Genomic DNA, 55,810 nt, shown 5'->3' with positions numbered 1-55,810 from the left:
CGGACCGCGGCTGCGGGGTCAGGTGCTGATCTATCCGGTGATCGACCCGAACGCGGAGTTCCCCTCCCGGCGGGAGTTCGCCGAGGGATACGTGATCGGCGCCGGCGACCTCGACTGGTTCTGGAGCAACTACCTGCGCTCGCCCGAGGACGCGACCCATCCGTACGCCGTCCCGAGCCGCGCCGCGAGCCTCGAAGGGCTTCCGCCCGCGCTCGTGCTCACCACCGAGAACGAGGTGGCCCGCGACGAGGCCGAGGCGTACGCCGAGGCGCTGCGGCAGGCGGGCGTCGACACGGAGGCGATCCGCTTCGACGGACTCCTCCACGGCGCGTTCTGGATGTCCGGTGCCATTCCGCGCAGCAGCGAAATGCGCTCGGCCGTCGTCGAATTCGTGAAGCGGGTGACGGCCACCGCGCCCGTCCTGTGACGTAACCCGGCCGCGTCAGCCCTCGACTCGCGCCTCGAGTCGGGGGCAGATGCGCGGCCATTCCTCGTCGACCATCGAGAACAGAGCGGTGTTGCGCCACGATCCGTCGCGGCGGCGCCGGTGCTTGCGCAGGATGCCCTCGAACTCCGCACCCAGCTTGGCGATGGCGCCGCGGGAGTGGGCGTTGCGCTCGTCGGTGTGCCATTCGACGCGGACGGCGCCGAGGTCCTCGAACGCCCGCCGCAGCAACAGCAGTTTCGATTCCGGATTGATCAGCGTTCCCTGCGCGGAACGCGACAACCAGGTGTGCCCGATCGCGAGACTGCGGTTCTTCGGGTCGATCAGATACAGCGACGTCGAACCGACGACCCGCTCGGTGTGAACGTCGATCTGCGCGTACGCCAACCGGGTCGGATCCTCGTCGGCGCCGCGGACGAACGCCGCCGCGTCGTCCCGGTCGGCGATCGCGACGGACGTCCAGTGGAAGATGCGGGGGTCGTCGACCGCGTCCAGCAGTCCGTCGACGTGCTTCTCGCCCAGCGGTTCGAGGCGTACGTGCCGTCCGGTGAGAGTGGGATGCGCGAACCAGGATTCGCTCATCGCGCCGGCTCGGGAGATTTCAGCATCGGCCGCCGGCCGGACCCCGGACCGGTGCGCCCGCGGACGGGCGGATGCCGGAGAGTCGCGCGCAGGAACACGAAGAACAGCACCACCAGCAGTCCCGCCCGACCCCACACCCCGAACTTCACCAGCACCTCGAACGTCGACGCGTCCGTCTGGGCGGCCAGGGCGCCGAAGTACTTGAAGACGCCGATCCCCATCGACAGGTCGGCCACGAGGTACGCGGCGACGAGCCCCCACGGGACGCGCAGCAGCACGAAGAACGGGATCAGCCACAGCGTGTACTGCGGCGAATGCACCTTGTGCAGCAGCAGGAATCCGCACAGCATGGCGGCGCTGACGGCGATCCACGGGTACACGCCGTCGCGGTGGAACCGCGACCAGCCGAACCGCAGGGCGATCGCGAACGCGGTGCACACGAGGAGCGGGGACAGCAGGCTGACCGTCTGGTCGTACGCGGGCAGCGGGACGTCGTCGGCGACCGGTCCGAACAGCGGGCGCAGCCCCCAGTACCAGATGGAGTTGGTGGTGAGGTCGGCCTGGCGGTTCTCCTGGAACGTGAACGACGCCCGCCATCCGCGGTAGGAGATGAGGGCGAACGGCAGGTTCACCGCCACCACGGTGGTGATCGCGGCGACCGCGACCAGCACCGCGCCGCGCACGTCGTAGCGTCGTTCGGGGGTGCCGTTCCGGGTGAGGACGTACGCGATCAGCGGCAGCACGAACGCACCCGGATACAGCTTCAGGCAGAACCCGACGGCGAGGAGCACCGCCGCGAGTACCGCACGGGTGCGGAGCGGGATGCGTTCGAGTGTCATCACGAAGATCGCGGCCACCGACGTCGCGACGACCGGCAGTTCCCAGTTGTGGAACGCGTACAGCACCAGCGGCGGCGTCGCCGACCACAGCAGCGCCCACCAGCCCGCCAGCCGCCCCAGCATCCAGGCCGTGAGCAGGCCGAACGGGGCGAGGATCAGCGCCGAATGCAGCAGGAAGTCGGCGTCGGTGCGCGAACCGATGCCGCCGAGCCACATCAGCACACCACTCAGCACCGGGTATTCGACGGTGCCACCGGTGAGGACTCCGTCGGCGTTGATGCCGCCGCTGACATACGGGAAGACGTGCAGGTTGACGTCGCGGCCGAGCCACAGGAACTGGATGTCGGAGTAGCAGACCTGCGTGTCCTTGATGCGGTCGAAGATCAGGCTGCGGCCGACGCCGTCGAACGGCGCCCCCGCGCAGCGCGCCTTCTGCAGGTAGCCGGCGAGCATGGCGAGGCCCGCCAACCCGACGACGACCGCCGTGATCGGCGACCGCTGCCGAGCTCCGATATGCATGAATCCACACTAGGGCGCTCCGCGCCCCGTGCGCCTTTCCGGTAGCCGGAACTACCGAAAAGGCGCACCGTGCGGTCAGTCGCTGGTGTGCCGCAGGGCGTCGGGTTTGTGGACGGCGTCCTTCCCGCTCTTGTCGCTGACGACGCGGTACTGCGGGTCGTCCTCGGAGGCCCGCACCGTGCGGCCCGCCGCCTCGGTGTCCTCGGTGATCTTCTCCTCCACCTCGCCGGACGTCGTGGTGCCGTGTGTCTTCCACTCCACCTCGTCGCCGCGGTGGAACTTCTCGTCATCTGCCATCGTGTCGGCGTACCCATCCGTACCCCCGATCACACCGGCAGGGCTGATTTCGCTGGTCAGGGGCTCGTCGTGTACCCTGCAAAGGTTGCTGACGCAACGACCCTCCTGCCACGGACAGTCCGTGGCCGTTTTCACTAGTCCATAGGAGGTGATGAGGTCTTATGCGTCATTACGAATTGATGGTCATCCTTGACCCCAGCCTGGACGAGCGCACTGTTGCTCCTTCGCTGGATACGTTCCTCAATGTTGTTCGCCAGGACGGCGGCAAGATCGACAAGGTCGATGTCTGGGGTAAGCGTCGTCTCGCCTACGAGATCCTGAAGCACAGCGAAGGCATCTACGCGGTGATCGACATCAGCGCTACTCCCGCCACCGTCGCGGAGCTCGATCGTCAGCTCGGTCTGAACGAGTCGGTGCTGCGTACGAAGGTTCTGCGCCACAACAAGTGATTTCTGTCGGTCACCAGCCCTAGGCTCGTGCCCAACCGAACTCCACATTCTGCAGGAGGAACCATATGGCAGGCGACACCGTCATCACCGTCATCGGAAACTTGACGGCTGATCCGGAGCTTCGATTCACCCCCGCGGGTGCCGCGGTCGCGAACTTCACTGTCGCGTCCACGCCCCGCACCTTCGACCGTCAGACCAATGAATGGAAAGACGGCGAAGCACTGTTTCTGCGTTGCAACATCTGGCGCGAGGCAGCCGAGAACGTCGCGGAGAGCTTGACCCGTGGCTCGCGAGTGATCGTGAGCGGCCGGCTCAAGCAGCGCTCCTACGAAACTCGTGAAGGTGAAAAGCGCACTGTCGTCGAGCTCGAGGTCGACGAGATCGGCCCCTCGCTGAGGTACGCCACGGCCAAGGTCAACAAGGCCAACCGTGGTGGCGGCGGCGGTGGAGGCTTCGGTTCCTCCGGCGGATCGGGCGGCGGACGTCCGCAATCCAATACCGGCGGAGATGATCCGTGGGGCAGCGCGCCGCAGGCGTCCGGCTCCTTCGGAGGCTCTGGTGGTGGGAGCGACGAACCCCCGTTCTGATCCGTACCTGATCGGAACATCCAGAAAAGAGCAAACAAATGCCGAAGCCGCCCTTGCGCGACAAGGTAATGAAGAAGAAGATCTGCATCTTCTGCAAAGAGAAGAACACGCAGATCAACTACAAGGACACGACGCTGCTGCGTAAGTACGTCAGCGACCGCGGCAAGATCCGTGCGCGCCGTGTCACCGGCAACTGCGTCCAGCACCAGCGCGACGTTGCCATTGCCGTCAAGAACTCACGTGAGGTGGCGTTGCTGCCTTACGCCACCGTGGCTCGCTAAGGAAAGGGAGGAAAGACATGAAGCTCATCCTCACCGCTGACGTGGACAACCTCGGTGCGCCTGGCGACACCGTCGAGGTCAAGGACGGCTACGGCCGCAACTACCTGCTGCCCCGCGGCCTGGCCATCGTCGCCACCCGTGGCGCCGAGAAGCAGGTCGAAGGCATCCGTCGTGCGCAGGAAGCCCGCGCCGTGCGCGGTCTCGACCACGCCAAGGAGCTCAAGGCCGCCATCGAGGGCATCGAGAACATCTCGCTGACGGTCAAGACCGCCGGCGACTCGGGCAAGCTCTTCGGTTCGGTTACCGCCGCCGACGTCGCCGCTGCCATCAAGGCTGCCGGTGGACCCGTCGTCGACAAGCGCAGCCTGGAGCTGCCGAAGGCTCACATCAAGGCGACCGGCAAGCACGCCGTCGTCGTGAACCTGCACCCCGACGTGGTTGCGAAGTTCCACCTGAACGTCGTCGGCGCCTAGTCGACTCGTTCACACACAGGCCCCCCGGACGCCTCGGCGTGCGGGGGGCCTGCGCTTGTCGATCCCGGCTCTCAGCCGCCCTCTCGGGCCCGTTTTCACGGGTGTGAGGCGTGCAGAGGGGCGGCTTCCAGGTGTGTCTGGAAGTTAGCCGTCCGCGCCGGAGATCTGTGAGGTGAATCATATTGCCACGCAGGGGCGATCAACTCAACACGCCCGAGTCGTCAACGCGAAAGACACGCCGAACGGGTTTTCATCCACAGTTGTGAGAAACCAAAAAATGGCCCTGAACTGGGTATTTTGGATTGTGATATGCACTTATCCTCAGGTTATCCCCATGGGGTTAACACACGTACCCAGCGGTTTACACAATTTGTCCCCAGTTGTGTACACAGGCTGGTTTGAACACCGGGTAGCTAATCCCTAACGTCGTCCCGGCGTGTCTCGCAATCACGACGCCGGCTGCCACGAAGAGCCTGCGAAAGTTGTCGGTGGGGGCGAGTACAAAGAGTTCGTAGCACCAACACCGGGAAGCTTTTCCCGGGGCGGCGCAACAGTGATGGGGAAGGTCGGTCGAGTGGCTGTAGTAGACGATCGGGGCCATTCCGAATACCCGGGTCCGCCCGACGCGGAGCCCGGTGAAGAGTTCGGCCGGCAGCCCCCTCAGGACATGGCGGCGGAGCAGTCGGTGCTCGGCGGCATGCTCCTCAGCAAGGACGCCATCGCAGACGTACTCGAGGTGCTCCGTCCCGGCGACTTCTACCGTCCCGCGCATCAGTCGGTGTACGACGTGATCCTGGACCTCTACAGCCGCGGTGAGCCCGCTGACCCGGTGACGGTGTCCGCGGAACTCGATCGTCGCGGCGAACTCCGCCGCATCGGCGGCGCGCCGTACCTGGTGACGCTCACCCAGACGGTGCCCACCGCCGCCAACGCCGGCTACTACGCCGAGATCGTGGCGGAGAAAGCCATCCTGCGTCGCCTCGTCGACGCAGGCACCCGCATCGTCCAATACGGCTACACCGGAGCCGACGGCCAGGACGTCGCCGAGGTCGTCGACCGCGCGCAGGCGGAGATCTTCGAGGTCACCGAACGCCGCACCACCGAGGACTTCGTCCCTCTCGAGGAACTCCTGCAGCCCACGATGGACGAGATCGACTCCATCGCCAGCCGCGGCGGCATCTCCCTCGGTGTACCCACCGGCTTCGTCGAACTCGACGAAATCACCAACGGCCTCCACCCCGGCCAGATGATCATCGTCGCGGCGCGGCCCGGTGTGGGTAAGGCGCTCGCCCTCGACACTCCCCTGGCCACGCCGACCGGCTGGACCACCATGGGCGACGTCCAGGTCGGCGACCACCTCATCGACGCCGACGGCAAACCCACCCGCGTCGTCGCCGCCACCGACGTCATGGTCGGCCGGCCCTGCTACGAGGTGGAGTTCTCCGACGGCACCGTCCTCGTCGCCGACGAGCAGCATCAGTGGTTGACGGGCGTCGACGGGCGGGGCGCCGTGCGCACCACCGCTCAGATCGCCGGATCGATCGACCTCGGGCACGAGGTCGCGCACACCCGCGCACTGCAGCTGCCGACATCGACCGTGCACGTCGACCCCTACGCCCTGGGGGCCTCGCTCACCGCAGGAGGGAAGCGAATCCCGGCGGAACTGTTGCGTGGGTCGGAATCGGAGCGTCGCGAGTTGCTGGCCGGCCTGCTCGATGCGGCAGGGTCGGTCGCCGACGACGGCGCGGTGCGGTTCCAGACCGGGAATCCCCCGTTGTCGCAGGATCTCGCCGAACTCGTCGTCAGCCTGGGATACGACTGCCGTCGTGTCGACGGCGGTGTCACGTTTTACGCCGACGACGAGGTGTTCCAGCTTCATCGGAAAGCCATCCAGCACAAGGAGCTTCGCGGCGAGGTGAGTGGCTCGCGCCGCATCGTCGCGGTACGTCCGATCGACAGTGTCCCGGTGCGGTGCGTCGAGGTCGACAACGCCGACCATCTGTACCTCGCGGGTCGTTCGATGGTGCCCACCCACAACTCCACGCTCGGCATGGACTTCCTGCGTTCGTGCTCCGTGAAGCACGGCATGGCCAGCGTCATGTTCTCCCTCGAGATGAGCAAGACCGAGATCGTCATGCGTCTGCTGTCGGCGGAGGCGAAGATCAAGCTCGGCGACATGCGCTCCGGCAAGATGACCGACGACGACTGGACGAAACTCGCTCGCCGTATGAGTGAGATCAGTGAGGCGCCGCTGTTCATCGACGATTCCCCCAACCTGACCATGATGGAGATCCGCGCCAAAGCGCGGCGGCTCAAGCAGAAACACGACATCAAACTGATCGTGATCGACTACCTGCAGCTGATGAGCTCCGGTAAGAAGGTCGAATCACGACAGCAGGAAGTCTCCGAATTCTCACGTAGCCTCAAGCTCTTGGCGAAGGAACTCGAAGTTCCCGTGGTCGCGATCTGCCAGCTGAACCGTGGTCCCGAACAGCGGCAAGATAAGCGCCCGCAGGTCGCTGACCTGCGTGAATCGGGATCGCTAGAACAGGATGCCGACATGGTGATCCTGCTTTATCGCCCCGATGCGACCGAACGAGACGACCCCCGCGGCGGCGAGGCCGACCTCATTCTCGGCAAGCATCGTAACGGTCCGACCGCGACGATCACGGTGGCGCACCAGCTACACCTGTCCAAGTTCGTGGACATGGCGAGAGGTTAGGCAACCACAACCACCTGCGAGATGGCCGGCTTCTCGTCCCAACGGACGTTTCGGCGACCGGCTTGTCGGCCCGAAGAGGTGCTTCCATATGATGAGTGCGTCGGACGCGCCGGTGTCCGCGAGTCGCGAAACCGGGTCCGGTGATCCAGGTCACCGCTGGTGGAACGGTTGCGCTCGTCGGCATCCGACCCAAGCACGCCATATGAGCCGGGAAGGCAGACAAGCGCAGTGAGCACAGTGGAACTGGCCCAGTGGAACTCCGAGGAAGCTCTCGCGGAAGCGATGATTCCGATCATCGGGGGCCTGCACCGCAGACACTCGGTGACCATTCTGCTTCACAGTCGCTCGCTGGTGAACAAGTCGGTCATCAGTATCCTGCGAACCCACCGTTTCGCCCGGCAGATCAGCGGCGACGAACTGTCGGTCGAGGAGACGTTCCCCTTCCTCGAAGCGCTCACTCACCTCGACCTTCGGCCCTCGAAGATCGACCTCGGACTGCTGGTGATGGCGTACCGCGCCAACGGTGACGGAGCATCGGTCGCGGAGTTCGTTGCACGGAGCCTCGCCGACCTGGTCGGCGGCGCTCAGACGAGCCCCGCGCAGCCGCAGGACGTGGTCCTGTACGGATTCGGGCGTATCGGTCGCCTCGTCGCTCGACTGCTCATCGAGAAGGCCGGCTCGGGCAATGGGCTGAACCTGCGTGCCGTGGTGGTCCGCAAGGGTGGCAGCGACGATCTGACCAAGCGCGCATCGTTGCTGCGCCGTGACTCCGTCCACGGGCAGTTCAACGGCACGATCAAGGTCGACACCGACAACAACACGCTGATCGCCAACGGCAACGTCATCAAGTTCATTTACAGCAACGACCCGGAGAGCCTCGACTACACCGAGTACGGCATCGACAACGCCATCCTGATCGACAACACCGGAATCTGGCGCGACCGCGACGGACTGTCGAAGCACCTCCGCCCCGGTGTCGCGAAGGTGGTGCTCACCGCGCCCGGCAAGGGCGACGTCCCGAACATCGTGCACGGTGTCAATCACCGCGACCTCGACCCGAACGAGCAGATCGTGTCGTGCGCGTCCTGCACCACCAATGCAATCGTCCCGCCGCTGAAGACCATGGACGACGAATTCGGTGTGTCGCGAGGCCACGTCGAGACCGTGCACTCGTTCACCAACGACCAGAACCTCCTGGACAACTACCACAAGGCGGACCGTCGTGGTCGTTCGGCGCCGTTCAACCTCGTGCTCACCGAGACCGGCGCCGCGTCGGCCGTCGCCAAGGCGCTCCCCGAGCTGAAGGCCAAGATCACCGGCAACTCGATCCGCGTTCCCACTCCGGACGTGTCCGTCGCCATCCTCCACCTTCAGCTGAATCGTGAGACCACCAGGGAGGAAGTGCTCGAGCACCTCAGCCAGGAGTCGCTCACCGGGGCACTGAGCCGAAACCTCGACTACACCGCTGCAACCGATGCCGTGTCCAGTGACTTCATCGGTTCGCGCGCCGCGTGCATCGTCGACGCGAACGCGACGATCGTCGACGGCGACACCGCCATCCTCTATGTCTGGTATGACAACGAGTTCGGATACTCGTGCCAGGTGGTGCGCACTGTCCAGTACCTGTCCGGTGTGGAGTACCCGATCTACCCCGCGGTCGACGCCGCTGATGCGATGCCCGTGGGCTGACCGGCGACACCGTAGGCTCGCGACGCCCGGGAGAGCAGTGGCTGCTCTCCCGGGCGTCTTCGTGTATGCGGTGGGCTTCACCGCTGAAAGCTCAAAGCGGAAGCCGTAGTTCGAGCGGCCGCGCCATCCCTCGTGGGGTGGCGCCGCCGTTGTGATCGTGGCTGCGCATCTTGACCCTGTTGTCGCGGGGCGCATCGCTATTACCATCTTGGGCTTCGAATCCCGTCATCGGCGGCCCGAAGCGCTGGCACTCGAACCACCCCCCCGCATCTACGCTCAGTGGAGCGTGATCGCTTCGGTGCGTGGCCGACCTCGCGGGGTAGCGTGGAGAGTGTCGTCGGTTCTACACTCGGAGATTCCCATTTTGGCGGCAATGCTGTGTCTTACCATCTTTCGGGCCAACCATTCACGAAATATGTTGTGGACATAGGAAATTGATCGATCCATGATGTCGACCATGGACGTCCATAGCTACCACCTGCTCGCTGTTTCGGGCAACTACGGGGGATCTGTCGTTGTGATCGGTAAATCCCTGCTCCATATTCTCCAAAATATGTTGCACCGCAGCACTTTTAGATACACTCCTTCAAGTGGGGAACCAAAACAGGGGGAGTGATCATGGGTGGGGAAACGGGATCGACTGTAGACGGCGCAGTGGAAGTCAATCCGAACAGGTCGAGTCCTTCGAGGTTGGCTTCAGGCATACCTTCGTCTGCGCGTGTGTTGTGTGCTGGCACTGGTGGCCCTACCGAATTGAGCGAGATCGCGTGTTCGACTGAACCGCAATGTGTGTGGTCGCTGGGTGAAGATCTACGAATGGTCGCCAGTCCTCTGGGCAAGGTTGTTCCTGTAGGAATGGGGGACGTTTTCCGGGTGCATCTCGCGTCCGGTCGTCAGGTCGAACTGTCGCGCGATCAAGAATTCAGAACTGTGACGGGCTGGATTCCGCTGAGAGAACTGGAGATCGGTCAACGACTGGCGATACCGCGATACATCCCCGAGTCAATTCATGAAACACGACTTGCCGATGCTGAAGTCATTCTGCTGGCGCACATGATCGGGGACGGATCCTGCGTTAAGCGCCAGCCGATCCGCTACGCGTCGGTCGATGAAGAGAATCTCACGGCTGTGACAACGGCGGCCACTCACTTCGGTGTGACCGCTATTCGTGACGAGTACGCTGCAGCGCGCTGCATCACGCTGCGGTTGCCGGCGCCCTATAGGCTCGGGCACGGCAAGCGAAATCCCATTGCGGCCTGGCTCGATGAACTTGGACTGTTCGGGTTGCGCAGCTACGAGAAGTTCGTTCCCAAAGTAATATTCGATGTTGGGAACGATCAAGTTGCGCTGTTCCTGAGTCATCTGTGGGCCACGGATGGCTCGGTTCGGTGGGACGAGAAGGGAAATCAGGGTCGCGTGTATTACACGTCGACGAGCCGGCGCCTGATCGACGATGTTGCGATACTCTTGCTGCGGATCGGCGTTCACGGCCGGATCAAACGGGTCCGCAAGGAGGGCTACAGGGATTGCTGGCATCTGACCATCGCCGGCTCCCAGAATCAGACACAGTTTCTCTCCGTGGCGGGTGTGCATGGCGCGAGGGGTGAAGCTGCGCGAAGGGTGCTGGCTGAGCTTCTGTCGTTGGCTCCCAATGTGAACGTCGATACTATTCCGTTAGAGATCTGGTTCAGAGTTCGTGAGATCTTAGCGTCGAACGGCGTCTCACATCGTGCATTCGCGGCAGCGATGAATATCAAATTCTGTGGATCGACTCTATGGAAGCATGGCGTGGGCCGTTCGCGACTCGCCAAGGTCGCAGAGTTTCTCGACGACGACGGCCTCAGGGTCCTCGCCACAAGCGACGTGTTCTGGGACAGAGTCGTGGACATCGTCAGCGCAGGTACCCAGGAGGTATTCACCTGCCCTGTGCTTGGCGCAGACAACGTGGTCGTAGACGGCATCGTTGTGCGGCAAGCTCGGCAATAGGCCCACTCGACGGTCGACCGTGGCGAGCACCCGGGCTCTTCAGTTGCACGGGTGCTCTCCCCGGCGCCTCACAGGGTGAGGCGGTGGGCGGTGTTCCGAGGCCGCCCATTCGTCGAGACGTTGGTGGTAGTGCCGACGCACGTCGTCGAGTCCGTGCCCGACGTAGAGACGCATTGGCGCGTCGGATCGGCCGGCGATCGACACGATGGTCTGCGCCGCGCCTTCGAGGTTGCCGGGGGTCCAGTCGTAGAGCCCGGGTAGTTGGTCGGCGGCCGGCGCGTATGCGTCGATGGTGCGCGACGGCTGCACCGCGGATTCACCGAGCCCGGTGTGGAAGACCCCCGGCTCGACGATTGTCACCTGAAGACCGAGGTGAGAGATGTCCCGCGACAGCGCCTCGCTCAGTCCCTCGACCGCGAACTTGGACGCGACGTAGGCGTCGAGCCGCGGCACGCCGATGAGACCGCCACCGGAGGAGAAGTTGATGATGTGTCCGCTGCGGCGATGCCGCATTCCCGGCAGGAGCGCCTTGGCCACCGCGACGAGGCCGACGACGTTGGTTTCGAGCTGGGCTCGGACCTGATCGAGTGAAAGTTCTTCGAGGGTGCCTTGGACGACATTCCCGGCGACGTTGAGCAACACGTCGACCGGACCGAAATGCGATTCAATCGCCTCGACTGCGTCGCGGATCGACGTCTCGTCGGTGACGTCGAGTTGCTGGACGAGGACGTTCGACAGCTCGTGCAGGCTCGCGGGAGCTTTGGCAAGGTTGCGCATCGTCGCGGCGACGTTCCAACCGGCATCTGCGAAAGCAACGACGAGAGCTTCGCCGAATCCGGACGACGCGCCGGTGACGAGGACCGTTTTGGCCATGAACGATTCCCTTCGACGCATCAACCGTGCCCAGCGCAGGGAGCTGTGCGGCGGGTTCACCCGCGGTCGCAGGCGAACACTGCACAATTTTGCTGACCGCTGTCCGCACCTACCAGGTGCTCTCGAGAGGGGGTACCGCCAGCCCTTGGCTCAGGGGTGGTTCCGGACCTGCCGGGCGTCGGGAGTCGATCGACCGAAGAGGAAGTAGGCGAGGGGGACGGCGCCGGCCGAGTTGACGAGTGCCACCGCTGTCGCCCAACCCGACTTCGATCCCCTGATCTGGTTTGCCGGACGGTGCTTGATGTCAGCAAGTGTGGCGATCTTCAGAACGCCCTCGAAGGCAGCGCCGACGATGATCAGCCGCCGGCTGCGGTTGCCGAGTTCGCTCCATCGTCGTCTGGTGACCATGAACAAGCGTAGCTCTGGGGAATGGATCGGCGGCTCGTCCGCGTGTCGCGGCGAAGTTAAGTATCTTGAGATACCTCAGTATGTTTAACCGAAGGGACACCATGACCCGCACCATCGCAGTGGTCAACCATAAGGGCGGCTCGACCAAGACTACGAGCACGGTCAACCTCGCCCAGGCCCTCGTCGAAGCCGGTTACACCGTCCGCGTCGTCGACCTTGACCCACAATGCAACGCCACCACCTGGCTCGGCGCCACGCCCGAAGCTGTCGACAACGATGTCCTGTCGGTACTCATGCTGGTGGCGAGTATCGAGGAAGCCACCACCATCACCGCGTCCGGGATCCACCTCGTTCCTGCCACCAAGGAACTCGATTCCGTCGGGCCCTACTTCCTCAAGAAGCCCGGTGCGCACGGCATCCTGCGCAAAGCCCTCGCGGGTGCCCCCGACGTCGACTTCAACCTTATCGACTGCCCCGGAGACTTCGACCATCTGACCATCAGCGCACTCGTCGCCTGCACCGAAGTGCTCGCCGCTGTCATGACGGGCGCCATGGAACTCGAAGCGCTCATGCGGATCGAGAACTACATCACCCAGCAGGTCGAGTTGCTCAACCCCACCGCGCGGCTCAATCACATTTTGTGCGGCCGCGTCGAACTCGGCCAGGTCATCGACCAGCAGGTTCTCGCCGCGCTCCGCGAGACCTACCCCGACCAGACGATGCGCACCATCATTCCGAAGTCCGTCCGGGTCAGCGAAAGCTACAGTGCCGAAGAACCCGTCGTCAGGTGGGCACCGTCCTCCTCCGCATCACGCGCTTACCGCGACGCCGCCCAGGAACTTGTCGAAAGGATGCCCTGATGACCGCGACACGTAAGCCCGGACTTGCGAGCAACCCCCTCGAACGTCGCCAACAGGCCCGAGCAGGCGCACACCCCGACGGGACGCACTCGAGAACACGTCGAAAGGACCTCCTGGTGGGCGTGACACGTGAGCCCGGACTCGCGAGCAACCCCCTCGAACGCCGTAAGCGGCGGCTGCCGAACCTCGTCGAACAGTGCGTGGACGTCGCGCAAGTAGCCCTCGGCGAGGAAAAGATGACCACGAAACGGGTCTCCGTAGGAAAGAAGCAGGTATCGGTCTCCATCGAGACCGCCCGGGTCGAGCACGGCAAGGACGCCGTCGCCGCCATCGGCCACATCGCCGGTGCCCCCAGCAGTTGGTCCGCCCTCGTCGACGAAGCCGTCGCCCACTACCTCGCCGTTCTCGAACGCAGGTACAACAATTGCGAACCCTTCCCCCCGCGCGACGCCGACGTCGTCCGGAGCCCACGCGTCAACTAGGCCCGCCCAGGGCAGTCGCACTGGCTACAGGCAGCAGCAGAGGGAGAGGTTGCTGTTCGTGCGCGGGGTGTCGAACCCGGTCAACCGCACATACAGCAGCCACGTGGGCAGGTCACAGCTGCGCCAGCATGGGGAAGAGGGCAATCGCGGAGACGGTAATCCCGGCGGCGCCGGCAACGACGCCCAATAGGGCTCGCAACGATGCTGCCTCGTCGTCTGCATCCGCGGACCGCGACGTTGCGATGGCGCCGCAGACCACTGCGGCTAATCCCAGAATGAAGCCGAGCGCGACCACCCAGAACGTCGCAACGGACAGTGCCCCCAAGGCGATCGACACGGCAGGCAGCCGCGGACCGTGCTGGTTCCCTGTCTCGTTGGCGTCGATGGAGGAACGCATGCAGTTGTCGGCACGGGGGCTGTGGGGGACGGCGGCGGTCATGATCCTCCTTCGTACGGTTGGCGCGTCGGTTCGGCGGGCCACATAGCGGCTGAACAGGGTCCGAAGTGTGCTTGGGACGTGCCCGTGCACGAGCGGTGTGTCGAGGTCGCCTCGGTAGTCGGTGGCCGCGATTACGTCGGGGCCGGGCTTGTGACGTAGACCCCACTAACAAATTAGCACTCATGCCGTGCGAGTGCTAGGTCTTTTTCCTAACTAACCTTCCCTGCCGCCGCTGATTTGCGCGGGTGACCGCGGTGGCGACAAGGGCTACCGCGGCGGCGACGGTCGCTGCGATGGCGGCCGGCCGCGAATCGAGACCGTCGCCCGAGGTTCGCGCCACGACTATCCAGCCAAGGCCCCACACAATTGCGGCGGTGACGGTGAACCTTCCGTGACCGGCGACGGCGAGAAGGCCTGCGACCACGGCGACCAGTGCGAGGACGAGCACGGCCCAGGTGTCGGGTCCGAGTCCGAACGGATCGATGTCGGCTGCGGCCAGTGTCGCGGCGATGTTGGCGACGACGGCGACACACACCCAGCCGAGGTAGATGTACGCGGTGCCGTCGACAACGACCGCCTCGGCACGGCCTGAGGGCCTCTCCGTGGTCAGGACCCCGAAGACCACCACGAGGACGGCGAGCAGCGCGATGATGACCAGGACGCTGAGCCAGAGCTGTTCGAACTGAACGCAGGTTATCCAGACCGCGTTCAGGACCATAGCGGCGGCGTACCACCACCCGACCTGCCGTTGTCGGACATCGGCGCGGTGAGCGGGCAGTGCCTGCCAGATCGCATATGCAAGGAACCCCGCATAGATCAGTGTCCAGATCGAGAAGGCGGGCCCGCCGGGGGCTACGGCCGTGGCATCCGCGGCGAGGGCACCATCGGCGACTTGGGCGATCGGGGTTCCCACCAGGGCTCCCGAGCCGATGAAGGAGCCCACGACGGCCAACGCTGCGGAGACGATCACGAGGAGCACCCGGACGCCGTCGTGACGGGTCGGTTCGATCGGACTGTTCATGGCCACACTCTCCGATAGAAGGTCCGTTGTCGACGACAGGTCTCGGCGTCGTGAACGCCACCGTGCCGGGCCCGAGCACCCGACGAGAAATGCTGTGCGGCAGGGATTCGCGGCCGCCGCGGTGCCGGATGGGTGGCGCGGCGTTTCGTGGACCGGAGCGTTGGGCAATCCGATGCCGGACCGCGACGTCCGCGATTGCCCACCGGATTCGGCTGTTGCCATTGTGGGTAAGCCCGGAATCCACCGATTCGAGAACTCCCTGCCCAGGGTGACTGCGACCCATAAACCGAACGATGACCATACAGACTTCGCACCGACACATCACCACTGATCACGACGAGATTCGTCGTTGGGTCGAGGCGCACCACGGCGCACCGGCGCAGATGGCGAACACGGCCACTGCCGGCAGCAGGTGCTCTGCGCATCGACGTCCCCGGTCACGGCACCGCTGGGCTCGAGCACATTTCCTGGCATGAATGGTTCACCGCGTTCGACGGGCAAAGCCTGGCCCTGTGTTACCCGGGCCCGCATATTCACGGCGGACCCAGTGCATGGTTCGAACTCGTGCATCGGGATGTCGGGGACGGGGATTCTGTGCACTCTCTGCCCTAGCGAGGACGAACGCCCGGGCGGGTCGTCTGGCGGGAGTTCATCCATACACGGGCAGGTAGACGCGATATTTGGGCGACCACGGCTATTGCGGACGCCCTCGGTGGGCGAGTAGATTCAGACGTGCGGATCGAGTTGGTCATCGGCAACGATGAGAGGCTCGAGAAACAGAGATCCGGCCGAGAATGCGACAACATTCCCGGCCGAACCCCTGTCTGGGCCCTGTCCCGGGCGACCCGGTCGAACCCGACCGCAGGAGAGGGGTAGTGCTATAGATCGCCGCGATGCCGCCGCACTCGACGACCCGGTGGGCGAATCACTGCGATCTCGCCACGCACATTTTGCTCGCCGCCACGGTCGGGCTGTGACCTACCTGCCGGCCGTGGCGACTTTCTCCGCGGTCACCGCCGACCCGGCACCACAGGCGTGGGCCGATCTCGCTCAGTTGCTCGGCCCGGGAGAGTTCGCCGACATGTTCGGCTGCACGGCGACGCCGCCGCCGGACTGGGAGCCAGTGTTCACTTTGGAAGGGCGCCAGATGATCTGGGCTCGCAGCAGCGTCTCCGACCACAGTGGGGACGGAACCGGTGTGGTCGAGCTGGGTGCGGACGATGTGTCCGAGATGCGCGAGCTGGTCGCGCAGACCCGGCCGGGACCGTTCTGGCCGCGCACCCGTGAACTCGGCTGCTATCTCGGTATCCGCGAGAACGGCAGATTGGTGGCGATGGCCGGCGAACGGCTCCGACCACCGGGATGGACCGAGATCAGCGCCGTCTGCACCGCCCCCGAGGCACGCGGGCGAGGTCACGCTGCCCGTGTGGTCACTGCGCTTGTTGCGGGGATCACCGCTCGTGGCGAACGCCCCTTCCTGCACGTGGCCGAGAAGAACACCGGCGCGATCGCCCTGTACGAGCGACTCGGCTTCCAGACACGCAAGCACGTGACCTTTCGGGGCTTCCGCACGCCGTGACCACCAACCTGAAGACTCACTGAGGTCCACCCTCGGGTGGGGCGGGTACGTCCACTCGAGGGTGCCCGAACGGGCCCCTGGGGTTGGTTCACGTCTGGCTCCGGGGTTGGCAGAGTTGTACCTGTCACCGACGCACTTCCCCCACATCCCCAGGAGAAACACCAATGATCAACGCCCGCCGAACCTTCGCCGCCATCGCCTTCACCGCCTTCTCGGTCCTCGGTGCGGTCGGGGCGGCATCCATCGCTCAGGCCGAGCCGATCGGCCCGAACGGTCCCACCGGTGGTCCGTGTCCGATCGTGAACACGGACTCCCAGGGCAACGAGACGGTGACATACGGCAAGCCCGGTGACCGCAACGGCGCCCTGGTGTGCGGTGCAGACGGCGAATGGACGGTCGGCAAGACCAAGGGCAACGTCGGGCAGATCCAGACTCAGCCCGGACTCTCCCGCGGATAGCAGTTTCCCCAGTCCCCATTGGCGAGTGCCCCGCATCGATACCGATGTGGGGCACTTCCGCGTATCGCTCTGCGACGCGCTGTTGGTCGTCAGTGATGCTCGCCGGCCGGGCTTGTTTCGACGCCTGGCGGTGGGGTTTCGGCGCGCGTGAGTTCGGCTACGCGGTCGGCCAGTTCGCCGGTCAGTGTCGTGTCCGGCTCGGTGCTCGCGGCGTCCGCGAGTTGGGTCAGAATCTCGGCGGTCGCCGGGTCGGTCGTGTCGGCGGTTGCCGCATGCCCGCGTGGATGCGGCGGTCCCAATTCTTTGAGATGCTCTGCGAGCGAATCGGTGTCGAGTTGCTGGGACGCCTTCGCGTTCAGCTCGATGTTCTCGACGGTCGCGGCCCGACGAGTGGTCGCGACGGCAGCAGGAGCGACTTCTGAAGTGCGAGCATCGGCAACGCCGGGTGCAGCGTGATCGGGACGATTCCGGTGACCCAGAACGGCGCCCGCGACACCATCGAGCAGGCCGAGGCCGCCCCGATATAGACGCCGGGCCGGTGCCGCGGGTGCCAGGTGAGAGATCACTTGGTCGTCGATCAGGCGAAGGGGGTAGCGCACGACGGTGTACTGCACTCGCAGCACGGCGAGGGTGAGTGCTGTGATGTTCATGAAGCCTCCTCGGTCGTTGAGACTGAGCCGGGCGCTGCCCCGACAGCGGTCGGCGTCGCCCGCCGTCCGGGTACCCGTAACAGCGTTCGACTACCCGCGGCGCATTTCCCATGCGAATTGCCGGCCGCCGTCGCCGCGCGGCTGCGAGCGACGATCCGGTACGGCACCGTCCACCGGGCTTGCTACCTCAGAGTCGGGGGAGGGCTGCGGCGAGGAGGACGAGACCGGCTCACCGGCCGTCCGGGCGGGCAGTGCCCACTCGCACTTGCGTTACAAGCGGGCCGGCCCTTCGTAAGGGCCGAACCCATACAGACAAACTTGCGATTTCCGCAAACCAACGACTCTGCAAGTCCGATTACGCCCCTAGTCGGGCTTACGCATGGTTCGCGAGATCCGGTCCGTCGACGAAGATGTCGACTGTCAGTGGTTGCTCACCGCCGTATTTCGCGAAGTCGGACACACCGGCCTCCGTGAGGACCTCGACATCGAGGAGGGTTCTACCGTTGTCGGTGCCGGCGGGTCGGCTGAGGAGTTCGATTGCCGCGTCGGCCATGATCTCGGGTGACCGCGAGTGGTGCAGGCTTTCCCGGCCGCCGAGGAGGTTGCCGACTGCCGCGGTGGCGATCGTGGTCTGCGGCCACAGGCAGTTGCTGGAGAGGTTCGTGTTCCGGTATTCGGCTGCAATACCCAACGCTGCCAGGGTCATTCCGTACTTGGCCAGCATGTAACCCGGATGCGCACCCAGCCACTGCTCGGACAGGTTCAGGGGAGGCGACAACGTCATCACGTGCGGATTGGCGGACTTCTGAAGGTAGGGCAGGCAGGCGCGAGTCAGGGCAAAGGTGCCGCGAACGTTGACTTGCTGCATCAGATCGAATCGTTTGAGTGTGAGGTCCTCGGTCGGTGACAGGTCGAGCACGCTCGCATTGTTGATCACGATGTCGATGCCGCCGAAGCGGTCGACGGCGAGATCGACGGCCCGCGCGATGTCGTCGTCGTTGCGGACGTCTCCGACCACGGGAAGGGCGTGTCCGCCGAGTTCGGTCAACTCGCTGACCGCGGTGTGGATGGTTCCCGGTAGCCGGGGGTCGGGAGTGTCGGTCTTGGCCAGCAGGACGACGTTTCCACCGCGGCGTGCGATTGCGCGCGCAATCGCAAGACCGATGCCGCGACTTCCGCCGGACATGACGGTGGTTCTTCCTCGGAAATTGTTGGCGTCGTTCAAGGTTGATTCCTTCGTCTGTGGCGGCCGGGGGAGTGACCGAACGACTCCACGATAGGCAACTCACGAGACCGTGACGACGTCCTCGAGGAATCAAGAATGCTCACTAATTTGTACGGTGAGAACAAATAGTTCCACAAGAGGCGTGTCCAGGAAATTCGCGCGCAGATTCGCAAATTTCCAGGTAGAGCACGCCTGAGGTGATGGTTGAGGAGTTTCGTCGTCCATCGACGCCGAAGACCGATATTGTCTTCGCATGGCATCAGACGAGGAACGAGCCGCATTGCTTGTTGCCGGAATCGCGCGTTCGCTCAACGAGCGACTGGTGTCGCTGACGGCTGACATCACCAGCGTGCTCTACGCGGAGATCCCGGATCTGCGGGCGGATCGCCAGCTGTTCGATCTGCTCGGAGCAAGTGTGGAGGGCAACCTCGACACCATCTTCCATACTCTGCAGCACAACATCGCTCCCGAGGACTTGGACGCGCCCGCCGCGGCCATGGAGTACGCGAGAAGACTTGCCCAGCACGGTGTTCCCGTCAACGCGCTGGTTCGCGCATATCGCCTGGGGCAAACCAACCTACTCGGGCTGGTTTTCGACGAGTTGCGTGCTGCTTCGGTGCAGCCGGAACTCAGTGTGCCAGTGCTCGAACGCATCATCACGGTCATGTCTGTCTACATCGACCGGGTGTCACAGCAGGTGGTGGCCGTGTACGAGCGTGAAAGGGAACGGTGGCTCGCTCATCGGAGCAGTGTCCGGGCCGTGCGTGTTCAGGAGATTCTGGCGGGCAACGCACTTCCTGATGCCGGCGCCGCCCTGGGCTATGTGCTGCAGCAGAGTCACCTGGCCGCGATCTTCTGGAGTTCCGACTCCGATTCGGGCGAGATGCTGGCCCGAATCGAATCGGCGGCACACGATTTCGCGAACTATGTGGGCGGGGTGACCGAACCGCTGTTCGTGGCCGCGGATCGAGTGACCGGCTGGGTGTGGATCCCACTGGGCTCACGAGCCCATCCCGAGCGGGCTCAGGGGGAAATGTGCGATTTCCTCGAGCGGCGGCATCCCGGACTGGTCGTAGCTCTCGGTGCTGCGGCCGCGGGAATCGACGGTTTCCGGCAGTCCCACGGTCAAGCGCAACGTGCGCGAGCGGTGGCCATCGCGGCGGGGCAGAACGCGCCGGCGGTGACCGCATACGACGAACCCGGGGTATCGACGGTTGCCCTGTTGGTCGAGGACCTGGTGGCCACTCGCGCCTGGGTTCGCGGTGTTCTGCGCGGGCTCGCTGCCGACAACGAGAATTCGGCCCGGTTGCGCGAGACCGTGCGGGTCTATCTCGCCCACAACCTGAGCAACGTCGCCGCCGGAAAAGAGCTTGATCTGCACCACAACTCGGTGAAGTACCGCGTCAAACGGGCAGCCGAAGTGCGGGGCAAGGACTTCACCGGAGATCGACTGGCCGTCGAACTCGCACTGCTGGTGTGCCAATGGCTGGGACCTGCGGTCCTGACCTCGGATTAGGTCGTCGGCGTCGAGCCGACGCGGAGTCTTGACACAGCCGCAGTCACGGCGTTTGACTGGTCGGAAGCTCGTGTTATCTCGCCGGATGGTGTTCTGGGAGGTTGACGTATGCGCGGCACAGGTTTGGCGGGACATCGACGCGGAGCAACCCCCCACCGCAGGATGTTCTCGGTACTGGCACTGGTGGGCGTGTGCCTTCTCTCCCTGTCAACGGCCCGGACGGCAGACGGTCAACCCGCTGTCGGCACCGGGTTCGCGATCCCTTTCTCCGGGGACCCCGGCTACGAGAACCTGGCGCCGACGCAGGTGACGAGTCCGGATCAGCTCAACGCGCCGCTCGGTCAGCAGGTGGCGGACGAGATCGCCTATCAGATCGGGCTCGACCGGGCTGACGCATTGTCCGAACAGCAGTATCGCGACCTCATCACCGGCGGTGGAGTCGGCGGCAGCAGCGACGCCGCCTCGGTGATCGATGCGTGCGCCCGGATCCTCACCAATACGAACGGCCGCCCCCTCTATTCCGACGTCGACGGCCAAAACACACCGTCGGTTCTGGCCAGCTACGGGCTGTACGTGAACCCCAGCGGACTGCTGGAGAGTCCGGCCAACGCGGACGCGCCGACGCGGCAGGTGAACTCGTTGATCGCTCCCGGCGGTTTCGTGGGCACCTGGTTGAGGAACAACGGCGCGACCGACACCCTGATCGCTCTGTACGAGTCCGCCTACACGATACAAGCGGCCTTCGGCTTCGCGTCGCAACAGATGTCGGGCGAAGCTCAACTGGTGACCAACACCAAGGGCGGTGTGAGCGCGGAGGTCGGCATGTCGATGGCGCCGCCGCTCTGGATCGTGAACTTCGCACTGCTCTACGTACTGCAGCCTTCCCTCGCGGCCGCGATGCCCGCCTACTGGGCTCCCATTCCTCCGGCGGTTGCCGACGCCGTGCGGTCGAGCCCCACCGGCCAGGTCCCGTTCGGCGACTATGCGTCCTACTTCCAGTGAGCACTCCCTTGGAGTGCGGAGGTGACGAGGTTGCTCTTCGGGAGAGCTGTTTCGGATTCGACGGCCGCGACCCACTGAGAGGTTGTGGCGACTGCGGCGAAGTTCGAGTGCAACAGGACCATCAGTGTGGTGTGCAGTGACTCCGCGGACACCTGACCGGCCTCGTTCGCGAGGTTGATCGCGCCGGTGGCGTCGGACAGGATCTCGGCGGAGAATCCGAGGCCCTCGGCCTCGACAGCGGTGGCCAGATCACAATTGTTGGCCATGAACCCCACGATCGAGATGGTGTCGACGGTGTTCGCGCGCAACCACTCCGCGACGTCGGTGCCGGCGAATACGCTCCCGTACTGCTTGTGCACCCGCTTCCACGACGGGTCGATCGCCGTGTCGAGGTCGGGATGCAGCGACCACCCCGCCGACCCCTCCACGAAGACCGGAGCGCCGCCGGACATCCGATGCTGGACGACGACAACCGGGATGTCGGCCGCGCCGGCCACCTTGATGGCGTTCAGAATGTTGGCCAGTGATTCCTCACGCGGCGGGTAATGGATCTGCAGCGGTCCGTCGAAGTACTCCTGCTGGACGTCGACGACGACGAGGGCACGGCGTGGTGCAGTCATAGTTCACTCCCGAGGATCGAAATCGTGCGGGCCCTTCGCCGGGCCGCGCTGTCACCCCATTCTTCGGTGAGGGTGGTGGCGGTTTCGAGTGGCATGGATGCATACTTTCGATGACTTTGTGCCAACCGTGGGGAGATCCGATGCGGATTGCCGTCTATGCGTTCGACGACATCACCATGTTCCACCTCGCGGCGCCGCTGATGGTGTTCGGCGAACTGGGCCGCCTCGGTCTGGCCACCGACTGGGAGACCAGGCTGTGGTCCGATCACCCCGGGTCGATCCGAACGGCCGAGGGGTACCCGATCGGTGAAGTGGCGGGCCCGGAGACGGTCGAGTGGGCCGACATCGTCGTGATCCCGTCATGGCCGCTTCCGGTGGTGCCGAGCAGCGAGGCGTTCGGGTCTCGCCTGCGCCGCGCCCACGCGCGGGGCGCCGTCGTCGCGGGACTGTGTCTCGGCGCCTTCGCGGTCGTCGACAGCGGTCTGCTCGACGGACGCCCGGCCGTCACGCACTGGGAGATGATGCCGGCTCTGGCCGAACGCCATCCGGGCACGCAGATGGACACCTCGGTGCTCTACATCGACCACGGCGACGTGCTCACCTCCGCCGGGACCGCGTCGTCGATGGACGCCTGCCTGCACCTGGTGCGCACACACCTCGGGTCCGCGATCGCGACCCGGGTGGCGCGAAGTCTCGTCGTCGCCCCGCACCGGGAGGGCGGGCAAGCCCAGTACATCGAGCGCCCGCTGGCACAGGCGGCGACGGACACGGCCATTGCCGACGTGCAGCAGTGGGCGCTGGCTCACCTCCACGAAAACCTGTCCATCGATCGCCTGGCAAGTGAGGCGAAGATGAGTCGGCGCAGCTTCATTCGGCAGTTCACGCGAACCACCGGGACCACGCCGGCGCGGTGGGTCGCGGAGCAGCGACTCGGTGAAGGGCGCGTCCTCCTCGAGACCACCGACTGGGGTATCGACGACATCGCCTCCGCGTGCGGCTTCGCCAGCACCGTCACCTTCCGGCAGAACTTCGTCGCCGCCTTCGCGACCTCACCCACCGCGTACCGGCGACAGTTCGCGGATCTTCCGAACGGCTGAGATCGGCGCAGGTTCGATGCAGACCCCGCACCTGGTCGCACCCCAACACACTGCCGAAGGGGCGGTGCTCACCCCCTACGATTCTCCGGGTGACCGACTACGACGATCTCGACATGTTCGGTGGCCTCGATGCCGCCACCCTGCCGTCCCGCCAGCAGTTGATTCTGGCGACGATCCGGGACTGGGTGGCCGCACACGGATGCTCGCCGAGCACCCGGCAGATCGGGGACGCGGTCGGCCTGCGGTCGACGTCGTCGGTGTCCAAGCACCTGAAGAGCCTCGAGGAAAAGGGCTTTCTCCGGAGGGGTTCGTCCATGGCTCGGCAATTGGACGTGCGCCCGTTCCTCTCCGAGACCAAGCACGGACGCTCGGCCGACAACAATGTGACGGTGCCGGTGGTCGGCGACATCGCCGCCGGCGCACCGATCCTCGCAGAGGAGCACGCCGACGAGATGCTCACGCTCCCTCGTGAACTCGTCGGCTCCGGCACCGTGTTCGGGCTGCGGGTGCGCGGCGAGTCGATGATCGACGCCGCGATCTGCGACGGCGACGTCGTCGTGGTGCGCCGCCAGGACGAGGCCCATTCCGGCGAGATCGTCGCCGCGATGATCGACGGCGAGGCCACGGTGAAGGTGCTCCGGCGTCGCGACGGTCACATCTTCCTCGAGCCCCGTAACCCTGCCTACACCGTCATCGACGGCGACGCCGCAGTCGTCCTCGGCAAGGTGGTCTCCGTGATGCGGCGGATCTGACACCCTGACCATTCGAAACCTGTTCCGCGAACACGTCGGCCGCGGCACACAGCCGAGCGGACCGAACATGTCACGTGTCGGCAGCCGTCAGAGTGCCCGCTTGAATCCGACGTGGCTGCTGTCGTATCCGAGTCGCGCATAGAACGCCTGCGCCCGCTCGCGGGCGCGGTCGGTGGTGACCTGCACGAGTGTCGCGCCGCGATGCCGGCCGTGGTCGTGCGCCCACTCGAGCATTGCGGTTCCGACGCCATGGGAGCGCTCGGTGGCCGCCACCCGCACCCCCTCGATCTGCAGGCGGGCGGTGCCGCCGCGGGACAACCCGGGGATGATGGTGAGTTGCATGGTGCCGATGATCCGGTCGTCCTCGGCGCGGACCACCGCCAGGTAGTGTGCGGAATCCCGGGCGATCGCGTCGTACGCCTCCTCGTACCGTGCCATCTCGGCCCCCTCGCGGGTGCGGCCGATCTCGTCGTCGGACAGCAGGGCGACCAGCGCCGGCACATCGGCGCGGCCGGCGCGCTGCACCCGATACACGCGGTCGCCGAGTGGGAGCCGCCCACCGACCGATTCACGTGCCCGCGACTGCAAGTGGGCGATGAGTGTGTCCAGCCAGGTGCCGACATGCTGCCGGGCCTCGGGGGTGTCGGGGTAGCGACAGCGCAGGTGCAACCCGGCCTCGTCGAGGATGAACCAGAGCATCACGCCGTCGGTCCGGATCGTCGCGCCGACGTACTGCGCCTCCAGGCCGGTGGCGTCGACGCGGACCGGCAACCGGCGCAGGTCCAGCCACGAGATGGCGAACATCCCGGGGGCCTCGGGCATCCCGCCCCACGGGCGAAGTACGTCCTCCAACGGCCAGGACCCCATCCGTACGGCCTCCTTGACCGCTTCTGCGCTGGCCCGGGGATCGGGGTCGGTCGATTCCAGTACCGAGTTGGTGATGAACCACCCGACGGAGTCGTTCCAGGTGGCGTCGTACCGGCTGTGGACAGGGAACACCGCCCGCAGCGGGGTGCCGGCCAGTTTGCGCGTCACGTCGGTCATCGCGGCCACCACGAGTGCCAGGGTCGAGACGCCGTCGTCGCGGGCCTGCGCCGAGAACGCGGCGCTGTCGTCGACGTCGAGCACGTCGCGCACCTCCACCCGCTCGTGCTGCAGCGTCGCCGCGCCCAGCGACAGCGGGAACCGTGGCATCACGTCACCGCTGGCCGCCAGCACCTCCGCCCAGCGGTGGTGCACCTCGGCGGGTGCCGCCGGGCGGTCCCGCAAGGCGCGGGTGTGCTCGGCGAAGGCGGGTGCGGGCGGCAGCGACGGCGCCCGGCCGTCCTGCACCGCCGCCAACGCGGTGAGCAGGTCGCGTGCGATCACCAACATCGACCACATGTCGACGTGCGAGTGGTCGGCGGCGACCACCACGGTCGGCCCCGCCGCGGTCTCGAGCACGCACAGCCGGTGCGACGGACGACTGTACGGCGGGCAGGCGTGGTCGAGCACGTCACGGAGCGCATCGTTGACGGCCTGTCCGGGGGCGATCGGGTGCTCGACCCAGTCACCGGGGAAGATTTCGACCTCGTGCAGCCGCGGCTCGCCGTCCTCGCCGGGCGAGAAGATCGACCGCAGCGTGCCGTGCCGCGCGACGACCGCCAGCCAGGCGGCCGCGAGCGCGTCGGACGGTACCGGCGCGGAGAGTGTGAAGGACAACGCCATCCAGGATCCGGCTCGGTCGCCGGCACCGACGTGGCGTCGCTGGTCGAAGGACACGGGCAGCGGTCGGCCCAGCCGGCCCACGGTGACGTCGTAGCCCAGCAGTCGGCCGAACGGCAGGCGCAGGTGCGCGACGTTGGTCAGCCGCATGGCGGTATCCTAGGCGCTTCACCAGCGGCCGCGCGGCCGATCTCGCCCGCCGGGCCGCGAGTCCACGGCATGGGCGGGAATTGCGCCCTATACTCCCGCCATGTTGATCATCGGGATGATCCTGTTCGGAGTGCTCGTCGGTGCCGCCGCCCAACTCATCCTGGGTAGGTCCAAGTCCGGAATCGATTGGACGCTGGCATTCGTCGCAGGCATCGGCGGCTCGTTCGCGGGCGGACTGCTCATCAGCCTCCTCGCGGGGGACGGCCTCGACTTGCGCCCCAGCGGCATCATCGGCTCCCTCGCCGGGGCGATCATCGTGACGGCCGTCTGGTTGTGGTGGAAGGCGCGGGCCGCGGCAGGGGCCGACTGACAACCGCGGCGTTCGCCGCTGTCGACGCGGCCGAACCGGCCGGTGGGATGATGGTGCGCGTGCCAATGCCCTCACCGCTGCCCGTCAAGGACGGGATCGGACCGACGCGGCTGCGCGTCCCGGCGTCCGGGCCGTGGGAGACGATCGCCGAGTACGTCGTCGCGCGGTTCGACCATCTGGACGCGGGCGACCTGCACCGGCGATTCGACGCCGGAGAGATCGTGGGCACCGACGGTCGTCGGATCGGTCGCGGCACGGCGCTGGGCGCGCACCGGTTCGTCTGGTACTACCGGGATCTGCCGGTGGAGGACCCGGTGCCGTTTCACCTGGAGATCCTGCACGTCGACGACGACCTCGTCGTGATCGACAAGCCACACTTCCTCCCGACCACTCCGGGCGGGCGATACCTGCGCGAGTCCGCGCTCGTCCGGTTGCGGACTCGCCTCGACAATCCGGACCTGACGCCGATCCATCGACTCGACCGCGCGACCGCCGGCCTGGTGATGTTCTCGGCCCGTCCCGCGACGCGCGGCGCATACCAGTCGCTGTTCGAGAAACGGCGGGTAGTGAAGGTCTACGAGGCGGTGTCGACGCAACCGCCCGGGTGGGACCCGGATGCGCCGGTGCTTGCCGAGCGTGCCGTTCCCGTCGTCTACCGCAACCACATCGCGTCGCGGCGCGGCGAGTTTCGGGTCGTCGTCGACGACTCCCGTGAACCCAACGCCGAGACGGTGGTCGAGGTCTGTGGCGGCGGCGTGAGCTCCTCCGGACGTGCTGTGCTGCACACGATCCTGCGTCCGCACACCGGACGAATGCACCAGTTGCGGGTGCATCTGGCGGCGCTCGGCCTCGGGATTCTGGGCGATCGTCTGTATCCCGACCTGCTGCCCGAGGCGCCGGACGATCATTCCCTCCCGCTCCAATTGCTCGCGCGGGAACTCGAATTCACCGATCCGCTGTCGGGGATGCCGCGGCGGTTCGTCACCCGCCGGACGCTGAGCGAGGCGCCCGCGTAAGGGCGACCTCGCGCAGGTGCAGGCACACCTCGTCGATCGCCTGCTTCGCCTGAGTGAACACACCGATCTCGGTGACGAAGCCGTGGAAGACGCCGGCATACCGGGTCAGCGAGACGGGGACGCCGTCGCGCCGCAGCCGTGCCGCGTATGCTTCGGCGTCGTCCCGGATCGGGTCGACCTCCGCGGTCAGGACCAGGGCAGGAGGAAGGTCGCGTAGCGTTTCGGCGCGCATGGGTGCCGCGAGGTAGTCGTCCGCCCGGTGTCCCGGGCCGACGTAGTGGTCCCAGCACCAGCGCGCGTCCGCGGTACTCAGTAGCGGTGCATCCGCGAATTCCGACCACGACGGCGTCGTGAATGTCCCGTCGACGGCGGGGTAGGCGAGTACCTGAGTCACGGGGAGAGAGCTGCGCTCGTCGCGTCGGTGCAGGCACAGGGCAGCGGCGAGATTGCCGCCTGCGGAGTCGCCCCCGATCGCGATCCGGCCCGGATCGATACCGAGCTCCGGTGCCGTCCGGGTCAGCCACGCGTAGGCGTCGAGGCAGTCTTCCAGTGCTGCCGGGTAGGGGTTCTCGGGAGCCAGCCGGTAGTCCAGGGACACGACCGTCCATCCGGATCCGGCGGCGATCGCGCGACACAGCTCGTCGGCTCCGTCCAGGGTTCCCAGGACGAAACCGCCGCCGTGCAGATAGACGAGGACAGGCCTGTCACCGTCCGCAGCGGCACTGTCTGCGCGGTACAGGCGAGCCCGGATCGCACCTGCGCGGGTCGGCACGGTCAGTTGCTCGACACGCGCGAGTGGCGTGATCGGCTCGGCAGGTGGAGTCGTGTTCAGGAGCGCCCGGGCCTGCTCCGGTCCCAGCTCCCGGATCGGTCTCGGCAGGGCGTTAGCGATCACCCGGGCGGCGGCCTGTGCATCGCCGTCGAGCAGATTCCACCAGGTGGGGGCGTCGTCGTTCATCTCGGAAACCTCGCAAGTCATTGACAACAAGTGATCTGTGCCTCACTATCATAGTCACGTGACCAAGACGCTTGACCACAATGGTCGCATTCCACAGGGATCCGCTGCTGACGGTGTACCGCGCACATGATCTCGTCGAATCGAAAGGACTGAAGGATGACCGAAACGACGATCGGCCACGCGACATGCGAGGCCGACGCGGTCGACATTCGGATCGAGGACGATGCGAGTCCGATCGTCCGGCTGCTCGGCCGCACGATCGCCGACTCCGTCCGCGCGAACCGTGCGGATGCCGTCGTGGCGGGGGTGGAAGGCATTGTCGCGGTCCGCTCCCACGACACCCCGCAGGCTGCGACGATCAGCATCTCGAACGGTGTCGTCGCGGTGTCGAGTGGTGTGTTCATCGAACCCGACGTCACCCTGACCGTCGACCTGAACGCGCGGCTCGCCCCGGTCGGCGAGCCCGCAGGCGAGGGCGACCTCGCCGCAACGTCGCTGGCACTGCTGTCGCCGCCGCTGCCGGACTGGCAGGTCGCCGCGGAGACGTTCTGGGCCGAGGCCCGGTCGGTACCGGGGATCCCTGATGTGCTCGTCGCCGTCGCGGACGGCCCCGACGGATTGGACCAACTGGTCGTCGGCGAGGGCGAGACGCACTACGTGATCGCCGGCCCCCCGGAACTGCTGGCCGGGATTTTCTCGGGCGCCGACGATCTGATCGCCGCCCTGTCCACCGGTGTGATCGGCGTGCGCGGCACGCTCTCTCAGCTGTCGGTGCTCGTCGCCGCATCCTGGAAGGTTCGATACGATGTTTGAAATCACCGCCACCGCAACGGATCGCGACACTGCTGTCCACACGGTCCGGCTCGAGGCCACCAATCACGACGGCTCGTTCCTCGGAAAGAACGTGGCTCCCAAGAAGTTCGCCGCGAGCGCGGGGTCGGGCTTTGCGTTCGCCGATCTCCTGTTCGGCCTCGACCTGGGCAATGACCCCACCTTCGGATTCGCCTACCCCGACTGGCGTGGGCACCTGGCCGACGTCCAGTTCCGGCCCGACATGTCGACTCTGGTGCAGTGGGAGCCCGGCCTGCAGTCCGTGATCGGCGACTACTGGCAGACGGACGGCACCCCGGTCGGGACGTGTCCGCGGAACCTGGCCCGGAAGCTGGTCGACCGACTCGCAACGCGGGGTTTCACGGCCACCGTGGCGGTCGAGGTCGAGGCGACCCTGTTCCAGGAGTCCATTCACGAGGCCCGCGCCAAGGGGTATCGCGATCTGACCCCGCTCGGCGGTTCCGCCGGAACCGCGTACCACCTCGCGAAATCGAAGGACTGGGTCGACTACATGTCGGCGGTCGCCCGTCGCCTCGAAGAGATCGGCATCGAGTGGGAGGCGTGGAGCGACGAGGACGCGGCAGGCCAGGTCGAACTCAACCTGGTTCCCGGTGACCCGATCTCGGTGTGCGATGCCTGGGCTCGCGCCCGGCAGGTGATGCGCGAGGTGGCCTTCGAACTCGGTCACACCGTGACCTTCATGGCCAAGCCGACGGCCGGGTACGGTCAGGCCTCGCACGTCAACCTGTCCCTGCAGCGCGACGGGGTCAACAGTTTCTACTCCGAGGACGGGCCCTCACCGACGATGCGGCACGCGATCGGCGGACTCCTCGCGACCATTCAGGGAGCGACGTCGATCGTGCTCCCACAGATCACCTCGTACCGCCGACTGGTCGACCTGAGCGGCCCGCCGACGACGGTCACGTGGGGCATCAGCAACAAGACCACCGCGGTGCGTGCGGTGTGCGGGCACCCGGCGTACTCCCGCCTCGAGTACCGGGTTCCCGGTGCCGATGCGAACCTGTACCTCGCGGTCGCGGCCATTCTCGCCGGGGTGATCGCCGGCCTCGACGGCGCGATCGAGCCGCCCGAGCCGGTCACCGACATGGCGTGGTGTGCTCCCGATCTCGAGCGGCTGCCGAACACCATCACCAAGGCCGCCGCTGCTCTCGAGGCGGATCCGATTCTGCGCGAACAACTCGGGGACGAGTTCGTCGACTACTGGGTGGGTACTCGCCGGTGGGAGTGGATGCAGTTCCACACCGCGGGTGGCGATCCGTTCGCCGAGCTCTCCGAATGGGAGTCGATGCGCTACTTCGAGTTCCCGTGAGCGCGGAGAACGCGACGCCGGGCACCGTCCGGCCGTTGATCGGCATCACCGGCCGACGGTTCCGGCTGGGGCTGGTCGACGGACTCGACAAGCGTTACGGCCACCTGTTCGCCGATGCCTTCATGTCCGACTTCTCGGACCGGATCGCCAGGGCCGGTGGCATTCCGGTGAACCTGCCCTACGATGCCGACCCGGAGGCACTCTGCCACTGGCTGGCGGGCGTGGTCATCACCGGAGGCCAGGACGTTCATCCTGCGTGCTGGGGTGGCGACGCGTCGGTGGTCCGGGATGTGGATCCGCGGGACGATCCGATGGTCCACGATCCCGGTCGGGACGAGTTCGAGATCGCGCTGGTGCGTGCCGCACTCGCCAAGCGCATTCCGGTGCTCGGGGTGTGCCGCGGCCTGCAGGTCCTCAACATCGCTCTGGGTGGCACGCTGATCGCCGACCTCCCGCCCAGTGCTGTCGAGCACCTGTCGGTGTCGCCCCCGCTCACCGACGGTGCCGACGACCACAAGGTGACGTTCGAGCCCGGTTCGATCGCGGAACGGCTGTTCGGCGCCAGTGCGGTGACCAACTCGTGGCACCACCAGGCGGTCGGCCGCTGCGGTACCGGCCTCGTGGTCACTGGTCGCGCGGCTGACGGCGTCGTCGAAGCAGTCGAGTTGCCTGGGGCCGCGGTGCTCGGTGTCCAGTGGCATCCCGAGTGGATGGAACGCGACGATCCGGCGCTGAGCTGGATCGTCGCCGAAGGCAACCAGCGGATCTGACCACAAGACTGTCGGCCGTCACCGAAAGTGGCGGCCGACATTTGTCTTTCGTGTCAGCCCGGCATCAGTCCACGCTCACCCAGGACGCGAGCGAGCGCAGGGTTACCGCGGGAGGGACCGTCGAAACTCGGCGCGCCGGCACGCAAGCAGCGCCGAGGTTGGTGGCCATCCATGCGTCGAGCACGCCGAGGACGTGCTCGATCTGCAGCTCAGCCGCTGTGCGGTCGGTGAATACCAGCCAGTTGAGCGCGAATCCGTCGGACAACGTGGACACCAGGTAGATCAGTTCGTCGATCGTTTCCGGGCCGACCGACTGGCCCGCAGCGGTCGCGGCGGCGCCGAGGATCGCTCGCATGGTCGCGAATGCCTCGTGGTACACCATCTCGGCCTGCCGGCTCTCCTGACGCTGGCCCCAGCTGATCAGCTCGACGATCGCCGCGCCGAAGTCCGGACTCGCCAGGTACCACTCCATCCCACCACGCAACAGGGCGCGCGCCGTGGCCGCCACGTCGCCGTGGACGTCGTTGCGTGTCAACACCTCTCGGTACTGCGCGGTGACGTACTCGAAGACCGCCGCGAACAGCACTTCCTTGGAGGAGAAGCAGTAGTGCAGCGTGGCGAGTGGAGCGTTCGCCTCTTCCGCGATGCGGCGAGTGGTGGCGCCGTCCACCCCGTGGGCGGCAATCACGCGCACGGCCGCGGCCACCAGTTCGGCGCGACGTTCGGCGGCGGGAATGCGAGCCATGCGATCTCCTGTCGAGACAGAACTGATCGGATGATCATGTCGAGTCTCACGTTAGCAGCCGGATGAGTGGGGGACGGCCCTATCGCCGAGAAAAGCCGTCCCCAACTGCAGGTAAACCGCCGAAATCTCTGAGTCAAACATCTTGATCATATGACTGACTTGGCTTACGGTATGAGCCGGATCACATCGCCGGCTCCGGCGCCCCTCCAATGCGACCAGCCCAATTTCGAAGGAACAGACCCCTCATGACGACGAACGAACTCACACGTCTGACTCCCGACGTCACCACAGAAGCCGCGGTCGAGGTGATCATGCGAGACGGCGGCGTGATCGTCGAAGGACTCTTCGACGAGGCCACCATCGAGGGACTCGAGACCGACTTGGGCCCCGTGCTCGACCGGGTCGACACCGGCCACGACGAGCTGTTCGCCGGCAACAGAACCAAGCGCGCAAGCGGCTTGTTCGCGCGGACCGAGCACATGGCAACGGTTGCGCTGAACCCGTTGTACCGAGATGTCGCCGGGCGCATTCTCAACAAGCCGATCAACGTCTTCTTCGGTGAAGAGTCGATGCCGAACCCGGCAGGCATGCACGTAGGCGCGACGATGGCCATCAAGATCGGCCCAGGACAGGGTTCGCAGCCGCTTCATCGTGACGACTCGGTCTGGTTGTGGCGGCACCCCACGTATCAGCGCGAAGCGCGGGTGCAGATCATGGTGGCGGTCAGCGACTTCACTGCCGAGAACGGCGGCACCCTGGTGATCCCGGGCTCGCACCTGTGGGACGACGAGCGCGCACCGCGCCTCGAAGAGGCGATCCCGACGGAGATGAAGGCCGGGTCGGCGCTGATCTGGATCGGCTCCACCTATCACGGTGGTGGCCAGAACACCACGTCGGACGAGTACCGCTTCGGCCTGTCGATGGGCTACGACCTCGCATTCCTGCGCCCGGAGGAGAACCCCTTCCTCACCTACACCCTCGACCAGATTCGGTCGTTCCCGGAGGAGATCCAGCGAGCACTCGACTGGTCCTCCGAACACTACGTCGGCTGGGTCGAGGTCGGGGGCCAGATGTCCGACCCCATGGACCTGCTCGGTTGTGAGGAATACACCGCAATCGGTGCCGCGCTACCCGCCCACGTCTGATCACGAATCGGAGAAACCTATGACAGAGATCCACCAGCAAGCCGGACTCGCCGGTGAGGCGCCTGCTCGCCGTGCGCCGAACAAGGGAGTGCTCATCGGAGTCGGCACGCTGCTGATCGTCCTGACCAACGCCGTCATCTTCATCCTGCCGCCGCTGCTGCCGATCATCCAGGCGCAGTACGGCCTTGCCACAGTGGCCGAGACGACGTGGCTGTACACGGCGCTGACCCTCGGCGGGGGAGCCGGCTTCATCCTGCTGCCGCGGCTCGCCGATCTGTACGGCGACCGAAACGCCTCCGTGGCGGCGTCCGCATTCCTCGCGGTCGGCGCGCTCATACCGGCTGTCGGCGACTCCTATCCGACCCTCCTCGTCGGCTGCATTCTCATGGGCTTCGGTGGTGCGGCGCAGTTGCTTCCGCTCGGTTTCCTGCGTCGCAACCTCGGCGAGGACGGCATCACGGTGGGTGTCGCGGTTCTCGTCGTCGCCACCGGTGTCGGCATCGTCGTGGGCATGATCGGCGGCGGCTTCATCGTCGAGAGCCTGTCGCTGCGAGGCTTCTTCGTCATCCTGACCGCAGTGTGCGCGGCCACGACCATTGCGTGCCATGTCACGATCCCCCACACCCCGCCCGCCGAGCGTAACGGCCGCATCGCAGTTCTCGGCACGGTGTGGATGATCGCGTGGGTCGCGGCGATCCTGCTGACTCTGACGCAAGGCCTCGTGTGGGGCGTCGCGGCACTTATTCCGTTGGTGGCCGGCATCATCGGTGGCATCGCCTGGGTGCGCGTCGAGCGCCGGTCGACCGCGGCGGTGTTCGACGTCGCAATGATGAAGACGCCTCTGGTCACCGCGTCGTGCTTGTGCATCGCGTTGTTCGCAGCGGTGAACTCGGCCTTTCTGCTGCTGCTCAGCACGTACGCCCAGATCACTCCCGAGGATCTTCGGCCGGAAGACTCCTACGGCCTCGGGCTCAGCGCGCTGCAGACGGGCTGGCTCATGGCACCCTTCGCGGCGGCGTTCCTGATCCGCGGAACCGTGCTCGACCGCGCCTTGCTGAACGGCCGTGGTGTTCCCGTCTTCGTCATCGGAGCGCTCACCAGCGCATCGGGGCTGGCCTGGCTCGCCCTGGCGCACGACCAGCAGTGGCAATACGTTGTGGGCGCTGCCGTCATGGGTCTCGGGACCCGAATCGGCTACGCAGCGGGCTTCACGATGGTGCAGATGGCAGTGCCCGAAGAGAAGGCCGGGATGGCGGCCGGTGTCGCCGGCACGTTCATGGCCGTGGGTTTCGCCTTCGGCACGGCACTCATCAGCGGTGACCTCAGTGCTTCCCTGGTTCCGGTGGTCGGTACCGGCCTCGAGGTCGCGGCCAAGGGCCTCTATGGCACCGGCTACTGGCTGTCGGGGGTCCTCGCCCTGCTCATCGTGGTGACCGTACTGGTCTCGCGCGCTCGGTCCGGTCGATGCGTCGAAAGTGCCGTGTCCTGAAACAGGGTGCGTCAGTCCACGCTCACCCAGGACACCAGTGAACGCAAGGCGTCTTCGGGTGACGCCTTCGCGGCCGGAGCCACCGGCCTGGGCACGTCGCCGAGGTTGGCGGCCATCCACGCGTCGAGCACTCCGAGGACGAGTTCGATCTGCGACTCGGCGGCTGCACGGTCGGTGAATACCAGCCAGTTGAGCGCGAATCCGTCGGACAACGTGGACACGATGTAGGTCAGTTCGTCGATCGTTTTCGGGTCGACCGACTGGCCTGCATCGGTCGCGGCGGCCTCGAGGATCGCCTGCATGGTCGCGAATGCCTCGTTGTACACGATCTCGGCCTGCTTGCCCTCCTGGCGCTGGGCCCAGCTGATCAGCTCGACGATCGCCGCGCCGAAGTCCGGATTCGCCAGGTACCACTCCATCACGCCACGCAACAGGGCGCGCGCGGTGGTCTCGACGTCGCTTTGGACGTCGTTGCGCGCCAACACCTCTCGGTACTGCGCGGTGACGTGTTCGAACACCGCCGCGAACAGCACCTCTTTCGTGGCAAAGCAGTAGTGCAGCGTGGCCAGCGGAGCGTTTGCGTCCTGCGCGATGCGGCGTGTGGTCGCGCCGTCCACCCCGTGGGCGGCGATCATGCGCACGGCCGCGGCCACCAGTTCGGTGCGACGTTCGGCGGCGGGAATGCGGGCCATGCGTTTCTCCTGTCGAATCGGACCTGAACGGATGATCAAGTCAGTTCACCACGCTACAGCAGGAAGGGTAAACGGGCCGTCGCATCGTCGAGAACAGGCCCTTCGGACCCACGGTTCGCACCCCTTCATAGTCATATGCCTTGATCAATTGACCATGTTCTTCTAGGCTATGACTGAGCCCACAGTCCGGCGCCATCGGCGACCGGAGGGCACGAGCCACGAGCTCACCGCGAATGCGCCGTCACGACCTGAGATCGCGAGCCGCACCCGCTTCAACGCCGCACTGCACCCGACATAGAGGATGACCATGACCGGAGTCCAATCGGTTCACCAGGAACGCGCGATCGCGCTCGATCGCATGGCTGTGGACCCGCCGATCGACACCCTCATCGGCCTGCTCGCGAACCGGGCCGCGACCTCGCCCGACCGCGAGTTCCTCCGGTTCACGGAAGGATCGTGGACCTTCGGCGAGATCGAGAACTGGACCTCGCACTTGGCGCGGCGACTTGTCTCCGAGGACGGGGTCCGGGAAGGCGACCGGGTCGCGATCATGCTGCCCAACGTCGTGCAGTGGCCGATCGCCTGGCTCGCGATCCTGAAGGCCGGCGGCGTCGCGGTGCCGGTGAACTCGTCGTATCAGAGCGCAGACCTCGAATTCGTGCTGCGGGACTCCGGCGCCCGGGTGATGGTCACCGACGCCGAACACACCCCGCTCGTCGAACAGGTACGCGCCGCGAACGCCGATCTGGCCGACGTCCGCATCGTCGACGCCGCCTCGTGCGACAACCTCGCGCTGTACCCGGCGGACCGGCCGGGGGTCGCCATCTCCGGCGCGACGCTCGCCAACCTCCAATACACCTCGGGGACAACAGGGTTCCCGAAGGCGTGCATGCTGACCCACGACTACTGGGTCCGGCTGGGGTGGATCTGCGCGAGCGCGGCGGGCCTCGGGGCCGACGACGTGGCGCTCACCTCGCAGCCGTTCTCGTACATGGACCCGCAGTGGAACACCTCGCTGTGCCTCACGATCGGCGCGCCGCTGGTGGTACTGCCCCGATTCTCCGCCTCGGGTTTCATGGCGGACGTCCGCCGGCACCGGGCCACATTCTGCTACGTGCTCGGCTCGATGCCCACGCTACTGTTCAAGCAGGCGCCCAGCCCGCAGGACCGCGACAACGACCTACGCCTCGTGCTGTGCTCGGCCATCCCCGCCTCGCTGCACGCCGAGCTCGAACAGCGTTGGGGCGCACCGTGGCGGGAGATCTTCGGCATGACCGAGAGTGGGGTCGACCTGGCCAGCCTTCCCGAGAGCATCACCGACGTCGGCAGCGGACGGCTGGGGCGGCCGGTTCCCACCAAGCAGGTCCGGGTGGTCGATCCGCACGGCCGGGACGTCGCCGAGGGAGAATCCGGCGAGCTCATCACCTCGGGCACACCGATGATGCTCGGCTACTGGAACCGCCCCGAAGACACCGCACAGGTCCTGCGCGACGGCTGGCTCCACACCGGCGATGTCGCGGTCCACGGAGCGGGCGGCTACCGCCTGGTGGGCCGGATCAAGGACATGGTCCGCCGCGGCGGGGAGAACATCGCGAGCGCCGAGGTCGAGCGCGTCCTCGAGCGCGACGACGCTGTGGTCGCGGCGGCGGTGGTCGGCGTCCCGGACGAGCTGTTCGGCGAGGAGGTCAAGGCCTTCGTGCAGCTCACCCCCGGCGTCGAGGAATGCCGCGCGGCCGCGGAGCGAATCGTCGATGCCGCACGAAACCAGCTGGCACGATTCAAGGTTCCACGCTACATCGAGTTCGTCGCCGATTTCCCCCGCACCCCGTCCGAGCGGGTGTCGAAGCCGGCGCTGAAGGCGCGCGCCGCCGAACATCCCGGCATCACCCACGACCTGCAGCCGCCGCGCACCGCCGGCACCGGCAACTGAGGAGCCAGACATGACCGACAACTACCTCGACGTGCACATCGACCACGACGTCGCCGTGCTCACGCTGAACCGCCCCGCGAAGCTGAACGTGATGGACGTGGGCACGCGGGTGAGGCTCGCGCAGACGATCCGCCGGTTCGGGACGGGGGACGTCGTCCGCGGAATCGTGCTCACGGGCACCGGGCGGGCCTTCTCCGCCGGTGAGGACCTGCAGACCGTGCCGACCAGTTACGACGAGATTCGCGAGGCCTTCGCGACCTTCCACGACATCACCCGGGCGATTCTCGAGACGGAGGTCCCCGTGATCGCTGCCGTGAACGGAATCGCGGTCGGCGGCGCCTCGGAGATCACGCTGTGCTGCGACTCGCGGATCGGCACCCCCGCCGCCGAGTACTACCAGCCGGAGAACCACCGCGGGATCATCATCTCGAACGCCTCGAGCCTCCTCCTGGGCAGGCTGGTCCGGAACCACGCGATGCGAATCATTCTGGGCTCCAACCGGATCGGCGCGGACGAGGCCCTGCGGATCGGGCTGCTCGACGAGATCGTCGCCTCGCAGACACTGGTGGACCGCGCGGTCGAGGTGATCCGGCAGTGGAACTCCGACCCCCGTACCACCGCACTGCACCTGGGTCTGCTGCGGCCGCGGCCCGACGACGTCGAGGCCGCGTTCGCCCGCGAGGACGACGCCGCCCGCCAGTCGTGGGAGTCCGGCGCCTTCACCGCGGGCATCGAGGGCTTCTGGGCATCGAAGAACGCGGCGCCGACGGCGCCCATGACGAGCAATTGAGATCGGAGACAAAGGTGATCACCACCGAAGCTGCACTTCTCACCGCGGTGAACGAGCCGCTGGAATTCACCGAGATCCAGGTCGACGACCCGGAGCCCAACGAGGTCCGCGTCGCGGTCTCCAACGTGGGCCTGTGTCACAGCGACCTGCACTACATGACCGGCACCGTGCACGCCGACCTGCCGGTGGTGGTCGGGCACGAGGTGGCGGGCATCGTCGAGTCGGTCGGCTCCGCGGTGACCTCGCTGCGTGCGGGCGACCGTGTCGTCGGCGCCCTCACGCCCTCGTGCGGGTTGTGCCGCAACTGCCAGGCCGGGCACTCGACGCAGTGCCAGCGCGCCCCGCAGATCCGGCAGCGGCCCCGTCCCGCGTTCCAGCTGCCGGGAGGCCGGGTCGTGGAGCGGCTCGGCGACATCGGCGCGTTTTCCCGTCACACCCTGATGCGAGAGAACTCGCTGGTGAAGGTGCCCGACGAGGTGGGGCTGCACGTCGGGTGCCTCCTCTCGTGCTGCATCATCACCGGCGTCGGTGCCGTCTTCCGCGGCGCGCAGGTACGCCCCGGCGCCACCGTCGCCGTGATCGGCTGCGGCGGAGTCGGGTCGGCCATCATCCAGGGCGCGCGGCTCGCCGGTGCCTCGGCGATCGTCGCCGTGGATCTCGACGAAGCCCGGCTCGCGGCGGCGCGAACGTACGGTGCCACGCACGTCGTGAACGGCGCAGCCGACGTCCCCACCGAGATCCGGAAAATGCTCGGCGACGGGGTGGACTACTCGTTCGAGGCCGTCGGCTCCGCGCGTACCGCGGCCACCGCGCTGTCGGTGCTGCGTGCCAGGGGTACCGCGTGTTTGGTGGGTATCGCACCGGACGGCACCGATCTCACCGTTCCCGCGTCGGATTTCTTCTTCGGCGAGAAGCGGCTCATCGGCTCGTACATGGGCTCGGGCCAGGCGCACGAGGACATCACCCAATTCGCGCGTCTGTACCTCCAGGGCAGCCTGCTGCTCGACGAGATGGTCAGCGACGTGATTCCGTTCCACGAGATCGACAAGGGCTTCGAGGCGATGAAGTCGGGCGAGGTGACCCGCATCGTCGCCGACCTCACCGTGTGATCACACCAACCCCATCCACATCGACGCACCGAAGGAAGACACGGATGTCGAACCCTCAACTGCCCCAGCCGATCAACTACATCGCCGACGAGTGGTCCGAGTGCCGGACGATCCCGGACGCGTGGAATCTCGATCCCAACACGGGCCAACCGGTCCACCGCGCCGTCACCACCGGACCGGACGACGTGGAGCGCGCACTGCGGCACGCCGAGCGGTCGTACGGCTTCGAACGCTGGGACGACGCGGCGAGCGAGGAACGCGCGGCGGTCATCGAGCGTGCGGCCGACATCGTCGAGGCGCGGATCGAGGACATCGCCCGCACCGATGCCCTCACCAGCGGCGTCCCGATCGCGAAGGGCCGGATGGTCGCGCAGTTCCTTCCGCACCGGATCCGCTCGTCCGCTGCCGAGCTGCGCGCCATCCCGCGTCGGACGGCCCTGGACGCCGGTGGCCGCGACGTGCGGCTGTACAAGGTCCCGTGGGGCCCCGCCGCCATCCTCACCCCGTGGAACGGCCCGAGTTTCATCCCCGCCGCGAAGATGGTGAGCGCCCTCGCCGCCGGTTGCCCCGTCATCCTCAAACCGTCCGAGCATGCGCCGAGCAGCGCCCAGATCATCGTCGAATGCTTCGTCAAGGCGGGGCTGCCCGACGGTGCGCTGCAGCTCGTCCACGGCGCGGGCGACGTGGGCGCGGCGCTCACGGGCGATCACCGCGTGAAGATCGTCTCGTTCACCGGCGGCCCGAACGCCGGCCGCGCGATCGCCCGCGCGGCCGCCGAGGACTTCAAGGTGCTCCAGCTCGAGCTCGGCGGCAACAACCCGGCCCTCGTGCTGGACGACGCCGACATCGACGTCGCCGCCGACGGGATCCTCGACGGGATGACCAAGCTCAACGGTCAGTGGTGTGAAGGCCCAGGAAAGGTACTGGCGCACAAGAGCCTCGTCGAGCCGCTCCTGGCCGCGCTGCTCGATCGCATCTCCCGCATCGAGATCGGGCACTCGCTCGACGAGAACACCCAGCTCGGCCCGATCTCGAACGCCCCGCACTTCGCCACGCTGCAGAGCCGCATCGACGGGCTGCGGGCCCACGGCGCGACGATCCATCAGCCCGCCCAGCTGCCCGCACTCGACGGGTTCTTCCTTTCCCCCACAGTGGCTTCGGGAGTCGACGCGTCGGTGGCGACCGCCGAGCTGTTCGGACCGCTCGTCAGCCTGCACACCGTGGAGTCCGACGAGGACGCACTGCGCGTCGCCAACGCCAACCCGTCAGGTCTGGACGCGTACGTGTTCGGTGGCGACCTGGACCGCGCCATCGACGTCGGATCCCGGGTGCTGTCGGGTGAGGTGCGCGTGAACGGTGCCAAGGTCGCCGATCTCGCCGACGGATCGGCACAAAGCTTTTGGGGCACAGCCGGAATCGGCGGTCACGCCCCCGGCGAGTCCGTCCGCGTGTTCTGCGGCGACCGCGTGGTCGGCGTGGATTCACCCGACCTCCCTCTGTAGCGATCGGGACTTTCGCGTCACCCCTTGCCTGTGACCGGTGCCACTGGTCTACTCAACTAAGTCGATTGATCGAGTCGTTTGATCATAACAACGAAAGCGACAGCATGAACTCCACCTCCACCTCAGCCAGCGAGATCGTCGATGTCATCGGCGTCGGTGCCGGCTTCTCTGGCCTCTACCTCTCGCACCGGCTCACGAACGCCGGGTGGACCTTCGCGGGCTTCGAGGCCGGACCCAGCGTCGGCGGCACCTGGTTCTGGAACACCTATCCGGGCGCCCGCTGCGACGTCGAGAGCATCTACTACTCCTACTCGTTCGACGAGACGCTCCAGCAGGAATGGACGTGGAGCCAGCGATTCGCGCCGCAGACCGAAATCCTCAGCTACATCGAACACGTCGCCGACCGCTTCGACCTGCGCAAGCACTTCACCTTCGACACCCGCGTGGTCGGCGCGACGTGGAACGCGGACGACCGGCTGTGGGAGGTGCGGCTGGACAACGGCGAGACGCGCCGTAGCCGCTACCTGATCTCGGGCGCGGGTGGCCTGTCCACCCCCAAGGACTTCGACGTGCCGGGCCTCGGGAACTTCACCGGACTTCAGGTGTCCACCAGCCGGTGGAACATCTCGCTCGACGACCTCGCAGGCAAGCGCGTCGCCGTGATCGGCACCGGATCTTCGGGCGTGCAGGCCATCCCGCTGATCGCGGAGGTCGCGGAACACGTCACGGTGTTCCAGCGCACCCCGAACTACGTGATGCCTGCCCGCAACGCCGAACTCCCTGCGGAGCAGGTCGCCGCCGTCAAGGACGACTACCCGGCGATCCGGGAGGAGTGCCGGCACTCACCCGGCGGCATCCCCGACCGCCCCGTCACCGACAACGCCTTCGACGTGTCGGACGAGGAGCGTCAGCGGCGCTACGAGGCGGCATACGAGCGCAGTGGCTTCCAGGGCGTCGGCGCCGAGTTCGCCGACCTCCTCACCGACGCCGAGGCGAACCGGACCGCGTCGAAATTCCTCCACGACAAGATCCGCGAGATCGTCGAGGATCCGGCGACCGCCGAGCTACTGGTGCCCAGGCACCACCCGCTGGGCGCCAAGCGCAGCGTCTTCGGTACCGACTACTACGAGACCTACAACCGGCCGAACGTGTCGCTGGTGTCGCTGCGCGACGAGCCGCTCGAGACGATGACCGCGAACGCGATCGTCACCTCGGAGGGCACGTATGAGGTGGACGCCGTCGTGCTCGCCATCGGGTTCGACGCCTTCACCGGCCCGCTGTACGGGCTCGGTCTCACCGGTGCGTCCGGCAGGAAGCTGCAGGAGGCCTGGCGCGACGGTGTCCGGACCTACCTCGGGATGATGACGACGGACTTCCCCAACTTCTTCATGGTCGGAGGCCCTCAGAGCCCCGCGCTCGCCAGCAACGTGGTGATGACCATCGAGCAGGCCGTCGACTGGATCGCCGACCTCATCGAGCACGCCCGCGACTCCGGAGCGACGCTCGTCGAGACCACCGTCGAGGGCCAGAACGACTGGGTCGACATCACCGAGGAGACCGTCGCCCAGACGCTGTACGCCACCACCGACTCCTGGTACCGCGGCTCCAACGTCGAAGGCAAACCCAACACGTTCATGGGCTACGTCGGCGGTGTCGGCAAGTACCGCCGGATGTGCACCGAGATCGCCAAGCGCGGCTACCCCGGCGTCGAGATCGACGGCGAAACAGAGTCCCGCCACCTCGGCGCCATCCACCGGGAGATCTCATGACCACGACAGTCCATCGGCGCTATGTCGCCTTCTCCGACGCGCACTACGCGGGCAATCTGGTCGACGGCGCCTACGCCCTGAAACTTTTCGGAGACGTCGGCACGAACCTGTCGATCGAGCTGGACGGCCACGAGGGCCTGTTCGCCGGCTACTCGTCCGTCGAGTTCCTCGCGCCGGTCCGCGGCGGCGACGTCGTCGAGGCCGAGGCCCGGCTGGTGAAAAGGGGAAATCGCAGCCGCACAGTCGAGTTCGAACTCCGCGTGATCTGCCGCGTCTGTGGCGACACGGGCCGATCGCAGGTCCTGAAGCAACCGTTGGTCGCGGTGCGCGCTCGCGGCACCGGGGTCATTCCTGCAGAAGAGACGGAGTAGTCGCCATGGAGCTGATCCACGACACCGGTTGGGCCGCAACGCCCGCCACCGCCGAACAACCCCTGACCGGTGACATCGACTGCGACGTGGTCGTGATCGGCGGCGGTGGGGGCGGCATGTCGGCCGCACTCCGCCTCGCCGAGAAGGGGGTCGACGTGGTGCTCCTCGAGGCGAAGGCCCTCGGCTGGGGCGCCAGCTCCCGCAACGCCGGATACGTCACGAATTCGATTGCCGCCGATCCGGAGTTGCTGGGCTTTCTGCTGAAGAGCGAGCGGCTGCGCGATCTCTACCGGTACGCCGAGAACGCGGTGCACTTCGCCGAGGACGCCATCGCCCACCACGGGATCGACTGCGGTTATCGGTCGGAGGGCATCGTGATGGCCGCCGTGTCGAAGGGGCAGCTCCGGCATGCGCGCCGCAACGCGAAGGTCATGGCCGAGGCCGGATCGTCGGCCGAATTCGTCGAGGGCCGGGAGGCGGGCCTTCCGGACGGCTTCCTCGGCGGAATGCGCGAGGGCGTCGGTGGCACCCTCAACCCGGGTGAGTTCGTCCTCGGCCTGCGGGCCGCGACAATCGCGTCCGGCGTGCGCGTCTACGAGCACACCCCCGCCCGTGACGTCACGGACACCGGCGGCGGGGTCACCGTCGACACTCCGGACGGAAGGGTTCGGGCGCGCAAGGCGCTGCTGACCACCAACGCCTACAGCGCAGGCCTTTCCAGCGCGCCGAAGAACCTCGCCACCCCGGTGTGGACGTCGCTGGTCGAGACCGAACCCGTTGCGCCCGAGCGACTCGACGAGATCGGCTGGACCAGCCGTGCCCCGATGGTCACGCTGCACATGATCATCGAGAGCTACCGTGTGACCCCACGGGGCACGATTGTGTTCGGCACCCGCCGCGTGCAGACCGGGCGGAATCCGCTGCCGGACCGCACCCCTGCCCGGAACGTCGCCGACGACCTCGTCCGTGGATTCCGCGACCGCTTCCCCGGCCTGCGCGACATCGAGCCGCAGAAGGCCTGGGGCGGCTGGATCGGCATGAGCTCCACCTGGCTCCCCGTCGCCGGCGAGGCCTCCGACAACGTGCTCTACTCGCTCGCCTGCAACGGCCACGGCTTCGCCCAGGCGCAGTACGTGGGCCACCTGCTCGCGGACCGCATCTGCGACGCGCCCCTACACGACGACCTGGCCGCGATCTGGCACGGCCGGAAGCGCTTCTGGCCCAGCTTCGTCAGCGGTCCCGTGCTGCATGCGGCCTGGCTCGCCGACCGTGCCTCGGACCGCCTGGCAGCCCTCACGAAATAACCATCGGCGTAAGCCACCCTCCAAGGAGAAAAACATGTCCATCCGAGAACTACTCTTCGCGGTAGCGGACATCTGGATGATCGCCGTCGGATTCACATACGGGATCAAGTTCATCCGGACCTACAAGAACTACCTGCTCGGCATCGAGTGGATGATCGTCGCGACGTCGGGTTCGAACTTCCTGGTCTACGGCCTCATCAAGGCCGGTCACGGCAGTCCGATGTACGCCTTCGCCTACTTCCTGGATGCCTTCTCCCGGTCCGTCGGCATCACGCTGATCCTGGTTCTCGGACTGATGAAGGTCACCCACCGGTACAAGCCTTCCGCTGCGGTGGACGTCGGCGCGTTCGCCCTCGCGGCCGTGGTGGGCTTCGTCCTCAGCCAGTTCGCCGAGGAGATCGGCGTTCCCGGCAAGATCTTCTACATCGTGGTCAACGTGCTCACCACGATCTTCCTGATCTACTTCGTCACGCACCTGTGGGGTATCGGCGAGCGCGGGCACGCTGTGTGGGTCGCCGTCGCCAGCGCCTGCGGATTCGTCATCGCCTCGACCTACGACTTCGTCCACATCCCGGGCGACGACGCGGAGCACACGATCTTCTACATCTTCGCGCTGTCCACGTGGGGCCTGCAGATGTTCGCGTACTTCCGCGCCTACCGAGCGTTCGACGCTCACAACAAGCGCGTCGATGCCCAGGCGGTCACCGGCGCTTCGGTCACGGCGTGAGTCGCGTCGTGACCACCGCAGCACCGAAGCTCATCGCTTTCCAGAGTCAGGAACCGAAATGACAACGCACGTCCAGGAAGAGACGACCGAGGTAGTCGTCGTCGGCGCCGGAATGGCGGGTTTGACGGCGGCGACCACGCTGTCGCCGGAGACCGACGTAGTCGTGCTCGAATCCACCGATCGTGTCGGCGGACGAGTCGAGACCGTCCGGCGGGGCGACTACTGGGTCAACGTCGGCACTCAGTTCACCGAGGGCACAGGCACACTCATCGATGCTCTCGACCGGCACGGCATCGAGATGGGCTCGCTCGCAGGCAAAAGCGTCTCGCTGTACCTGAACGGCGGGGTGGTCGACACTTCGAATCCCGTCGCGCTCATGTTCCGCACGCGGATGACCATGATGGACCGAATCGGCATGGCCATCGTCGGTGCACGCATCCTCGCCGTCATGCCGTTCCTGGAGTCGCAGAGCCGTATCGCACAACGGGTGCGCGCAAACCTCGACACCAAGCTGGGGTCGTACCTGCTGAAGGGCGTGCGGTCGAAGCTGGCCGCCGACGTCGTCCGGTCGTGGTCGGCGCAGTGGATGGGATGCGAGGTGGAGGAGACGGCCGCCACCCAGTTCGTCACCTCGGTCGGCCTCGCGTTGGCCGACCCGGAGAAGATCCCGAACTTCTCGCTGCCGGTGGGTGGCAACCAGACGTTGACCGACGTGCTGGCGGAGGATCTCGGTGACCGGATCCGGCTGAACTCGGCGGTGCAATCGGTGCGGCAGGACGGCGACGGCGTCGTCGTCGACTACCTCGACGGTGACCGGCCGGTGCGGCTGCGGGCGAAGCGCGCGATCGTGACCGCACCCGCCGATATAGCCGAGCGGATCATCCCGGACCTCCCACAGCAGCACCGGAACGCTTTCAATGACATCACCTACGGCCGGTACGTGATCGTCGGATTCTTCACGGACGAAGTCGGGCCGCAGCGCTGGGACGACTTCTTCGGTGTCTCGACCCCGCAACTGTCGTTCCAGGCGATGTTCAACCACGCCGCGGCGATGCGGAACGGCGACGATCGCAAGCCCGGCGGCGCACTGGCCTGTTTCGCCGGCGGCGCTCAGGCCGACGCGTTGTTCGATCTGTCCGACGAGGAGATCGTGTCGCGATTCGAGAAGGACCTGCTCGCAGTGTTTCCCGAGCTGGACGGCAAGCTGGGCGAGGGCATCGTGCGGAAGCACCGTCGAGTCGTGCCCTTCTGGGCGCCCGGGCGGAGGAACTCTCTTCCGACGTTGCGTGATCCGCTCGGAACCATCCACCTCGCCGGCGACTACCAGCTCGACATGCCGTCGCTCGCCGACGCAGCCACATCGGGCGAGCGCGCGGCGCAGGCCGTACTGGCGAGCCTGAGCCAGCAGCGGTAGACATGCGCGGCATCGCCGGGGAGAGGTCGGACCCGCAATCGGGCCCGGGCGCGTACATGGCGGTGGGTCCCGCCCGACGATCCGGCTCCGCGCCACGATTCCCACCTCCCCGTCACGCCTGCAACCGCGGAGCCACCGCCGTCCCGAGCGCCATTCGGCCACACGATGTCCGGGTAGGGAGTCCTCCGGTGTCCATCGGTGCATCGTCGACGGCAGCCGGGGCGCAGTGACGACCGTGGATGGTCGGCCCGGACTTCAGCGAAACGGTGACTCGTCGGGGCGGTCGAGGACTATATGTGGGTTGTGGACGTCTTGTTCGAAGGGGAGGGCTTACTGGAGGCCCCGCGTCCGATGCCGGACGGTTCGGTGGTGTTCGCGAACACCACCGAAGGTGGGGTGCATCGATGGTCTCCGGCGGGCGTCACCACTGTGGTGGCGCGTAGGCGGGGGATCGGCGGAATCGCGGCGCATGTCGACGGTGGGTTGCTGGTAGGTGGGCGCGACCTTGTGCACGCCGGCGACGCGGGCCTGACCACCGTGCTCGACGTCGACGGGGCGACCGGGGTGAACGACATGACCGTCACCGCCGACGGATCCGTGTTGGTGGGGGTTCTGCGGCACCGTCCCGGTGCGGGAGAGACCGCGCCGCCGTCGGAGTTGCTGCGGATTTCACCGGCAGGGTCGGTGCGTGTCGTGCTCGAGGATCTGTTGTGGCCGAACGGGATCGGTGTGTCACCGGACGGCACGACCGTGTACGTTGCGGAGTTCGCTGCCGCGCGTGTCCGGGTACTCGGCCCGGACGGAGGATCGGTATTTGCGCGGGCACCCCGCGGGGAATGTGACGGGCTCGCGGTCGACGTCGAGGGCTGCGTCTGGGTGGCACTGGGCAGTGGCGGCGGCATCGCGCGCTTCACCGCCGACGGTGGCCTCGACGAGTTGATCGACGTGCCTGGCCGTTTCGTGTCCTCACTCGCGTTCTCCGGGACCGCGATATACGTCACGACGGTGGGCGCTCTGTTGCGTCTGGACGTCGGGGTGGAAGGGCTCGCTGTCGGGGAGGCGAGGATTCCGGTGGCCCGACATCACGTCACCGGTCATGCGCGGTGAGGCTCCTGGTCCGCGTCCTTCACGACGCGGTCGCCGACGGCGAGTTCGTTCCACAGCGTCCGGTTGACCCTGACTTTCGCGGTCCGGTCGTCGTCGGTGCGGACGGTGACCCTTCGGTAGAGGTTGGAGCCGTCCAGCAGACCGCGTGACTTCTTCACGACGGTGCCGCTCCAGATGTCTTCTCGTTTCATGCTGTTCCCTTCGCTCGGTGGAACCTACTTCCAAGGTTATCGTTGATAATCTTGCTGTTCAAGGTATACGTTGAGGCCCATGCCGTACCCGCGACGCACGGACCGGGATTCGATCGTGTCGGCTGCGATCGAGTTGATGCAGGAGCGCGGACTCGACAGCGTGTCACTGCGAGCGATTTCGACTCGCCTCGGCGTTCGTCAGCCTGGCCTCTACCACTACTTCGGCGGCAAAGCCGAGTTGCTCGACGCCGTTGCGGAGGAGATCCTGTGCCGTTGGCACACCGACCGTCTTCCCGCCGACGGTGAGTGCTGGGACGAATTCGTCGCCCGGAACGCGCGGAGCCTGCGCCGTGCCATGCTCGGCGTTCGCGACGGCGCCCGACTGATCGCGTCGACAGGGTCGCGAAGTCCGAGCCTCGACAACGCGATCGAACAGATAACCCTTCTGGAGGATGCGGGCTTCAGTGGTACGGACGCCGCGCTGGCTCTGATTGCCGTGTCGCGGTACACCATCGGTTCGGCGATCGAACAGCAGACGGCGCGCGACGGGGGTGAGATCGTCATCGCCACCGATCGGACCGACTCGGCGGCGTCTCACCTCATCGACATCGCACGGCAAGTCGTCGCACTGGGTCAAGACCACGAGTTCGAGACCGGCCTCGCGGCCCTCCTGCGTGGACTCGACCCACGTGCTCGGTTTGCCCCGGAAGAATAAAACAAACCATTCGGCCTGTTTTCTGGTACCGTCTACGCCGTCATGGTGGTCACATGACGCCGCGGACGTCTCAGGCACACGAGTCGATCACGCGAGGGGTGGGGTGCAGGTGCTGCCCGAGCTGCTGGTTGGGCGGCACCTGCACTCAACGTCGTTGGCTACAGATGACCGTCTACTTTCCCGCCGTTTCCCGCGTGCGGAGGTCCTTGCGGAGGATTTTGCCTGCGGCGGACTTGGGGACGAGGTCGATGAACTCGACCCTGCGGACCTTCTTGTGCGGGGAGACCCGGTCGGCGACGAACGCGATCACCGCGGCCTCATCCAGGTCGGCGCCGGGCTGGGCGACGACGAACGCCTTCGGCACCTCCTCGCCCTCGTCGTCGAGGACACCGATGACGGCGGCGTCGGCGATCTGCGGGTGCGTGAGCAGCAGCGCCTCCAGTTCGGCGGGCGGCACCTGATACCCCTTGTACTTGATGAGTTCCTTCATGCGGTCCACGATCGTGACGACCCCGTCGGCGTCGACGGTCGCGATGTCCCCGGTGTGCAGGAACCCGTCCGCGTCCAGGGTTTCCGCGGTCGCCGCCTCGTTGCCCAGGTACCCGGCCATGATGTTCGGGCCCGCGCACCACAACTCGCCCGGGGCGCTGACGCCCTCGGTGGGGTAGTCGACCTCCTGCCCGGTGGCGGGGTCGACGAGTTTGCATTCCATGTTCGCGATCGTCGGGCCGACCGAGTCGAGGGCGATGTCGTCGCGGTCGAACGGGATCGCGTGCGAGACCGGGCTCATCTCCGACATCCCGTACCCCTGCCGGACCCGGCAGCCGAGCCGGGTCGCGACGGCCCTGCCCAGTTCCTGATCGAGCGGGGCGGCGCCGGAGAAGACCGAATGCACCGAGGACAGGTCGTAGTCGTCGACCAGCGGGTGCTTGGCCAGTGCGACCGCGACCGGCGGGGCGATGAACACGTACGTGCATTTCTGTCCGGAGACGATGCGCAGGAATTCGACGAGGTCGAACTTCGGCATCGTCACCAGCGCGGCCCGGTTGTAGAGGGCGGCGTTGAGCAGCACCGTCATCCCGTAGATGTGGAAGAACGGCAGCACGGCGAGGAGTGTGTCGTCGGCGCCGATGCCCATCCGCGGGTTGATCTGGCAGACGTTGGCGACGAGGTTGCGGTGGGTGAGCATCACGCCCTTGGGGCGGCCGGTGGTCCCCGACGAATACGGGAGCACCGCGAGGTGGGTGGCCGGGTCGAACGACACCGCCGGGGCGGGGTGGGCCTCGGTGAGCAGATCGGTCAGGGACGGGTGGCCGTCGGCGCCGTCGAGGACGATGACGTTCTCGTCGGGGATCCCGACCGTGACGGCGGCCGCCGTGGCCTGCGGCAGCAGGGGGGAGACGGTGAACAGGAATTTCGCGTGCGAGTCGGTGAGCTGTTTGGCGATGTCCTCGGCGGTGTAGAGGGCGTTGATGGTGGTGGCGACGCCGCCGGCGCGCAGGATGCCGTGGAACACCGCGGCGAAGGCGGGCACGTTCGGGGAGTGCAGGGCCACCACCTCACCGACCGCGAGACCGCGGGCCGCCAGCGCCCCGGCGACCCCGCCGATCTGCGCCACCAGGGTTTGGTAGGTGGTGACCGCACCGGAGGCGCCGTCGATCAGCGCGGGACGCTCCCCGTCCGCCGGGTCGAGGTGACCGAACAGGAAATCGTAGACACTGAGGTTCGGGATCTCGACGTCCGGAAACGGGCTCTTGAAGCTCACGTGGGTCACTCCCTCGAAGATTGCGGCGGGCTCCCACGCGCGAATGGCGGCGAGCCTCGTGGGTCGTCCGGGCAACCATAGGCCGTGACAGCCGTCACTTCATCGTGGTGCGACACCGAAGATGTTTGTGGTCGGCCCACAGTCCTCTGGTGGGAATGTGTCGAAGGTCCGAATTCGGGCTGTAGCCTGGTCACAGCGTGTGGACAGCATCGGAGGTCGTGGGGATGACCACAGCACACGGCGCGAGGCGGCCGTTCGACGACGCGGCGATCGATCTCGCGAAGTGGGTGCACGACCGCCATCCGGAGATCGCGCGAGCCGCCACCGACGCGATCTGGGCGGAGCTGCCGTCCTACCGCGCCACCGGACTGTACGACGATGTGGTTGCCCACGTCATCGGCGTCTTCGGGGTGTTCACGACCAGCGTCATAGAACAACGGAATCCGCGCCTCGACGATTTCGCGTTCACCTCCGGGCATGCCTCGGAGCGCGTCGCGCACGGCATCTCCCTGATCGACTTCCTTCACGCGTTTCGCATCGGGCAGATCGTCCTCTGGTCGTATGTTCTCGAATTCGTCCGATCGACGGAGGGGCAGCAGGAAACGGCACTGAGCCTGGTCGAGCACCTCATGCGCACGATCGAGGCGGGCTGTTCCGCCGCCGCGACCACCTACCTGCAGGCGCAGCAATATCTGGTGGCCGACCAGGAGCGCATCGCCCTCGACTGTCTCGAGGATCTGCTCGCGGGGAACGTGCCCGCCGTACCGGTCCGGCTGGAGGCGATGCGCCGGGCCGGTCTCGAGGACGGCGCCGGGTTCGTCGTCCTCGTCTGCCGGGCGGGTTCGGAGGCGAACGGCGCGGATCCGATCCTGGACGCACGCAGGGTGCTCTCCCGGCATCTGTCGGGGATGGTGGTGCCGTGGCGGCAGGAACTCGTCGGACTCGTCCCGGTCGAACGATTCAGCCCCGGCGCCCTGTCGCAGAAAGTCGCTCGTGCAGTTGCAGACCTCGGGACGACCCGGACCGCGGCGTCGATCGGTATCAGCTCGGCGCACCGCGGGTTCGACCAGACGGCCGAAGCATTGCTGGAGGCCCAGGTCGCCTGCGACCACCTGGCAGGCCGGCGCGAGGTCCAGATCTTCGACGATCTCTCGCCGCTGGACTATCTGGTGCGGCGCGCGGACCCGACCGCGCGCCGACTCGTCGAGCCCCAGTTGCGCGCCTTCATCGCCGAAGACCTGTCGGCCGGCGCGATCTACATCGAGACGCTGACGGCGTATGTCGCCCACGACATGAACGCGAAGGAGGCCGCCTCCGCCCTACAGATTCACGTGAACACGATGTACTACCGGCTGGGTCGGATCGCCGAGCGCACCGGCAAGGACCTGCGTCGGGTGGAAGACGTCGTCAATCTCCTCCTCGCGGTCCGGATCGCGTCGACGGAGCCGCGCTGAGCGGTGCGGCCGCGATGCGAGATCAGGGGACGCGCAGGATCAGGGCGTCGCCCTGTCCGCCTCCGCCGCACAGGGCGACGGCGCCGGTGCCGCCGCCGCGGCGCTGCAACTCGAGGGCGAGGTGCAGGGTGATGCGGGCGCCGGACATTCCGATCGGGTGACCGAGTGCGATGGCTCCGCCGTTGACGTTGACTGTTTCGGGGTCGACGCCGAGTTCGCGGGTGGACGCGATCCCGACCGCGGCGAACGCCTCGTTGATCTCGATCAGATCCAACGTGGTCGGTGAGATACCAGCTGCCTCACAGGCTTTCGCGATCGCTCCGGACGGCTGGAACTGCAGTCCCGAATCCGGCCCGGCGACCATCCCGTGCTCGCCGATCTCGGCCAGCCACGTCAGGCCTTCCGCCTCGGCGCGCTCCTTGCTCATCACCACCACGGCGCAGGCGCCGTCGTTGATGGTCGACGCGTTGCCCGCGGTCACCGTGCCGTCGGCTCGGAATGCGCCCCGCAGCCGCGCCAGGGTTTCGGCGGTGGTGTCCGGCCGGATGCCTTCGTCGCGGCGCAGCCAGGTGTTCTCACCCTTGCGTGCGGGGATCTCGACGGGGACGACCTCGTCGTCGAAGACTCCGCTGTCCCACGCCTTGGCGGCGAGCTGGTGTGAGCGGGCGGCGAACGCGTCCTGGTCTTCGCGGGCGATGACGTCCCTGTCGTTGCCTGCCTCGGTGAGCAGTCCCATCGGCTGGTCGGTGAATGCGTCGTGCAATCCGTCGAGGGCCATGTGGTCGACGAGGGTGACGTCGCCGTACTTGAAACCGCCGCGCGAACCGGGCAGCAGGTGGGGTGCCTGGCTCATCGACTCCATGCCGCCGGCGACGATCACGTCGAACGCGCCGGACCGGATGAACTGGTCCGCGAGGATGATCGATTCGACCCCCGACAGGCACACCTTGTTGATGTTGAGCGACGGCGTGCTCATCGGGATACCGGCCTTCGCGGCCGCCTGACGGGCGGGCATCTGCCCGGCGCCGGCGGTGAGGACCTGGCCCATGATGACGTACTGCACCTGGTCCGGGGCGACACCGGCCTTGCCGAGCGCCGCCTCGATGGCGATGGCGCCGAGGTCGGCACCGGAGAATCCGGCGAGTGAGCCCTGCAGCCGGCCGATCGGGGTGCGGGCGCCGGCGACGATCACGGAGGTGGTCATGTGCGGAAGGCCTTTCGGGGGTGGGTTCGTCAGTTCGCGGCGAGGGTGCGGCTGATGACGAGTCGCTGAATCTGGTTGGTGCCCTCGAAGATCTGGGTGATCTTCGCTTCGCGCATGTACCGCTCGACGCGGAAGTCGCGGGTGTAGCCGTAGCCGCCGAGAACCTGCACGGCATCGGTGGTGACCTTCATGGCGGCGTCGGTGGCGACGAGCTTGGCGACGGACGCGTTGCGGGAGTAGGGCAGGCCGGCGTCGCGGCGGCGGGCGGCGTCGATGTACGTGGCGCGCGCGGAGTCGACGGCGGCGGCCATGTCGGCGAGCAGGAACCCGAGGCCCTGGTGGTCGATGATCTTCTTGCCGAACGCGGTCCGTTCCTGGGCGTAGGCCACGGCCTCGTCGAGGGCCGCCTGCGCGAGTCCGACGGCGACGGCGGCGATGCCCAGCCGGCCGGAATCCAGTGCGCTGAATGCGATCTGCAGCCCCTGACCCTCCGCGCCGATGCGCCGCTCCACGGGCACGAAGGCGTCGTCGTAGTGCGCGGACGTGGTCGGCACGGCGTGCAGGCCCATCTTCTCCTCGGGCTTGCCGAACGTCAGTCCCTCGGTGTCCTTCGGGACGAGGAAGCACGAGATGCCCTTCGAGCCCTCACCGGTGCGGGCGAAGAGGTTGTAGAAATCGGCGATGCCGCCGTGCGTGATCCAGGCCTTCGCACCGTTGACGACGTACCCGCCGTCGGTCGCGGCGGCCTTGCAGGCCAGTGCGGCGGCGTCGGATCCGGCCTGCGGCTCGGACAGGCTGTAGGCGCCGACGGTGTTGCCGCCGAGCATGTCCGGGAGCCACTGCTGCTTCTGCTCGTCGGTGCCGAACGCCATGAGCGGGTGGCAGGCGAGGCTGTGGACGCTGACCGCCACCGCGACTGCGGCCCAGCGGGCGGCGATCTCCTCGAGCACCTGCAGGTACACCTCGTACGGCTGCGCGCCGCCGCCCCACTCCTCGGGGTACGGCAGGCTCAGCAGTCCGGCCTCGCCGAGGGTGGCGAACACGCCTTCGGGGTAGGTCTCCGACTTCTCGTGCTCGTCGACGATCGGCGTCAGGACCTTGTCGGCGACGTCGCGCGTGAGCTGGATCAGGTCACGGGCTTCGTCAGTAGGCAGCAAACGATCGACGGCCACGGTGTCTCCTCGAGAAGGCTACGGAAAGCAGTACTGGATTACGGACCAGAGTACTGATTGCGAAATAGTACTGCAAGGCACCTCCCAGTACTATTTCTGTCATGGAGCAGCCCACCCGACCCGGTTTCGCCACCCGACGGCGCACCCAGCTCTTCGACGCCCTCGTCGACCTGTTCCTGGTCGAGGGGTTCGCACACCTGACCCTCGACGAGATCGCGAACCGGCTGCGCTGCTCGAAGTCGACGCTGTACACCCTCGCCGGCAGCAAGGAGCAGCTCGTCCGGGCCGCCACGGTGCACTTCTTCCGCCGCGCCACCGAGGACGTCGAGTCGTGCATCGAGCCGATCGGCGGGGCCCGCGAGCGGATCACCGCGTACCTGTCGGCCGTCGGCAACGCCCTCGCGGCCGCGTCCGACCAGTTCATGGCCGACCTCGACGCCTTCCCCCCGGCGCGGGAGGTCTACGAACGGAACACGCAGTTCGCGGCCGGTCGGGTCCAGGAGTTGATCACCGAGGGCGTCGCCGCCGGCGACTTCCGCGACGTGCACGCCGCGTTCGCCGCCGACCTCGCCGCCACCATGATGGTCCGCATCCAGCAACGCGGGGTCCGTGACAGCACCGGCCTCGACGACGCGCACGCCTACGCCGAACTCGCCGCCATCCTCACGGGCGGCATCAGCGCCTGAGCCGGGTCACCGAGTTCGCGCGCCGAGTAGGTCCGCCGTTCTCCGCAACCGCATGAGCACCTGCAGGTCGAGTGCCTTGTCGGGGTCGCGCCAGTCCGTTCCGAGGAGACGATCGATCGCGTCGAGGCGTTGGTACAGGGTGTTGACGTGGACGCCGAGACTCGACGCGGTCGCCGAGTGGTGGCGGCCGTGTGCCAGATACTCCGACAGCGTTTCCAGCAGCGGCACCCCGCGCGTGGACTGCTCCGCCATCAACGGGCCCAGCTGGGCCTCGGTCAGTTCGTCGAGGTGCTCACGCGCCAGGTGGCTCAGCAGGATCCGGTAGATGCCCAGACCGCGCGCGGAGGAGACCTCACCCGAGCGTCCGAGCGTGTCGAGCACGTCGACGGTCTGCTGCGCTTCGACGTACGCGCGCGCGAGCGCCTTCGCACCGCGCGCGGGTTCCGCGATACCGATCGTCGCGTCGAGTCGCGCGGAGGCGAACACCGCCTGCACGGACGCGGAGTCCTTGGCGGGGACGACGGCCAGTGCGCGGGAGCCGTGTTCCGCCGCAACGGATCCAGCTGGGAGCGGCACGTTTTCGAGGGCGGCGCGGATGGACGTGTCCGGCCCGGCGGCGATCGCCACCGCGATGCAGTACGGGGTATCGGGAGTCAGACCGGCCAACCGCAGTTGCCTGCGTTCGTCCTGCTCGGCGGCGGGATGCGTCAGCAGGTCGACGAGAAACGCGTCCCGTGCGCGACGCGTCGCCTCACCGGCCGCACGTTCCCCCGCGAGCGACAGTGCGATCGCCGGTGCCGCGCGTTCGAGCAGCAGACGCGTGGTCGGCTGCTCCGCGCCCAGGGACAGCAGCGCGCCGAGCATCTCCCCGGCCGCCGCGACGCGTTGCGCCAGCACCCCGCGTCGTGCGACGTGGTCCTTCCCGCCTGCGCGCAATTCGCGGACCGCCGCCGTCACATCGTCGGCGTGCGGCATCAGTTCCGCCGGGAGGGCAGATTCGTCCAGCACGAAATATGCCGGTTGCCGGGAGAGTTGAGCGACCTCCTGCACCAGGCGCTGCACTCCCGCGCCGAGCAGCACCACCTGGGTCAGCGTCCGGTCCCATTGCAGAATCTGTTCGAGTTCGTTCGTGCGCTGCGACAATTCGGCGTTCACCGCTTCGAGCCGCGCGACGGTGTCGCGGTCGCGTTCCAGCGAGCGCACGTTCTCGATCGCGATCGCCGCATGCGCCGCCAGCGCCGACAACAGCGCGATCTCGGTTTCGGTGAACGCCCGCTCCTGACGCTTGCACGCGAACAACGCGCCGATGACGCGGTCGGCCACACGGAGAGGAACCCCGAGCAGGCCGCGCATGTTCTCCGACCGCGCCGCGCTGTCGGCTCCCGTGATGTGCCGGAAGGCCGGTTCGCTCTGGTAGTCGGGGGTCCACTCAGGTGCGGACCGGCGGACGATCAGGCCCACGAGTCCTTCGTCCAGTGCCAGCCGGATGCCGACGAGATTCGGGGTCAGTGCCCCGCTGGTGACCTCGATGACGAATTCCTCGTCGTAG

General features: G+C 66.8%; 55 protein-coding genes and 1 pseudogene (2 of these 56 cut by a window edge). 37 read left to right on the top strand and 19 right to left on the bottom strand.

Annotated features, from left to right (window positions below):
* A protein-coding gene (locus I1A62_RS25565; RefSeq protein WP_219460855.1) for an alpha/beta hydrolase crosses the window boundary here: on the top strand, positions 1-427 show its final stretch. The gene continues 518 nt to the left of window position 1, outside the view; only the last 427 of its 945 coding nucleotides appear in the window; its start codon lies off the left edge, out of view; it ends in the stop codon at positions 425-427.
* 15 nt (positions 428-442) lie between these two features.
* Here I1A62_RS25565 and I1A62_RS25560 read toward each other — a convergent pair whose 3' ends face one another.
* The 3 genes from I1A62_RS25560 to I1A62_RS25550 form a co-directional block, all read right to left on the bottom strand.
* Positions 443-1,027: a GNAT family N-acetyltransferase gene (locus I1A62_RS25560; RefSeq protein ID WP_219460852.1), complete on the bottom strand. Its 585-nt coding sequence runs from the start codon at positions 1,025-1,027 to the stop codon at positions 443-445.
* Positions 1,024-2,385 carry a glycosyltransferase family 87 protein gene (locus I1A62_RS25555; RefSeq protein WP_219460850.1) on the bottom strand — a complete coding sequence of 454 codons (1,362 nt, stop codon included), beginning with the start codon at positions 2,383-2,385 and terminating at the stop codon, positions 1,024-1,026. The genes I1A62_RS25560 and I1A62_RS25555 overlap by 4 nt, the downstream gene beginning before the upstream one ends.
* Positions 2,386-2,460: 75 nt before the next feature.
* Entirely contained in the window at positions 2,461-2,682 is a 222-nt protein-coding gene (locus I1A62_RS25550; RefSeq protein WP_219460848.1) for a DUF2945 domain-containing protein, read from the bottom strand.
* Between the two features lie 161 nt (positions 2,683-2,843).
* On the opposite strand from I1A62_RS25550, the gene rpsF reads away from it, so the two are divergent.
* From rpsF to I1A62_RS25515, 7 genes are all read left to right on the top strand, one after another.
* Complete coding sequence (gene rpsF, locus I1A62_RS25545; protein WP_005249677.1) at positions 2,844-3,131, top strand: 30S ribosomal protein S6; 288 nt, start codon at positions 2,844-2,846, stop codon at positions 3,129-3,131.
* Positions 3,132-3,196: 65 nt separating this feature from the next.
* Entirely contained in the window at positions 3,197-3,718 is a 522-nt protein-coding gene (locus I1A62_RS25540; protein WP_012690423.1) for a single-stranded DNA-binding protein, read from the top strand.
* Between the two features lie 38 nt (positions 3,719-3,756).
* A complete protein-coding gene (gene rpsR, locus I1A62_RS25535; RefSeq protein ID WP_005249686.1) occupies positions 3,757-3,999 on the top strand; it encodes a 30S ribosomal protein S18 in 243 nt (80 codons plus the stop codon).
* 17 nt (positions 4,000-4,016) lie between these two features.
* Positions 4,017-4,472, top strand: a complete 456-nt coding sequence (gene rplI, locus I1A62_RS25530; RefSeq protein WP_072947285.1) for a 50S ribosomal protein L9 — start codon at positions 4,017-4,019, stop codon at positions 4,470-4,472.
* Positions 4,473-5,046: 574 nt separating this feature from the next.
* Positions 5,047-7,194, top strand: a complete 2,148-nt coding sequence (dnaB, locus tag I1A62_RS25525) for a replicative DNA helicase (RefSeq protein WP_219460846.1) — start codon at positions 5,047-5,049, stop codon at positions 7,192-7,194.
* Positions 7,195-7,422: 228 nt separating this feature from the next.
* Positions 7,423-8,883, top strand: a complete 1,461-nt coding sequence (locus tag I1A62_RS25520; protein ID WP_160097870.1) for a glyceraldehyde-3-phosphate dehydrogenase — start codon at positions 7,423-7,425, stop codon at positions 8,881-8,883.
* Between the two features lie 816 nt (positions 8,884-9,699).
* Positions 9,700-10,869, top strand: a complete 1,170-nt coding sequence (locus tag I1A62_RS25515; protein WP_257890922.1) for an LAGLIDADG family homing endonuclease — start codon at positions 9,700-9,702, stop codon at positions 10,867-10,869.
* 39 nt (positions 10,870-10,908) lie between these two features.
* Here I1A62_RS25515 and I1A62_RS25510 read toward each other — a convergent pair whose 3' ends face one another.
* Positions 10,909-11,742, bottom strand: a complete 834-nt coding sequence (locus I1A62_RS25510; RefSeq protein WP_219460840.1) for an SDR family NAD(P)-dependent oxidoreductase — start codon at positions 11,740-11,742, stop codon at positions 10,909-10,911.
* Positions 11,743-11,892: 150 nt separating this feature from the next.
* Positions 11,893-12,150, bottom strand: a complete 258-nt coding sequence (locus I1A62_RS25505) for a hypothetical protein (RefSeq protein ID WP_219460837.1) — start codon at positions 12,148-12,150, stop codon at positions 11,893-11,895.
* A gap of 101 nt (positions 12,151-12,251) precedes the next feature.
* On the opposite strand from I1A62_RS25505, the gene I1A62_RS25500 reads away from it, so the two are divergent.
* Both I1A62_RS25500 and I1A62_RS25495 read left to right on the top strand, forming a co-directional pair.
* On the top strand, positions 12,252-13,010 hold the full coding sequence (locus I1A62_RS25500; RefSeq protein WP_219460836.1) for a ParA family protein: 759 nt from the start codon (positions 12,252-12,254) through the stop codon (positions 13,008-13,010).
* The gene (locus tag I1A62_RS25495; RefSeq protein WP_219460833.1) at positions 13,010-13,492 is read left to right on the top strand and encodes a hypothetical protein; all 483 of its coding nucleotides are present in this window, start codon (positions 13,010-13,012) and stop codon (positions 13,490-13,492) included. Before I1A62_RS25500 ends, I1A62_RS25495 begins: the two co-directional genes overlap by 1 nt.
* 112 nt (positions 13,493-13,604) lie before the next feature.
* On the opposite strand, the gene I1A62_RS25490 is transcribed toward I1A62_RS25495, so the two are convergent.
* Entirely contained in the window at positions 13,605-13,931 is a 327-nt protein-coding gene (locus I1A62_RS25490; protein ID WP_225858504.1) for a hypothetical protein, read from the bottom strand.
* Between the two features lie 196 nt (positions 13,932-14,127).
* Positions 14,128-14,952, bottom strand: a complete 825-nt coding sequence (locus I1A62_RS25485) for a TspO/MBR family protein (protein WP_219460831.1) — start codon at positions 14,950-14,952, stop codon at positions 14,128-14,130.
* 293 nt (positions 14,953-15,245) lie between these two features.
* On the opposite strand from I1A62_RS25485, the pseudogene I1A62_RS46520 reads away from it, so the two are divergent.
* The 3 genes and pseudogenes from I1A62_RS46520 to I1A62_RS25475 all read left to right on the top strand — a co-directional run bounded on the left by I1A62_RS46520 (position 15,246) and on the right by I1A62_RS25475 (position 16,989).
* Positions 15,246-15,564: pseudogene (locus I1A62_RS46520) on the top strand (hypothetical protein).
* A gap of 361 nt (positions 15,565-15,925) precedes the next feature.
* A complete protein-coding gene (locus I1A62_RS25480) occupies positions 15,926-16,531 on the top strand; it encodes a GNAT family N-acetyltransferase (RefSeq protein WP_225858505.1) in 606 nt (201 codons plus the stop codon).
* Positions 16,532-16,695: 164 nt separating this feature from the next.
* Positions 16,696-16,989, top strand: coding sequence for a hypothetical protein (locus I1A62_RS25475; protein WP_124395977.1), 294 nt, complete (start codon positions 16,696-16,698; stop codon positions 16,987-16,989).
* 89 nt (positions 16,990-17,078) lie between these two features.
* Here the strand turns inward: I1A62_RS25475 and I1A62_RS25470 are convergent, their stop codons facing one another.
* Both I1A62_RS25470 and I1A62_RS25465 read right to left on the bottom strand, forming a co-directional pair.
* Positions 17,079-17,639, bottom strand: coding sequence for a hypothetical protein (locus I1A62_RS25470; RefSeq protein ID WP_219460828.1), 561 nt, complete (start codon positions 17,637-17,639; stop codon positions 17,079-17,081).
* Between the two features lie 373 nt (positions 17,640-18,012).
* The gene (locus I1A62_RS25465; RefSeq protein WP_219460825.1) at positions 18,013-18,864 is read right to left on the bottom strand and encodes an NAD(P)-dependent oxidoreductase; all 852 of its coding nucleotides are present in this window, start codon (positions 18,862-18,864) and stop codon (positions 18,013-18,015) included.
* Between the two features lie 253 nt (positions 18,865-19,117).
* Here I1A62_RS25465 and I1A62_RS25460 point away from each other — a divergent pair, with 253 nt between their 5' ends.
* Positions 19,118-20,380, top strand: a complete 1,263-nt coding sequence (locus I1A62_RS25460; RefSeq protein WP_124395980.1) for a CdaR family transcriptional regulator — start codon at positions 19,118-19,120, stop codon at positions 20,378-20,380.
* Positions 20,381-20,488: 108 nt separating this feature from the next.
* Positions 20,489-21,382: a hypothetical protein gene (locus I1A62_RS25455; RefSeq protein WP_124395981.1), complete on the top strand. Its 894-nt coding sequence runs from the start codon at positions 20,489-20,491 to the stop codon at positions 21,380-21,382.
* On the opposite strand, the gene I1A62_RS25450 is transcribed toward I1A62_RS25455, so the two are convergent.
* A complete protein-coding gene (locus I1A62_RS25450; RefSeq protein ID WP_219460824.1) occupies positions 21,370-22,002 on the bottom strand; it encodes an isochorismatase family protein in 633 nt (210 codons plus the stop codon). The genes I1A62_RS25455 and I1A62_RS25450 overlap by 13 nt on opposite strands.
* Positions 22,003-22,142: 140 nt before the next feature.
* Between I1A62_RS25450 and I1A62_RS25445 the strand changes: the two genes are divergently transcribed.
* Both I1A62_RS25445 and lexA read left to right on the top strand, forming a co-directional pair.
* Complete coding sequence (locus I1A62_RS25445) at positions 22,143-23,099, top strand: GlxA family transcriptional regulator (RefSeq protein ID WP_124395983.1); 957 nt, start codon at positions 22,143-22,145, stop codon at positions 23,097-23,099.
* A gap of 89 nt (positions 23,100-23,188) precedes the next feature.
* The gene (lexA, locus tag I1A62_RS25440; protein WP_124395984.1) at positions 23,189-23,851 is read left to right on the top strand and encodes a transcriptional repressor LexA; all 663 of its coding nucleotides are present in this window, start codon (positions 23,189-23,191) and stop codon (positions 23,849-23,851) included.
* 87 nt (positions 23,852-23,938) lie between these two features.
* Here lexA and I1A62_RS25435 read toward each other — a convergent pair whose 3' ends face one another.
* A complete protein-coding gene (locus I1A62_RS25435; protein ID WP_219460822.1) occupies positions 23,939-25,705 on the bottom strand; it encodes a GNAT family N-acetyltransferase in 1,767 nt (588 codons plus the stop codon).
* A gap of 100 nt (positions 25,706-25,805) precedes the next feature.
* On the opposite strand from I1A62_RS25435, the gene I1A62_RS25430 reads away from it, so the two are divergent.
* Both I1A62_RS25430 and I1A62_RS25425 read left to right on the top strand, forming a co-directional pair.
* Complete coding sequence (locus I1A62_RS25430; protein WP_124395986.1) at positions 25,806-26,075, top strand: GlsB/YeaQ/YmgE family stress response membrane protein; 270 nt, start codon at positions 25,806-25,808, stop codon at positions 26,073-26,075.
* Positions 26,076-26,122: 47 nt separating this feature from the next.
* Positions 26,123-27,091, top strand: a complete 969-nt coding sequence (locus I1A62_RS25425; RefSeq protein ID WP_124396006.1) for a pseudouridine synthase — start codon at positions 26,123-26,125, stop codon at positions 27,089-27,091.
* Here I1A62_RS25425 and I1A62_RS25420 read toward each other — a convergent pair.
* Positions 27,057-28,049, bottom strand: a complete 993-nt coding sequence (locus tag I1A62_RS25420) for an alpha/beta hydrolase (protein WP_219460821.1) — start codon at positions 28,047-28,049, stop codon at positions 27,057-27,059. The two genes, I1A62_RS25425 and I1A62_RS25420, sit on opposite strands and share 35 nt — an antisense overlap.
* Positions 28,050-28,205: 156 nt before the next feature.
* Here I1A62_RS25420 and I1A62_RS25415 point away from each other — a divergent pair, with 156 nt between their 5' ends.
* The 3 genes from I1A62_RS25415 to I1A62_RS25405 are packed head-to-tail and all read left to right on the top strand — an operon-like array spanning position 28,206 to position 30,980.
* On the top strand, positions 28,206-28,862 hold the full coding sequence (locus I1A62_RS25415; RefSeq protein WP_219460819.1) for a hypothetical protein: 657 nt from the start codon (positions 28,206-28,208) through the stop codon (positions 28,860-28,862).
* Entirely contained in the window at positions 28,855-30,210 is a 1,356-nt protein-coding gene (locus tag I1A62_RS25410; protein ID WP_219460817.1) for a glutamine synthetase family protein, read from the top strand. Before I1A62_RS25415 ends, I1A62_RS25410 begins: the two co-directional genes overlap by 8 nt.
* The gene (locus I1A62_RS25405; RefSeq protein WP_219460815.1) at positions 30,207-30,980 is read left to right on the top strand and encodes a gamma-glutamyl-gamma-aminobutyrate hydrolase family protein; all 774 of its coding nucleotides are present in this window, start codon (positions 30,207-30,209) and stop codon (positions 30,978-30,980) included. Before I1A62_RS25410 ends, I1A62_RS25405 begins: the two co-directional genes overlap by 4 nt.
* A 64-nt stretch (positions 30,981-31,044) precedes the next feature.
* Here the strand turns inward: I1A62_RS25405 and I1A62_RS25400 are convergent, their stop codons facing one another.
* Entirely contained in the window at positions 31,045-31,725 is a 681-nt protein-coding gene (locus I1A62_RS25400; RefSeq protein WP_219460812.1) for a TetR/AcrR family transcriptional regulator, read from the bottom strand.
* 245 nt (positions 31,726-31,970) lie between these two features.
* Between I1A62_RS25400 and I1A62_RS25395 the strand changes: the two genes are divergently transcribed.
* Both I1A62_RS25395 and I1A62_RS25390 read left to right on the top strand, forming a co-directional pair.
* On the top strand, positions 31,971-32,870 hold the full coding sequence (locus I1A62_RS25395; protein ID WP_219460809.1) for a phytanoyl-CoA dioxygenase family protein: 900 nt from the start codon (positions 31,971-31,973) through the stop codon (positions 32,868-32,870).
* Positions 32,871-32,889: 19 nt separating this feature from the next.
* On the top strand, positions 32,890-34,359 hold the full coding sequence (locus tag I1A62_RS25390; RefSeq protein WP_219460806.1) for an MFS transporter: 1,470 nt from the start codon (positions 32,890-32,892) through the stop codon (positions 34,357-34,359).
* 11 nt (positions 34,360-34,370) lie between these two features.
* Here I1A62_RS25390 and I1A62_RS25385 read toward each other — a convergent pair whose 3' ends face one another.
* Complete coding sequence (locus tag I1A62_RS25385) at positions 34,371-35,051, bottom strand: TetR/AcrR family transcriptional regulator (protein ID WP_219460804.1); 681 nt, start codon at positions 35,049-35,051, stop codon at positions 34,371-34,373.
* A 307-nt stretch (positions 35,052-35,358) separates the two neighbouring features.
* Here I1A62_RS25385 and I1A62_RS25380 point away from each other — a divergent pair, with 307 nt between their 5' ends.
* From I1A62_RS25380 to I1A62_RS25335, 10 genes are all read left to right on the top strand, one after another.
* Positions 35,359-36,981, top strand: coding sequence for a class I adenylate-forming enzyme family protein (locus I1A62_RS25380; RefSeq protein ID WP_257890921.1), 1,623 nt, complete (start codon positions 35,359-35,361; stop codon positions 36,979-36,981).
* A gap of 10 nt (positions 36,982-36,991) precedes the next feature.
* Positions 36,992-37,771 carry an enoyl-CoA hydratase/isomerase family protein gene (locus I1A62_RS25375; protein WP_219460798.1) on the top strand — a complete coding sequence of 260 codons (780 nt, stop codon included), beginning with the start codon at positions 36,992-36,994 and terminating at the stop codon, positions 37,769-37,771.
* A gap of 14 nt (positions 37,772-37,785) precedes the next feature.
* Entirely contained in the window at positions 37,786-38,880 is a 1,095-nt protein-coding gene (locus I1A62_RS25370) for a Zn-dependent alcohol dehydrogenase (RefSeq protein WP_124395995.1), read from the top strand.
* Between the two features lie 44 nt (positions 38,881-38,924).
* Positions 38,925-40,382, top strand: a complete 1,458-nt coding sequence (locus I1A62_RS25365) for an aldehyde dehydrogenase (RefSeq protein WP_124395996.1) — start codon at positions 38,925-38,927, stop codon at positions 40,380-40,382.
* A gap of 104 nt (positions 40,383-40,486) precedes the next feature.
* Positions 40,487-42,151, top strand: a complete 1,665-nt coding sequence (locus tag I1A62_RS25360) for an NAD(P)/FAD-dependent oxidoreductase (protein WP_219460796.1) — start codon at positions 40,487-40,489, stop codon at positions 42,149-42,151.
* Positions 42,148-42,522 (top strand): hotdog domain-containing protein, encoded by a 375-nt coding sequence (locus tag I1A62_RS25355; protein ID WP_219460793.1) that lies wholly within the window; start codon positions 42,148-42,150, stop codon positions 42,520-42,522. Before I1A62_RS25360 ends, I1A62_RS25355 begins: the two co-directional genes overlap by 4 nt.
* A gap of 5 nt (positions 42,523-42,527) precedes the next feature.
* A complete protein-coding gene (locus I1A62_RS25350; protein ID WP_219460790.1) occupies positions 42,528-43,826 on the top strand; it encodes an FAD-binding oxidoreductase in 1,299 nt (432 codons plus the stop codon).
* 34 nt (positions 43,827-43,860) lie between these two features.
* The gene (locus I1A62_RS25345) at positions 43,861-44,553 is read left to right on the top strand and encodes a transporter (RefSeq protein WP_219460787.1); all 693 of its coding nucleotides are present in this window, start codon (positions 43,861-43,863) and stop codon (positions 44,551-44,553) included.
* Between the two features lie 58 nt (positions 44,554-44,611).
* The gene (locus tag I1A62_RS25340) at positions 44,612-45,967 is read left to right on the top strand and encodes an NAD(P)/FAD-dependent oxidoreductase (protein WP_219460785.1); all 1,356 of its coding nucleotides are present in this window, start codon (positions 44,612-44,614) and stop codon (positions 45,965-45,967) included.
* A 303-nt stretch (positions 45,968-46,270) separates the two neighbouring features.
* On the top strand, positions 46,271-47,074 hold the full coding sequence (locus I1A62_RS25335) for an SMP-30/gluconolactonase/LRE family protein (protein ID WP_124396002.1): 804 nt from the start codon (positions 46,271-46,273) through the stop codon (positions 47,072-47,074).
* Here the strand turns inward: I1A62_RS25335 and I1A62_RS25330 are convergent.
* Entirely contained in the window at positions 47,062-47,265 is a 204-nt protein-coding gene (locus I1A62_RS25330; protein WP_124396003.1) for a hypothetical protein, read from the bottom strand. The genes I1A62_RS25335 and I1A62_RS25330 overlap by 13 nt on opposite strands.
* A gap of 79 nt (positions 47,266-47,344) precedes the next feature.
* Between I1A62_RS25330 and I1A62_RS25325 the strand changes: the two genes are divergently transcribed.
* Complete coding sequence (locus I1A62_RS25325; RefSeq protein WP_124396004.1) at positions 47,345-47,980, top strand: TetR/AcrR family transcriptional regulator C-terminal domain-containing protein; 636 nt, start codon at positions 47,345-47,347, stop codon at positions 47,978-47,980.
* Positions 47,981-48,152: 172 nt separating this feature from the next.
* Here I1A62_RS25325 and I1A62_RS25320 read toward each other — a convergent pair whose 3' ends face one another.
* Complete coding sequence (locus I1A62_RS25320) at positions 48,153-49,745, bottom strand: AMP-binding protein (protein ID WP_219460782.1); 1,593 nt, start codon at positions 49,743-49,745, stop codon at positions 48,153-48,155.
* Between the two features lie 224 nt (positions 49,746-49,969).
* Between I1A62_RS25320 and I1A62_RS25315 the strand changes: the two genes are divergently transcribed.
* Entirely contained in the window at positions 49,970-51,199 is a 1,230-nt protein-coding gene (locus I1A62_RS25315) for a CdaR family transcriptional regulator (RefSeq protein WP_124391573.1), read from the top strand.
* A gap of 22 nt (positions 51,200-51,221) precedes the next feature.
* Here the strand turns inward: I1A62_RS25315 and I1A62_RS25310 are convergent, their stop codons facing one another.
* Entirely contained in the window at positions 51,222-52,403 is a 1,182-nt protein-coding gene (locus I1A62_RS25310; RefSeq protein WP_124391572.1) for an acetyl-CoA C-acetyltransferase, read from the bottom strand.
* A 29-nt stretch (positions 52,404-52,432) separates the two neighbouring features.
* Complete coding sequence (locus I1A62_RS25305) at positions 52,433-53,575, bottom strand: acyl-CoA dehydrogenase family protein (protein WP_219460780.1); 1,143 nt, start codon at positions 53,573-53,575, stop codon at positions 52,433-52,435.
* A 101-nt stretch (positions 53,576-53,676) separates the two neighbouring features.
* Here I1A62_RS25305 and I1A62_RS25300 point away from each other — a divergent pair, with 101 nt between their 5' ends.
* Positions 53,677-54,261 (top strand): TetR/AcrR family transcriptional regulator, encoded by a 585-nt coding sequence (locus I1A62_RS25300; protein ID WP_219460774.1) that lies wholly within the window; start codon positions 53,677-53,679, stop codon positions 54,259-54,261.
* Positions 54,262-54,267: 6 nt separating this feature from the next.
* Here the strand turns inward: I1A62_RS25300 and I1A62_RS25295 are convergent, their stop codons facing one another.
* Positions 54,268-55,810, bottom strand: the 3' portion of a protein-coding gene (locus I1A62_RS25295) for a GAF domain-containing protein (RefSeq protein WP_219460771.1). Its footprint extends 326 nt past the window's final position; the window shows 1,543 of its 1,869 coding nt (coding positions 327-1,869); the start codon falls outside the window, past its right edge; it ends in the stop codon at positions 54,268-54,270.

The sequence above is a fragment of the Rhodococcus sp. USK10 genome, from assembly GCF_019378875.1.
Lineage (GTDB): Bacteria > Actinomycetota > Actinomycetes > Mycobacteriales > Mycobacteriaceae > Rhodococcus_F > Rhodococcus_F pseudokoreensis.
Note: the sequence above shows the minus strand (reverse complement) of the source record. Positions and strands in the feature narration are given on the sequence as shown.

Bases quoted from the DNA above. Each gene is read 5' to 3' on its own strand.
- I1A62_RS25560 (WP_219460852.1), bottom strand. From the start codon at position 1,027: ATGAGCGAATCCTGGTTCGCGCATCCCACTCTCACCGGACGGCACGTA.
- I1A62_RS25555 (WP_219460850.1), bottom strand. From the start codon at position 2,385: ATGCATATCGGAGCTCGGCAGCGGTCGCCGATCACGGCGGTCGTCGTC.
- I1A62_RS25550 (WP_219460848.1), bottom strand. From the start codon at position 2,682: ATGGCAGATGACGAGAAGTTCCACCGCGGCGACGAGGTGGAGTGGAAG.
- rpsF (WP_005249677.1), top strand. From the start codon at position 2,844: ATGCGTCATTACGAATTGATGGTCATCCTTGACCCCAGCCTGGACGAG.
- I1A62_RS25540 (WP_012690423.1), top strand. From the start codon at position 3,197: ATGGCAGGCGACACCGTCATCACCGTCATCGGAAACTTGACGGCTGAT.
- rpsR (WP_005249686.1), top strand. From the start codon at position 3,757: ATGCCGAAGCCGCCCTTGCGCGACAAGGTAATGAAGAAGAAGATCTGC.
- rplI (WP_072947285.1), top strand. From the start codon at position 4,017: ATGAAGCTCATCCTCACCGCTGACGTGGACAACCTCGGTGCGCCTGGC.
- I1A62_RS25515 (WP_257890922.1), top strand. From the start codon at position 9,700: ATGGTCGCCAGTCCTCTGGGCAAGGTTGTTCCTGTAGGAATGGGGGAC.
- I1A62_RS25510 (WP_219460840.1), bottom strand. From the start codon at position 11,742: ATGGCCAAAACGGTCCTCGTCACCGGCGCGTCGTCCGGATTCGGCGAA.
- I1A62_RS25505 (WP_219460837.1), bottom strand. From the start codon at position 12,150: ATGGTCACCAGACGACGATGGAGCGAACTCGGCAACCGCAGCCGGCGG.
- I1A62_RS25500 (WP_219460836.1), top strand. From the start codon at position 12,252: ATGACCCGCACCATCGCAGTGGTCAACCATAAGGGCGGCTCGACCAAG.
- I1A62_RS25495 (WP_219460833.1), top strand. From the start codon at position 13,010: ATGACCGCGACACGTAAGCCCGGACTTGCGAGCAACCCCCTCGAACGT.
- I1A62_RS25490 (WP_225858504.1), bottom strand. From the start codon at position 13,931: ATGACCGCCGCCGTCCCCCACAGCCCCCGTGCCGACAACTGCATGCGT.
- I1A62_RS25485 (WP_219460831.1), bottom strand. From the start codon at position 14,952: ATGAACAGTCCGATCGAACCGACCCGTCACGACGGCGTCCGGGTGCTC.
- I1A62_RS25475 (WP_124395977.1), top strand. From the start codon at position 16,696: ATGATCAACGCCCGCCGAACCTTCGCCGCCATCGCCTTCACCGCCTTC.
- I1A62_RS25470 (WP_219460828.1), bottom strand. From the start codon at position 17,639: ATGAACATCACAGCACTCACCCTCGCCGTGCTGCGAGTGCAGTACACC.
- I1A62_RS25460 (WP_124395980.1), top strand. From the start codon at position 19,118: ATGGCATCAGACGAGGAACGAGCCGCATTGCTTGTTGCCGGAATCGCG.
- I1A62_RS25455 (WP_124395981.1), top strand. From the start codon at position 20,489: ATGCGCGGCACAGGTTTGGCGGGACATCGACGCGGAGCAACCCCCCAC.
- I1A62_RS25450 (WP_219460824.1), bottom strand. From the start codon at position 22,002: ATGACTGCACCACGCCGTGCCCTCGTCGTCGTCGACGTCCAGCAGGAG.
- I1A62_RS25445 (WP_124395983.1), top strand. From the start codon at position 22,143: ATGCGGATTGCCGTCTATGCGTTCGACGACATCACCATGTTCCACCTC.
- I1A62_RS25435 (WP_219460822.1), bottom strand. From the start codon at position 25,705: ATGCGGCTGACCAACGTCGCGCACCTGCGCCTGCCGTTCGGCCGACTG.
- I1A62_RS25430 (WP_124395986.1), top strand. From the start codon at position 25,806: ATGTTGATCATCGGGATGATCCTGTTCGGAGTGCTCGTCGGTGCCGCC.
- I1A62_RS25425 (WP_124396006.1), top strand. From the start codon at position 26,123: ATGATGGTGCGCGTGCCAATGCCCTCACCGCTGCCCGTCAAGGACGGG.
- I1A62_RS25420 (WP_219460821.1), bottom strand. From the start codon at position 28,049: ATGAACGACGACGCCCCCACCTGGTGGAATCTGCTCGACGGCGATGCA.
- I1A62_RS25415 (WP_219460819.1), top strand. From the start codon at position 28,206: ATGACCGAAACGACGATCGGCCACGCGACATGCGAGGCCGACGCGGTC.
- I1A62_RS25410 (WP_219460817.1), top strand. From the start codon at position 28,855: ATGTTTGAAATCACCGCCACCGCAACGGATCGCGACACTGCTGTCCAC.
- I1A62_RS25400 (WP_219460812.1), bottom strand. From the start codon at position 31,725: ATGGCTCGCATTCCCGCCGCCGAACGTCGCGCCGAACTGGTGGCCGCG.
- I1A62_RS25395 (WP_219460809.1), top strand. From the start codon at position 31,971: ATGACGACGAACGAACTCACACGTCTGACTCCCGACGTCACCACAGAA.
- I1A62_RS25390 (WP_219460806.1), top strand. From the start codon at position 32,890: ATGACAGAGATCCACCAGCAAGCCGGACTCGCCGGTGAGGCGCCTGCT.
- I1A62_RS25385 (WP_219460804.1), bottom strand. From the start codon at position 35,051: ATGGCCCGCATTCCCGCCGCCGAACGTCGCACCGAACTGGTGGCCGCG.
- I1A62_RS25380 (WP_257890921.1), top strand. From the start codon at position 35,359: ATGACCGGAGTCCAATCGGTTCACCAGGAACGCGCGATCGCGCTCGAT.
- I1A62_RS25375 (WP_219460798.1), top strand. From the start codon at position 36,992: ATGACCGACAACTACCTCGACGTGCACATCGACCACGACGTCGCCGTG.
- I1A62_RS25365 (WP_124395996.1), top strand. From the start codon at position 38,925: ATGTCGAACCCTCAACTGCCCCAGCCGATCAACTACATCGCCGACGAG.
- I1A62_RS25360 (WP_219460796.1), top strand. From the start codon at position 40,487: ATGAACTCCACCTCCACCTCAGCCAGCGAGATCGTCGATGTCATCGGC.
- I1A62_RS25355 (WP_219460793.1), top strand. From the start codon at position 42,148: ATGACCACGACAGTCCATCGGCGCTATGTCGCCTTCTCCGACGCGCAC.
- I1A62_RS25350 (WP_219460790.1), top strand. From the start codon at position 42,528: ATGGAGCTGATCCACGACACCGGTTGGGCCGCAACGCCCGCCACCGCC.
- I1A62_RS25345 (WP_219460787.1), top strand. From the start codon at position 43,861: ATGTCCATCCGAGAACTACTCTTCGCGGTAGCGGACATCTGGATGATC.
- I1A62_RS25340 (WP_219460785.1), top strand. From the start codon at position 44,612: ATGACAACGCACGTCCAGGAAGAGACGACCGAGGTAGTCGTCGTCGGC.
- I1A62_RS25330 (WP_124396003.1), bottom strand. From the start codon at position 47,265: ATGAAACGAGAAGACATCTGGAGCGGCACCGTCGTGAAGAAGTCACGC.
- I1A62_RS25325 (WP_124396004.1), top strand. From the start codon at position 47,345: ATGCCGTACCCGCGACGCACGGACCGGGATTCGATCGTGTCGGCTGCG.
- I1A62_RS25315 (WP_124391573.1), top strand. From the start codon at position 49,970: ATGACCACAGCACACGGCGCGAGGCGGCCGTTCGACGACGCGGCGATC.
- I1A62_RS25310 (WP_124391572.1), bottom strand. From the start codon at position 52,403: ATGACCACCTCCGTGATCGTCGCCGGCGCCCGCACCCCGATCGGCCGG.
- I1A62_RS25300 (WP_219460774.1), top strand. From the start codon at position 53,677: ATGGAGCAGCCCACCCGACCCGGTTTCGCCACCCGACGGCGCACCCAG.